At 66.8% G+C, this 46,911-nt stretch carries 44 protein-coding genes; 22 read left to right on the top strand and 22 right to left on the bottom strand.

Features of this window, described 5'->3' with window-relative positions; all coding sequences use genetic code 11:
• Window positions 1–210: 210 nt before the first annotated feature.
• The 4 genes from OXK16_02345 to OXK16_02330 all read right to left on the bottom strand — a co-directional run bounded on the left by OXK16_02345 (window position 211) and on the right by OXK16_02330 (window position 3,024).
• The gene (locus tag OXK16_02345; protein MDE0374788.1) at window positions 211–954 is read right to left on the bottom strand and encodes a glucose 1-dehydrogenase; all 744 of its coding nucleotides are present in this window, start codon (window positions 952–954) and stop codon (window positions 211–213) included.
• A gap of 51 nt (window positions 955–1,005) precedes the next feature.
• The gene (locus OXK16_02340) at window positions 1,006–1,251 is read right to left on the bottom strand and encodes an AbrB/MazE/SpoVT family DNA-binding domain-containing protein (GenBank protein MDE0374787.1); all 246 of its coding nucleotides are present in this window, start codon (window positions 1,249–1,251) and stop codon (window positions 1,006–1,008) included.
• Window positions 1,252–1,306: 55 nt separating this feature from the next.
• Window positions 1,307–2,122, bottom strand: a complete 816-nt coding sequence (locus OXK16_02335; protein ID MDE0374786.1) for an alpha/beta hydrolase — start codon at window positions 2,120–2,122, stop codon at window positions 1,307–1,309.
• 68 nt (window positions 2,123–2,190) lie between these two features.
• Window positions 2,191–3,024 (bottom strand): fumarylacetoacetate hydrolase family protein, encoded by an 834-nt coding sequence (locus OXK16_02330; protein MDE0374785.1) that lies wholly within the window; start codon window positions 3,022–3,024, stop codon window positions 2,191–2,193.
• A gap of 97 nt (window positions 3,025–3,121) precedes the next feature.
• Between OXK16_02330 and OXK16_02325 the strand changes: the two genes are divergently transcribed.
• Genes OXK16_02325 through OXK16_02305 form a run of 5 tightly spaced genes read left to right on the top strand, consistent with a single transcriptional unit; the run spans window position 3,122 to window position 6,961 of the window.
• On the top strand, window positions 3,122–3,484 hold the full coding sequence (locus tag OXK16_02325) for a RidA family protein (protein MDE0374784.1): 363 nt from the start codon (window positions 3,122–3,124) through the stop codon (window positions 3,482–3,484).
• Window positions 3,477–3,674: a hypothetical protein gene (locus tag OXK16_02320; GenBank protein ID MDE0374783.1), complete on the top strand. Its 198-nt coding sequence runs from the start codon at window positions 3,477–3,479 to the stop codon at window positions 3,672–3,674. The genes OXK16_02325 and OXK16_02320 overlap by 8 nt, the downstream gene beginning before the upstream one ends.
• A gap of 8 nt (window positions 3,675–3,682) precedes the next feature.
• Window positions 3,683–5,083 carry an amidase gene (locus tag OXK16_02315; protein ID MDE0374782.1) on the top strand — a complete coding sequence of 467 codons (1,401 nt, stop codon included), beginning with the start codon at window positions 3,683–3,685 and terminating at the stop codon, window positions 5,081–5,083.
• A gap of 8 nt (window positions 5,084–5,091) precedes the next feature.
• Window positions 5,092–6,099, top strand: coding sequence for an alcohol dehydrogenase catalytic domain-containing protein (locus OXK16_02310; protein MDE0374781.1), 1,008 nt, complete (start codon window positions 5,092–5,094; stop codon window positions 6,097–6,099).
• Window positions 6,100–6,142: 43 nt separating this feature from the next.
• Entirely contained in the window at window positions 6,143–6,961 is an 819-nt protein-coding gene (locus tag OXK16_02305) for an alpha/beta fold hydrolase (protein ID MDE0374780.1), read from the top strand.
• 64 nt (window positions 6,962–7,025) lie between these two features.
• On the opposite strand, the gene OXK16_02300 is transcribed toward OXK16_02305, so the two are convergent.
• Entirely contained in the window at window positions 7,026–7,565 is a 540-nt protein-coding gene (locus OXK16_02300; protein ID MDE0374779.1) for a pyridoxamine 5'-phosphate oxidase family protein, read from the bottom strand.
• A gap of 142 nt (window positions 7,566–7,707) precedes the next feature.
• Between OXK16_02300 and OXK16_02295 the strand changes: the two genes are divergently transcribed.
• The 4 genes from OXK16_02295 (at window position 7,708) to OXK16_02280 (ending at window position 12,129) form a co-directional block, all read left to right on the top strand.
• Window positions 7,708–8,769: an ATP-binding cassette domain-containing protein gene (locus OXK16_02295; GenBank protein MDE0374778.1), complete on the top strand. Its 1,062-nt coding sequence runs from the start codon at window positions 7,708–7,710 to the stop codon at window positions 8,767–8,769.
• Window positions 8,766–9,746, top strand: coding sequence for an acetamidase/formamidase family protein (locus tag OXK16_02290; GenBank protein MDE0374777.1), 981 nt, complete (start codon window positions 8,766–8,768; stop codon window positions 9,744–9,746). The genes OXK16_02295 and OXK16_02290 overlap by 4 nt, the downstream gene beginning before the upstream one ends.
• Entirely contained in the window at window positions 9,728–10,882 is a 1,155-nt protein-coding gene (locus OXK16_02285) for an aminotransferase class I/II-fold pyridoxal phosphate-dependent enzyme (GenBank protein ID MDE0374776.1), read from the top strand. The genes OXK16_02290 and OXK16_02285 overlap by 19 nt, the downstream gene beginning before the upstream one ends.
• 107 nt (window positions 10,883–10,989) lie before the next feature.
• Window positions 10,990–12,129: a DUF1295 domain-containing protein gene (locus OXK16_02280; protein ID MDE0374775.1), complete on the top strand. Its 1,140-nt coding sequence runs from the start codon at window positions 10,990–10,992 to the stop codon at window positions 12,127–12,129.
• Window positions 12,130–12,144: 15 nt separating this feature from the next.
• On the opposite strand, the gene OXK16_02275 is transcribed toward OXK16_02280, so the two are convergent.
• Complete coding sequence (locus OXK16_02275; GenBank protein ID MDE0374774.1) at window positions 12,145–12,459, bottom strand: antibiotic biosynthesis monooxygenase; 315 nt, start codon at window positions 12,457–12,459, stop codon at window positions 12,145–12,147.
• A 99-nt stretch (window positions 12,460–12,558) separates the two neighbouring features.
• Here OXK16_02275 and OXK16_02270 point away from each other — a divergent pair, with 99 nt between their 5' ends.
• From OXK16_02270 to OXK16_02245, 6 genes are all read left to right on the top strand, one after another.
• The gene (locus OXK16_02270) at window positions 12,559–12,729 is read left to right on the top strand and encodes a hypothetical protein (GenBank protein ID MDE0374773.1); all 171 of its coding nucleotides are present in this window, start codon (window positions 12,559–12,561) and stop codon (window positions 12,727–12,729) included.
• Window positions 12,730–13,272: 543 nt separating this feature from the next.
• Complete coding sequence (locus tag OXK16_02265) at window positions 13,273–14,808, top strand: LCP family protein (protein ID MDE0374772.1); 1,536 nt, start codon at window positions 13,273–13,275, stop codon at window positions 14,806–14,808.
• Window positions 14,809–14,888: 80 nt separating this feature from the next.
• Entirely contained in the window at window positions 14,889–15,575 is a 687-nt protein-coding gene (locus tag OXK16_02260; GenBank protein MDE0374771.1) for a GNAT family N-acetyltransferase, read from the top strand.
• An 82-nt stretch (window positions 15,576–15,657) separates the two neighbouring features.
• Window positions 15,658–16,539 carry a TIGR03619 family F420-dependent LLM class oxidoreductase gene (locus tag OXK16_02255; protein MDE0374770.1) on the top strand — a complete coding sequence of 294 codons (882 nt, stop codon included), beginning with the start codon at window positions 15,658–15,660 and terminating at the stop codon, window positions 16,537–16,539.
• A 30-nt stretch (window positions 16,540–16,569) separates the two neighbouring features.
• Window positions 16,570–17,961: a hypothetical protein gene (locus tag OXK16_02250; protein MDE0374769.1), complete on the top strand. Its 1,392-nt coding sequence runs from the start codon at window positions 16,570–16,572 to the stop codon at window positions 17,959–17,961.
• A gap of 46 nt (window positions 17,962–18,007) precedes the next feature.
• Complete coding sequence (locus OXK16_02245; protein MDE0374768.1) at window positions 18,008–19,555, top strand: ABC transporter substrate-binding protein; 1,548 nt, start codon at window positions 18,008–18,010, stop codon at window positions 19,553–19,555.
• A gap of 224 nt (window positions 19,556–19,779) precedes the next feature.
• Here OXK16_02245 and OXK16_02240 read toward each other — a convergent pair whose 3' ends face one another.
• Entirely contained in the window at window positions 19,780–21,003 is a 1,224-nt protein-coding gene (locus OXK16_02240) for a cytochrome P450 (protein ID MDE0374767.1), read from the bottom strand.
• 59 nt (window positions 21,004–21,062) lie between these two features.
• On the bottom strand, window positions 21,063–22,505 hold the full coding sequence (locus OXK16_02235; protein ID MDE0374766.1) for an amidohydrolase family protein: 1,443 nt from the start codon (window positions 22,503–22,505) through the stop codon (window positions 21,063–21,065).
• A gap of 107 nt (window positions 22,506–22,612) precedes the next feature.
• On the opposite strand from OXK16_02235, the gene OXK16_02230 reads away from it, so the two are divergent.
• Both OXK16_02230 and OXK16_02225 read left to right on the top strand, forming a co-directional pair.
• Window positions 22,613–23,554 carry a hypothetical protein gene (locus OXK16_02230; protein ID MDE0374765.1) on the top strand — a complete coding sequence of 314 codons (942 nt, stop codon included), beginning with the start codon at window positions 22,613–22,615 and terminating at the stop codon, window positions 23,552–23,554.
• Window positions 23,551–24,852 (top strand): aminotransferase class III-fold pyridoxal phosphate-dependent enzyme, encoded by a 1,302-nt coding sequence (locus tag OXK16_02225; protein MDE0374764.1) that lies wholly within the window; start codon window positions 23,551–23,553, stop codon window positions 24,850–24,852. The genes OXK16_02230 and OXK16_02225 overlap by 4 nt, the downstream gene beginning before the upstream one ends.
• A gap of 65 nt (window positions 24,853–24,917) precedes the next feature.
• On the opposite strand, the gene OXK16_02220 is transcribed toward OXK16_02225, so the two are convergent.
• Together OXK16_02220 and OXK16_02215 are read right to left on the bottom strand one after the other, a co-directional pair.
• The gene (locus tag OXK16_02220) at window positions 24,918–25,403 is read right to left on the bottom strand and encodes an adenylate kinase (GenBank protein ID MDE0374763.1); all 486 of its coding nucleotides are present in this window, start codon (window positions 25,401–25,403) and stop codon (window positions 24,918–24,920) included.
• Window positions 25,404–25,578: 175 nt separating this feature from the next.
• Entirely contained in the window at window positions 25,579–27,165 is a 1,587-nt protein-coding gene (locus OXK16_02215) for a D-aminoacylase (GenBank protein MDE0374762.1), read from the bottom strand.
• A gap of 31 nt (window positions 27,166–27,196) precedes the next feature.
• On the opposite strand from OXK16_02215, the gene OXK16_02210 reads away from it, so the two are divergent.
• The 3 genes from OXK16_02210 to OXK16_02200 are packed head-to-tail and all read left to right on the top strand — an operon-like array spanning window position 27,197 to window position 30,678.
• Window positions 27,197–28,771, top strand: a complete 1,575-nt coding sequence (locus OXK16_02210) for a thiamine pyrophosphate-binding protein (GenBank protein ID MDE0374761.1) — start codon at window positions 27,197–27,199, stop codon at window positions 28,769–28,771.
• Window positions 28,762–29,931 (top strand): aminotransferase class V-fold PLP-dependent enzyme, encoded by a 1,170-nt coding sequence (locus OXK16_02205; protein MDE0374760.1) that lies wholly within the window; start codon window positions 28,762–28,764, stop codon window positions 29,929–29,931. The genes OXK16_02210 and OXK16_02205 overlap by 10 nt, the downstream gene beginning before the upstream one ends.
• Before the next feature lie 3 nt (window positions 29,932–29,934).
• Complete coding sequence (locus tag OXK16_02200) at window positions 29,935–30,678, top strand: SDR family NAD(P)-dependent oxidoreductase (protein MDE0374759.1); 744 nt, start codon at window positions 29,935–29,937, stop codon at window positions 30,676–30,678.
• Window positions 30,679–30,689: 11 nt separating this feature from the next.
• Here OXK16_02200 and OXK16_02195 read toward each other — a convergent pair whose 3' ends face one another.
• The 8 genes from OXK16_02195 to OXK16_02160 form a co-directional block, all read right to left on the bottom strand.
• Window positions 30,690–31,793, bottom strand: coding sequence for an ATP-binding cassette domain-containing protein (locus OXK16_02195; GenBank protein ID MDE0374758.1), 1,104 nt, complete (start codon window positions 31,791–31,793; stop codon window positions 30,690–30,692).
• Entirely contained in the window at window positions 31,790–32,872 is a 1,083-nt protein-coding gene (locus OXK16_02190) for an ABC transporter ATP-binding protein (GenBank protein ID MDE0374757.1), read from the bottom strand. Before OXK16_02190 ends, OXK16_02195 begins: the two co-directional genes overlap by 4 nt.
• A gap of 22 nt (window positions 32,873–32,894) precedes the next feature.
• On the bottom strand, window positions 32,895–33,773 hold the full coding sequence (locus OXK16_02185) for an ABC transporter permease (protein ID MDE0374756.1): 879 nt from the start codon (window positions 33,771–33,773) through the stop codon (window positions 32,895–32,897).
• Window positions 33,770–34,807: an ABC transporter permease gene (locus tag OXK16_02180; protein ID MDE0374755.1), complete on the bottom strand. Its 1,038-nt coding sequence runs from the start codon at window positions 34,805–34,807 to the stop codon at window positions 33,770–33,772. Before OXK16_02180 ends, OXK16_02185 begins: the two co-directional genes overlap by 4 nt.
• Window positions 34,808–34,910: 103 nt before the next feature.
• A complete protein-coding gene (locus OXK16_02175) occupies window positions 34,911–36,689 on the bottom strand; it encodes an ABC transporter substrate-binding protein (protein ID MDE0374754.1) in 1,779 nt (592 codons plus the stop codon).
• Between the two features lie 293 nt (window positions 36,690–36,982).
• Window positions 36,983–38,539 (bottom strand): NAD(P)/FAD-dependent oxidoreductase, encoded by a 1,557-nt coding sequence (locus OXK16_02170; protein ID MDE0374753.1) that lies wholly within the window; start codon window positions 38,537–38,539, stop codon window positions 36,983–36,985.
• 5 nt (window positions 38,540–38,544) lie between these two features.
• The gene (locus OXK16_02165) at window positions 38,545–39,999 is read right to left on the bottom strand and encodes an amidohydrolase family protein (GenBank protein ID MDE0374752.1); all 1,455 of its coding nucleotides are present in this window, start codon (window positions 39,997–39,999) and stop codon (window positions 38,545–38,547) included.
• A 152-nt stretch (window positions 40,000–40,151) separates the two neighbouring features.
• Window positions 40,152–41,093, bottom strand: coding sequence for a hypothetical protein (locus tag OXK16_02160; GenBank protein ID MDE0374751.1), 942 nt, complete (start codon window positions 41,091–41,093; stop codon window positions 40,152–40,154).
• A 137-nt stretch (window positions 41,094–41,230) separates the two neighbouring features.
• Here OXK16_02160 and OXK16_02155 point away from each other — a divergent pair, with 137 nt between their 5' ends.
• A complete protein-coding gene (locus OXK16_02155; GenBank protein MDE0374750.1) occupies window positions 41,231–42,235 on the top strand; it encodes a C-terminal binding protein in 1,005 nt (334 codons plus the stop codon).
• Between the two features lie 322 nt (window positions 42,236–42,557).
• Entirely contained in the window at window positions 42,558–43,088 is a 531-nt protein-coding gene (locus OXK16_02150) for a GNAT family protein (GenBank protein ID MDE0374749.1), read from the top strand.
• 167 nt (window positions 43,089–43,255) lie between these two features.
• On the opposite strand, the gene OXK16_02145 is transcribed toward OXK16_02150, so the two are convergent.
• From OXK16_02145 to OXK16_02130, 4 genes are all read right to left on the bottom strand, one after another.
• Window positions 43,256–44,449: an ABC transporter permease subunit gene (locus OXK16_02145; GenBank protein MDE0374748.1), complete on the bottom strand. Its 1,194-nt coding sequence runs from the start codon at window positions 44,447–44,449 to the stop codon at window positions 43,256–43,258.
• Between the two features lie 21 nt (window positions 44,450–44,470).
• A complete protein-coding gene (locus OXK16_02140; protein ID MDE0374747.1) occupies window positions 44,471–45,421 on the bottom strand; it encodes an ABC transporter permease subunit in 951 nt (316 codons plus the stop codon).
• 163 nt (window positions 45,422–45,584) lie between these two features.
• Window positions 45,585–46,265, bottom strand: a complete 681-nt coding sequence (locus tag OXK16_02135) for an acetate--CoA ligase family protein (GenBank protein ID MDE0374746.1) — start codon at window positions 46,263–46,265, stop codon at window positions 45,585–45,587.
• Window positions 46,265–46,911: hypothetical protein (locus OXK16_02130; GenBank protein ID MDE0374745.1), on the bottom strand; the 647-nt coding region annotated here is incomplete at its 5' end. The genes OXK16_02130 and OXK16_02135, both read right to left, overlap by 1 nt.

The following is a 46,911-nucleotide window of genomic DNA, read 5'->3' as shown; positions in this document are numbered from 1 at the left end:
GCCACCACCCATCCTGGCTTGGAGCGTGGTCGGCCATGCCCGGCCGGATGCCGGGTTCGGCAGTCGCTCCGCGAAGCCTGTATCTGTTCCCTCAGGCCCGGCCGAACCGATCGGTGGAAGCTGCGGCCGGCATTGGTGCTTGGCGATATTCAACATATGGTGGGGGTGTGACAAGTTCAACCCTTCCGTCCGGACCGCTCTGCCCAGGCGTCAGAAAGCCGTGTAGCCGCCGTCCGCCACCATTGCGGCGCCGGTCGTGAACGAGGACTCGTCCCCGGCCAGGTAGAGCACGGCTCGAGCAATCTCCTCGGGCCGTCCGAGCCTCCGCATCATGTGCAAGCCCTCCAGCCTGGTGAGGCGTTCCTCGGTGAGCGGGCTGAGCAGGGGTGTGTCGATGGCGCCCGGGCAGACGGCGTTGACCCGGATGCCCGCCGCGGCGTGGTCGTAGGCCATGCACCGCACCAGGCCGATCACGCCGTGTTTCGAGGTGTTGTAGGCCACCTGGCCCTTCTCCCCCGTCATGCCCGCCACCGAGGCGATGCAGACTATCGAACCTCCCCCGGCTCGCTCCATGTGGGGAACGGCGTGGCGGGAGGCGAGGAAGATCGACTTGAGGTTCACGGCCATCACCCGGTCCCAGAGCTCCTCGGTCGCCTCCGTCACCGTTCCTTTGCCGGCGATACCGGCGTTGTTGACGAGGATGTCCAGGCAGCCGAAGCGTTCGATCGCCGTGTCGATCATGCGCTTGCAGTCGGCGTCGGAGGTGACGTCGGCCTGCACGAACACAGCCTCGCCGCCGCCGGACGTGATCTCCTCCACCATGCCTGTGGCAGGGCCGCTTCTCAGGTCCGCCAGCACCAGCCTGGCCCCCTCGGCGGCGAAGAGACGGGCGATGGCCGCCCCGATCCCCTGGCCCGCGCCCGTGATGACCGCTGCTTTGCCCTCAAGCCTCATGCCGTGCCACGCCCGCTTCGCTCGAACAGGCCGCCAAAGCGCCCGGCTCCGTCACCTAGTGTCCTCCATCTCGGCGCTCCATCTCCGCTCGTCGAGAAGTTCCTCGACCAGGTTGCTGCCCTCGAGTTGAGACTGGATACGGGCCAGCAGGGCCTCCCGGGTCGTTATTGCCAAGCCCCACGGTGACTCCATGAAGATCACTGATGTGCCCTGATCGAGGCCGTGGCGGTCCCGAACCTCCGGCGGTACCACTAGGCGACCCCGATCTCCCATCGTTGCGACGTGCGTCCTGCTCATCGTGGAACCATACCGTTCGTCACAACGACGTTGGGGAACATGAACCCCCCGTTGTTCAGGAGGCCAGGAAGTCGACGATGACTTCGACCGACCGGTCGATCTCCTCGACGTAGTGGCCGTGGCCGCTGTGCTCGAATATCTCCAAGCGCCCGTCCGGGAGGTTCTCCGCCACCCATCGGGCCCCGGCGCCTCCCGGCCCGGCGTCCAGGGGCGTCAGGATGTCATGGCGACCGCACATCACCAGGGCGGGCGCCGTCACGTTCGGAACCACGTCCCGGACGTCGGTGTCGATCATCGCCTGGCACGCGTCGATGAACACGTCCGTATCCGTGTTGCGCTCCAGCACCGCCAGGGTCTCCCGGAGGATGTCGTCGCCCATCTCGTCCAGGAGCCTTCTCCCGAAGGCCTTGGTGAGTAACTCCCTGGCCAGTTGCTCGGACACGGCGCCGTAGGCGGAGGCGACGTCCTGCCATACGCGGAACATGTGGATGCCCATGGCGTCGCACTTGGCGACGGCACCCGCTCCCATCAGCAGCTTGTCGGTCTTCTCCGGAAACCGGGCGGCGAAGTCGAGGGCTATGAAACTCCCCATCGACCCGCCGTGGATGTGGGCCTTCTCGATCTCGAGGGCGTCCATCAGGGCAGCCAGGTCGGCACTCCAGGTCTCGAGCGTGTAACGCTGCTTGGGACGGCTGCTGAGGCCGTAGCCGCGATGGTCGTAGTCCAGCACCCGGAAGTGCTCGGAGACACCTGGGGTGATGGTGGCATACCCCTCGTGGCCGCTCACCGCGCCGCCGATCTGGACCACCGTCTCGCCGGAGCCCGAGAACTTGTACCAGAGATCGACTCCGTTGACCCTTACCGTCGCCATCCGACCACCTCCCTAGAACGCCGTGCCTGGCCGCTAACTCTACGTCGGTGAGACCAGGCCTGCGGTGCCTAGCAGCCGGCTGCCTCCACCGGGTTGGTGAGGCGACCGATACCCTCGACCTCTAGGGTGACCTCATCGCCGGCACGCAGGTACTCGGGAGGCTTGCGAGCCATGCCCACCCCGCTGGGCGTTCCGGTCGAGATGACGGCCCCCACCCCGAGGGTGAGGTGCTGGGACATGTGGGACACGAGCTGGGGCACGTTGAATATCAGATCGGACGTCTCGCCGTCCTGCTTGATCTCGCCATTCACCCACAACTTGACATCGAGGTCGCCGGCGGCGCCCAACTCGTCGGCCGTGACGATCCAGGGACCCATCGGCTTGAAGGTGTCGAACGACTTGGCCCGGCTCCACTGACCCTCGCTGAGCTGGATGTCCCGGGCCGATACATCGTTGACGATGGTGTAGCCGGCGATGTAGTCGACGGCGTCCTCCTCGGAAACGCAGCAGGCCTCCTTGCCGATCACCACCGCCAGCTCCACCTCCCAGTCCACCTTGTCGGTGAAGGGAGGCAGGCAGATGGCGTCGCCCGGGTTGATGATCGAGGAGTTGAAGAAGGGGAAGCAGATCGGGGACTCGGGGATGGCGGCGCCCGTCTCCGCGGCATGGAGCCGGTAGTTGAGGCCTATACCCAGGAACTGCGGCGGGTCGGCGACCGGCGCCAGCAACTGCACGTCCGAGAGCGAATGCTCGGGACCGGCCGCATCGAAAAGGGCCGCCAGCGCTTCCCGGTCACCCAGAACGTCCATCAGCTGGGTCCCGTCCTTCACCGGACAGACCTGCTCGCCACAGACGAGCCCCCAGCCCTCCGAACCTCCCACGTTGAATCGAGCTATCCGCATTCACTCCCTTCCCGGTAGCGTCGGGCGGCATTGTATATGATCCGAATCGGCGCGAAGGAGGTGACCACTGGGGATCGAAGCCGTCGAAGTAGAGGCCTTGAGCGATCCTCCTGAGCCCTATTCCCACGCCATCCGGGCCGGTAACACCATCTACCTGGCCGGTCAGGTGGCCTTCGACCGGGACGGCGAGATCGTGGGGGACACCGTGGAACAGCAGGCCAGGCAGGTGTGGCGGAACATCGAGGACGTGCTGGCGGCGGCGGGTAGCTCGGTCGCCGACGTGGTCAAGGTCACCTACATCATGCAGGACATCCGGGAGATTTCCGAGGAGTTCCCCGTCCGTGAGGAGGTGTTCGCCGGGAGGCCGTTTCCGGCGGTGACCGCGATGCAGGCGGCGGCACTGGGACTGCCCGGCCTCAAGATGGAGGTGGATGTGATCGCGGTGGTGCCAGGTGGCTGACCCGATCCCCGAGGCCGTTTCCGAAGCCCTATCCCGGCACGGCTTGACCGGACCGGCGTTCGACGCGGTGGCGATCGCCGAGGCGCTGGCCGGTTGGGACGAAGCAGGAGGGATCCTGGACCGGCTGCTGTCAAGGCACGAGGCGGACGCCCCCGCTGCCAACCCGACCTCCTTCTCCCCGAAGTGGTGACGGGACCCGTGAGCGCCCGCTCCATAGCAAGCATCGCCCGCCAACTCCGTGAGGGCGCCACCACTTCCGTGGCGGTCACCCGGCGCGCGCTCGATGGCATCGATCAGACCGACACCCGGCTCAACGCCTTCGCTCTCGTGGACCGGGAGGGAGCGATGCGAGCTGCCGAGCAGGCCGACCGGGTCCTGGACTCGGGAGAGGGGGCCGGGCCGCTGACCGGAGTCCCGGTCGCCATCAAGGACATCATCCACATGGATGGCCTTCCCACCCGGTGTGGATCACCGGCCTATCCCGACGAGCCCCGCGACCACGACGCCGCCGTGGTCGGCCGGCTGCGGGAGGCGGGGGCCGTGATGGTGGGCAAGACGACCACCCATGAGCTGGCCTGCGGCGTCTTCAGCCCTCCGGCCGCCAATCCCTGGGATACCGCCCGCCTTCCGGGCGGGTCCAGCGGGGGATCCGGCGCGGCCGTGGCCGCCGGAGTGGTCCCGATGGCGCTCGGGAGCGACACCGGCGGATCGATCAGGATTCCCGCGTCCGTCTGCGGGATAGCCGGGCTGAAGCCGACTTTCGGGAGGGTGTCCCGGGCCGGAGTCGAGACCCTGGCCTGGTCGCTGGACCACCTCGGACCGCTGGCCGCCACCGTGGGGGACTGCGCGGCCACGCTCCAGGTCCTGGCGGGCGCCGACCCGGCCGACCCTCCGACCGAGCCCTCTCCCCCACCCGCGGACTACTCCGCGATGCTGGGCCGCGGGGTGGACGGACTGCGGCTCGGTGTCATGGCCTCGCCTCCCTTCTCCCCCATGCAGGAGGACGTGGAGCGGGCCTTCCATGATGCGGTCGAGCACATCGAACATCTCGGGGCCGGCCTGGTTCCCGTCGATATCCCGGAACTGACCTGCACGCTGGCGACCGAGTTCGCCATCGTCGGTCCCGAGGCGGCCGCCTACCACCGTCGCCTGCTCCGGGAGTCGCCGGAGCTGATCGATCCCGGCATCCGCCAGCTGTTCGCCATCGGCACCATCATGCCGTCGGCCCACTACCTGAAGGGCCTCGGCGCCCGCCGGATCATCCGGAACGCTTTGCGGCGGGCGTTCGACCGGGAACGCCTGGACGCGGTGATCACCCCCACCCTGCCCGCCACCGCCGCCCTTGCCGACCAGGAGATGATCGACTACGGGGAGAGGGAGGAGGACGTGACCTCCTCCTACGTGCGCACGACCGCCCCGTTCAACCTGAGCGGCCAGCCGGCGCTCACCGTCCCGTGCGGGTTCGATCGGGACGGACTGCCGATCGGCCTCCAGATCGCCGGGCGTCCGTTCGACGAGGTAACGGTCCTCCGGATCGGCGCCGCGTACGAGGCGACCACGACCTGGTCCGAGCACCGGCCGCCGGTCCGCGTGGAGTGACCGCCGGCATGCGGGTCCTGGTGTTCGACGGACCTCATCGGTTCCACGTCGAGACCCGGCCTCGCCCGGTTCCCGGACCCGGCGAAGTCCGGCTGCGCATGGCATACGTGGGAATCTGCGGGTCCGATCTACACGGTTACACCGGCGAATCGGGACGGCGGCTTCCCGGGATGATCATGGGTCACGAGGCAAGCGGATGGGTCGAGGCGGTGGGCCCGGGGGGCGAGGAGCTGGCGGTGGGAACTCCGATCACGTTCAACCCGAGCCTCCCGTGCGACGGAGCCTGCGGCCACGAGTTCGAGAACCACTGCGCGGCCCTGAGGGTGATCGGCGTGACGCCCGACATCCAGGGCGCCTTCGCCGATGCCATCGTGGTCCCGGCCACGCGGGTTGTGGAACTGGGCGGCCTCAGCATGCTGTGGGGCGCGGGGGTGGAGCCCATGGCGGTCGCCCTCCAGGCCGCCCGCCGGGCGGGTGTCCGGCCGGGCCAGGACGTTCTCGTGGTGGGAGGAGGGATGATCGGCCAGTCCATCGCGCAGACCTGTCGCCTGGACGGAGCCGCCTCGGTGACCGTGTCGGATCCCATGCCCTCCCGCCGGGCGCTCGCCCGGGACGGTGGCTTCAGGGCCCTCGAGCCCGCCCAGGTCGAGGATGCCGGCCCGTTCGATGTCTCCTTCGACGCGGTGGGGATCACCGCCACCGCCTACGCCGCCATCCAGAACATCCCGAAGGCGGCCGTGGCCTGCTTCGTTGGGCTGGGGCTCCCCGAGGTGAGCATCCCGCTCTTCGACGTGGTGGTCGGCGAGCGGATGGTCGTGGGGAGCTTCTGCTATCCGGACGCCGTGTTCGAGGAGGCTCTCGACCACCTGGCCTCGGGGCGGCTCGACCTCGACCCGCTGATCGGGAGCGTGGAGAGCTTCGAGGACACGGCCCGGGCCTTCGAGGACCTGGCCACAGGGGCCCGCGCCGACGCCAAGATCATGATGTCCACAGGCCTCGGGGCTCCCACCGCCTAGTCGTCTCTCCGCGAAACAACCAAGGAAGAAGGAGGCCGATCCCGTGCCGTTCGCATCGCTACCGACCGGAATCGACATGTACTACGAGGTGGAGGGCGCCGGCGACCCGCTGCTGCTGATAATGGGCACCGCCGCCGACCACTCGACCTGGGCGGGACAGGTGGCCGCCTACCGGGACGACTACACGGTGATCACCTATGACGCCCGAGGGACCGGCCAGACCACCCGCCCGTCGGATCCCACCAGCTACTCGATGCGGGTACTGGGCGATGACGCCGCCGCCCTGCTTGACCATCTCGGCATCGAGCGGGCCCACGTATCCGGACTCTCGCTGGGGAGCGCCACCGCTCAGGAGCTGACCATCAACCACCCGTCAAAGGTGGCTTCGGTCCAACTCCACTGCACGTGGGGCTACTCGGACGAGTGGTTCATCCGCATGATCGACACCAACGAACTCCCCGTGCTCCACGAGGACTACGCCATGTATATCAGGACTGCGCTGCTGTGGGTGGCCAGCCCTCACTTCATCAACGAGCGTCCCGACGACGTGACCGCCTTCGAGCAGGGGTTCATCTTCGAGAACCCCCATCCGCCCAGCCGCGACGGGATGCTGGGGCATTTCCACGCCGACAAGACCCATGACACGCTCGACAGGCTGCACCGTATCCGGGTGCCCACCCTGATCACGTCGGGCGAGGTGGACTGGCAGGTTCCCACCCGTTACGGACTAGAGGTGCAGAGGCGGATCCCCGGCTCGACCATGCACGTGTTCACCGGCCCCGCATCCAGCCACATCGCCTTCTACGAGATGGCCGACGAGTGGAACGCCTTCACCCTCGGATGGTTGAAGCGCCTCGGCTGAACGGGCCTGCCCGAGAAACCCCCGTCCCTGAGCGCCCTCTCCGGCCGGAAGGTCGGGAGCGGGGCTACCCGCCGTGGGCTTCGTCGTAGCTGGCGCCGCCCGTGCCCTCGACCCAGTAGCGGCGGGCCCAGCCGACTCCCTGCCAGCTCATGACCTCTGTGGGCACCACCTTGATGAGCCAGCGAGGCTGGCTGATGGTCCCAGTCAGGTACTCCGGACCGTTGGGACCCAGGTACCGGTAGGACATCTCCTTGGCGACCTCGACCCATTGGCCACCGACGTTGGGCTCCTCGACGATCTCGGCCATGCCCTGCATGATCACCTTGGGAATCTCGACGCTCTGGCCCATCTCGTCCGGCTCGCTGTGGGGGGCATCCACCACCAGCGAGACCCTCGGGTCGGCCTTCATGTACTCGCACCACACCGCACGCTGGCGACCCACGAACCACATCGCTCGGCCGTCCCACTGGTACCAGAGGGGAATGACGTACGGGGCGCCATCGGGCGTCAGGCAGGCCACCCGAGCCAGGTAGCTCCCCTCCAGGAAGGCATCGAACTCCTCGCCTTCCAGTCCCCCTAGCTTCCCCCGAAAATCCTCGGCCATCCCGTGTCGCCTTTCTGTTCGCGGCTGTCGGTGGCATTGATCCCATCGACCATGCCCCTCCATACTATCCGCAGGCGCGGAACCGGCATGGGTCGCACCGGCTCGGGCGCTCCGGTAGGGGCACCATATAGAATGGCCGCCAATGCCTTCCGTTCCCCCGCCCGCCGCTGCTGCCAACGGCAGCCACGAAGTAGCTCTCTCGGTCCGGGACCTGGTGAAGACCTTTCTGGTGGGAGGCGGTGTCTTCGGCGGCGAGAAGGGGGAGGTCTCGGCGGTGGCCGGAGTCTCCTTCGAGATCGGCGCCGGCCGCACCCTGGGTCTGGTCGGCGAGTCGGGATGCGGCAAGTCCACCACCGCCCGCAGCATCCTGCGCCTCATCGAGCCCACGTCCGGTGAGGTGGTTCTCACCCGTCCGCTCGACGGAGGGGGCAGCGAGCGGATCGACGTCATCGCGGCGGATCGGCGCCAACTGCGGGAACTGCGCCGCCACATGCAGATCGTCTTCCAGGACCCATTCGCCTCCCTCAATCCCCGCATGTCGGTGGGGACCGCTATCGGCGAACTGCTCCATGTCCACACCTCTCTCACCAGGAAAGAGCGCGGCGATCGGGTGGGCGAACTGCTCTCGCTGGTGGGGATGAACCCCAACGTCGCCGACCGGTACCCTCACGAGTTCTCCGGCGGGCAGCGCCAGCGGATCGGCGTGGCCCGGGCCCTGGCGCTCAATCCGGGCTTCCTGATCCTGGACGAGCCGGTATCGGCCCTGGACGTGTCCATCCAGGCCCAGGTTCTCAACCTCTTGGAGGAACTGCAGGACCGGCTGGGGCTCACCTACCTGTTCATCGCCCATGACCTGGCGGTGGTGCGTCACATATGCGATGACACCGCGGTCATGTATCTGGGCAAGATCGTGGAGCAGGCCAGCACCGACCGCCTTTTCTCGGCGCCCATGCACCCCTACACCCAGGCTCTCCTGTCTGCGGTGCCAACGCCCAACCCGAAGATCCAGCGGCAGCGCTCCAGGATCCTGCTGGAGGGTGACGTGCCGAGCCCGCTCAACCCACCGTCCGGGTGCCGGTTCCACACCCGATGCCCGATCGGGAGGGACAAGGAGGTCTGCCGCGCGGAGGAACCACTCCTGAAGGAGGAGGCGCCCGGCCACCTGGTGGCCTGCCACTTCGCTGAAGCGAAGGCCATCATCTGAGGGGTCCTGACGAAGCGGGATCTCCGAGCGCCGATCTCCGGCGGCTAGCCCGTGATCGGACCCACTTCGAGTTCGACGCCTCGCTGGCGCCCGCCATCACGGTGGCGCCGGGCGAGTCGATCCTGGTCGAGACGGAGGACGCCCACAGCGGAACCATCACCGGGCCCGAGGTGGTCTACGAGACGCTCGAAGACGTGATGGACCGCATCGGCGGCGCCAACCCGGTTACCGGACCGATCGCCATCGAAGGCGTGCGCGCGGGGGATTGCGTAGAGGTGCACATCGAGCACGTCTCCGGCGCCCCCGTAACCGGCTTCGGGTACATGACAACCACGCCCACCCTCCACCCGTCCCTCGCCGCGGAGACCGTCATCTGCCACCGCGCCGGTGACCGGGTGGAGATCCCGACCGCGCGGGGTCCGGTGTCGGTACCGTACCGCCCCTTCGTGGGCACCCTGGGCGTGGCGCCCGCCGGTGACCCGGTGCTGTCGTTCCGCCAGGGCGTGGAGTTCCTGGGCAACGTCGACCTGCCCGAGGTGACAGCAGGCGCCACCGTGATACTCAGGGCAGGCGTGGACGGAGGCATGGTGTCGCTGGGAGACGCCCATCTCGCCCAAGGGGACGCAGAGATACATCGCTCGGCCATCGAATGCCAGGCCGACGTGACGCTGAGCTTCGGACGGAGCGATCCGGCCGCGACGGGTTTCTGCGGCCTGCCACAGGTGAACACGGCTACGGAATGGGCCAGTGTGGCCCCGGGACCCGGCCACCTGGAGGACCTGGTGCGGATGGCCTACGACGATCTGGCCCGGCGGATGCGCCATACAGGCCGCTATTCGTTGGCCGAGGCCTACCGGCTGCTGGGCGCGGCCGGTAGCGTTCGGGTGGGCCAGGTGGTGCCACCGGTCTACTCTGCCCTGGCAAAGATCGAACGCCGCTACGTCGAGGAGGATGCCCCATGGCCAAGCCGTCCCTAGCCGTGGAGTCGATGAGCCGGTCAGGCATCCGGGAGATCATGGAACTGGCCTGGACGGTCGAGGACGTCATCCATCTGGAGGTCGGCGAGCCCAACTTCGCCACCCCCGACCACGTCGTGGAGGCCGCCCATCAAGCCGCCACAGACGGATTCACCCGGTACACGCCCAACGCGGGGATCCCGGAACTACGGGAGGTGCTGGCCCAGAAGGTGCGCGACCGTAACGGCATCGAGGCCTCGGCCGACCAGATCGTGGTGACGCCCGGGGCGGTGGTCGGCCTCTACAGCACCCTGGCCGCGGTTACCGATCCGGGCGCCGAGGTGCTGCTGAGCGACCCCAGCTGGCCGAACTACCACCTGATGATGACCCTGCAAGGGATCACTCCCCGCCTGTTCCCGCTGTCGGCGGAGGACGACTTCATCCCGAACGCCGCCCGGATCGAACCCCACATCACCGACCGCTCCAAGGTGCTGCTGCTGAACTCCCCGGGCAACCCGTCCGGCGCCACCACCACCCGGGAGGCGTTGGTGGAACTGCTGGAGCTGGCCCGGGCCTACGACCTTTGGGTGCTGTCGGACGAGGTGTACGACGAGATCTGGTTCGACGACCCTCACGTGTCCGCCGGCCCACTCGACCCGGACGGCCGGGTGGTGACCTTCTTCAGCTTCTCCAAGACCTACGCGATGACCGGCTGGCGAGTCGGCTACCTGGTCACCCCGCCCTCCCTGACCGAGAACGTGATCAAGACCCAGGAACCGATCTCGTCCTGCGTGAACGCCCCCGCCCAGAAGGCGGCCGTGGCCGCCATCACCGGTCCCCAGGAAGTGGTCGCCGAGATGCGAGACGCCTACCGGCGGCGCCGCGACCGTGTAGTGGAGCTACTCGGGCGGGAAGGAATCCCCCACGTGCGGCCCACCGGCGCCTTCTACCTCATGGCCGACGTCAGCGGCAGCGGCATGAGCGGGCTGGAGTTCGCCCGCCGCCTGGTGCTGGAACGAGGCGTAGCCGTGGTCCCCGGCAACACCTTCGGCCCCGGAAGCACCGCCTACGTGCGCCTGTCACTGGCCACCGCCACCGAACCCCTTCTCGAAGGAGTGACCCGCCTGGCCGCGGCTGTCAAGGAGTGGGGAGCCTGACTCCGGAATCCGTCAGATCGAACCCAACGACCCAGGGGAATCCGCGACCGGCGGATTGATCGGGGCTATCGTCAATCACGACATCGCTGGGGGAAGGGATTTCGGTCATGTTCGAATGGCTTGGTATCGGCCACCTCGTCGAGCTTTCCGGGACGGAAGCCGTCTGGGGGTACTTGACCCCGCTGGCGGCATTCATCGGGTTCTTCGTGTTACAGCTCGTGGTGCCGGGACGCCGCGTCCCCGGCTACGTCATCGATCCCGAGACCGGCGAGCCTCGAAACTACCGGCTGAACGGTCTCCTGGTCTTCATAGTCGTGGTGATCCTGTGGTACTTCGAACTGACCGGGATGCCCCAGGACTGGTTCTACCGGTCCACCCTCTATGCCGTGGCCGGCGGAACGGTGGTGACGCTGATCCTCTCCATCATCGCGGTGTACAGCCAGCCACCGGGTGAGGTGAAGAACCCGTTACTGGCCTTGTGGATCGGACGGGCCCAAGAGTTGTCCTTCTTCAACCAGCGCATCGACATCAAGATGTACTTCTATGTGGTGGGCGGGGCGATGTTGGTGCTCAACGGCTGGTCCGCGGTGGCTTACCACTACGACCGCTTCGGCGAGGACGCCAACCCCGGTGTTGTTCTGTACACCGCGTTCTTCACATGGTATATCGTGGATTACTTCATATTCGAGCGCGTCCAGTTGTATACATACGATCTTATCCATGAGCGGATGGGATTCAAGATGTTCTGGGGCGGGCTCCTGATCTACGGTTGGATGTTCACCATCCCGCTGTGGGGGATGGCCGTCCACCCGGACCCCGGATTCTCCGGACCGGGCAGGTATGTCTGGCTGATCGGGGCGTCGGTGAGCTTCCTCTTCGGGTGGGGCATGTCCCGCGGCGCCGCCATGCAGAAGTACACCTTCAAGCGCTGGCCCGACCGCAAGTTCCTCGGCCTCATCGAGCCCGAGTACATCGAGGCCGGGGACCGCAAGCTCCTGGTCAGCGGTTTCTGGGGCCTGTCCCGCCACATGAACTACGGGGGTGAGGGGTTCATCTCGCTGGGGATGGCCCTGGCGTTCGGCCACTTCACCAACCTGTGGGCCTGGACCTACTTCATCTTCGTGGTCATCATGTTCACCACTCGTGAACGCTACGACAACAAGTTCTGTGAGGAGAAGTACGGCCCCGAGAAGTGGGCCGAGTACAAGGCAAGGGTGAAGTACCGGATCTACCCCTGGATCTACTGAGAACCCGTCGCACCCTCAGGTAGCGGGCTCGACCACCTCGAACGACAGCAACTCAGACGCCACTCCGACCGGCCGGCTGTCGGAGCCCGCGTCTGGCCCCTGGTGGCCCCGCTGGAACCCCCTGCTGCTGACCCACCGCTGGAAGTCCTCCTCCGACCTCCACCTCGTATACACGAAGTAGCGGGTCTCGCCGTCCACCGGCCTCAGCAGCTCGAATCCTTCGAAGCCCTCCACGCCGTCCACCTCACGAGCCCGCGCCGCGAACCGCGCCTCCAGCTCCGCACCTCTTCCGTCCGGCACGGTGATCGCGTTGATCTTGACAACACTCACAGCCAATCCTCCAGGTTGTCATAGGGCTTCTATATTACTTTATCTCCATATACCCTAACCATCGTACGCTATAGTTGAAGAGCACGAGAGGGGATGGGGATGCCCGCTGCCAACGAAGGATACGCAGATGCCAAGGCCGCAGAGGCCATCGCCACCGCTGAAGCGAACGTAGAGAAGGCCATCAATCGTCTCATCCGATGGTTTATCGTGGTTGCCATCTCCACGATGGGTTTCGGCGCATCCATGGCAGCTCTCTTCCTAGCCGACTAACCCGGATATCCCTCAGGGCCAGCCCACCCGTCGGGTAATCGGTCGACTACAGCCATGGTTGGGAGGGTTCCGGTTTGGGGCGTAGGGGTGAGAACCGGGGGCTCGTGGAAACGGTGCAGGTAGACGGCTACTTCCGCCCGAGTGACGATCTGGTCGGGTTGGAACGGATCAGGTGGTGACCACCAGACGATCCCGTGGCCGGCCGCCCCGTCCGCTATATCGCGAAACGGCGGCGCCCGGAAATCAACTCCATCTCGGGATAGAGGTCCTTCCGGCGGTTCCCCAGGCGCCGCCTTCAGGACCTCGGCAAGCCGATGCAGGAAGGTCACGGCCTCCGCACGGGTGATGTGGCCCGCCGGACCGGGGGAGAACCAGCTTCGCTACCCCCGCGAAGACGAGCAGCAACGAACCGGCCGCGAAGAGCGCCATGGCGATGTCTACAGCGGTCATGCAACACCAAGGCCGCCCCCGGGAGGCGGGGTCCGGCGCATGCCGTGGATGGGGTGATAAACCCGATCCGGGCACTGCGACATGGCAGACTTGATGCGCAAGTTTGCTCTGAACGAGGTCGCTGTGAGCGGAGCATGGATGGATCTGCGGCGCCGGGGACCGGACCCGCTGGTAGCCGCGGCGCTCTCCGCGATCTGGCCCGGCCTGGGCCATTTCGGCCACCGAACCCGTCGTGCCCTGCTGTTCGCCAACGGGACCCTGATGGCCTACGTCTTCGCGCTCGGCTACGTGGTGGCGCGCGGCACGAGGACCCTGCTCCTCTGGACCGTGAACGTCTCCTCGCTCCGGATCGTGATGGTGGGGAGCCTGCTCCTACTCGCCTTTCGCTCCGCGGTTGCGGTGGACGCGTACAGAACTGCGGACCGCCGCTACTGGCGGTGGCGCCACAAGCCGCGGCGGCGGGTCGGGACAGCGATCACGCTCACCCTGGTGGCCGCGCTCATCGCCGCTCCCCACGTGGTGGTCATCCGACTCGCCTCGGTGCAGCTGGCCCTGCTGTCGGACGTGTTCGTCGCCACCAACACGCTGACCGCGGCTCCCACCCCGCTTCCCACCACCTCCCCCACGACCTCGCTGCCGGAGGCCGGCGAGGCCGACCCATCGGGACCCATCGTGCCGCTCACACAGGCGACGACCCCGGCCCCTACCACATCCACCACGGCCCGGGCCCCGGCCCCGGCCGCGCAACCACAACTGACATGGGACGGCGCGGACCGCCTCACCATTGCTCTGCTGGGAAGCGACGCCGGGTTCGACCGGGTCGGGGTGAGAACCGACACGATCATCGTGGTCTCGATCGATGTGGCCACCGGCGATGCGGCGGCGTTCAGCGTGCCGCGCAACTGGCGTCACGTCACCTTCCCGGACGGAACCGCTGCCGCGGAGCTATGGCCGGACGGGTATCCGGAGATCGTCAACGAGATCTACGGCCTCGGGCTGAGACAGCCCGAAGCCTTCCCCCAGGTCGATGATCCGGCGGGACACGCCATCAAGTCCGCGCTCGCCCAGCTGACCGGCCTGCCCATCCAGTACTACGTGCTGCTCGACATGGTGGGTTTCGTCAAGGTCATCGACCTGTTCGGCGGCATCGACCTGTACGTGAGCGAGACGATCGACGAGCGGATCAAGCCCATCGTGGCGGACGGCCCGCCCGTCCTCATCGCCACCGAACCCGGATACCACCATTTCGACGGCCTCACCGCCCTCGGCTACGTGCGGGCCCGGACCGGCACCACGGACTGGCACCGGATGACCCGCCAACGATGCGTGGTAGGAGCCCTGCTCGACCAGGTGCCACGCATGGAACTGGTGTACCGGTATGCGGACCTCACCGACATCATCGCCGGCCATGTCAGCACCGACATCCCGATCGATCGTCTCAGCGACCTGATGGGCCTCGCGGACCGCCTCGACACGTCGAGGATCGTCACCGTCAACTTCATCCCGCCCGAGTTCCAGCCCGGCGATGCTCCCATCGCCCAGGTCCGGGCCGCCGTCGCCCAGGCACTCGAAGGCCGCGCCAACACGTCGAACGCGCTCCTCGCCAATAGCTGCCGGACGACCCAGTAAGCCCCACCGCCCGACCCGTCCCCCTGCTACCCGGAGCCTTCTGCCTCCACGCCGCGATCGGCTCCCACAACAACCGCCACATGCTCAGCCGGGAAGTGAACAGCATCCTCTCGGGTCTCACCATCGATTTGGGGACGGACGAGCGTTCGCGCACCGATCACAGCGGCCGAGGCCGGACCGCTTCGACGCAAATGGTGCTGGAGGCGCGTAGCAGCGAACATGATGTCGTGAGCGTCGTGAGCTCGAGAAGCACCGCCGAATTGACCCCGTCGGAAGGCACCCGGATCAGGAACCTCCTCGACGAGGCGTTCGAGGGCAGATTCACGGATGCGCTCTGGCGCCAGGCACTCGGGGGAGTGCACTTCTTCGTCGAGGAAGACGGCGTCCCGATCTCTCATGCTTCGGTCGTTCCTCGCCTCCTTGCCGTTCGAGACCGTGAGATCAACACCGGGTACGTCGAGGCGGTCGGGACACTGCATCGCGATCGGCACAAGGGCCTGGCCAGGAGCGTTCTCGCGGCGGCCCGGCGCCACATCGCGGACTCGTACGAGCTCGGAGCCCTGCACTCTGTGCTGCCCACCTTCTACGAGCACCTGGGTTGGGAACGCTGGCGCGGTCCCACCTTCGTGCGGACGAGTTCGGGTCTGATGCGGACTGAGTCGGACGACGGGTGCATCCACATCTGGCGCGTCGCGGTCACGGCCGATCTGGACCTCGATGTCAATGATCCGATCAGTTGCGAGTGGCGTCCCGGCTTCGTCTGGTAGCGGAGTCCGGGGTGTTGCCGGGGCTAGGGTTCGAGCGATGGATAGTCGACCTGCGTCGCAGTCACCTCGTTTCGGAGTCGTCGTGCCTTCCAGCGGGGCCCTCGCCCGACCGGAGTCCATGGTCGCCATTGCCCGTAGGGCGGACGAGGTCGGGTTCGATTCGATCTGGGCGATCGACCACATCGTCATCCCGGCCTCAGGCGTCTACGTATTCGGCGAAGACGTCTACGAGCAGTTGGTGGTGCTCGCCCATCTGGCCGCGGTCACCCAGCGTGTCCGGCTGGGGACGACTGTCATGGTGGTGCCCTACCGCAACCCCATCGTCACGGCCAAGATGCTCGCCACTATCGATGCGTTGTCGGGCGGGCGGCTGATCCTCGGAGTGGGATCAGGGTGGCTCGAGGAGGAGTTCGACGCGCTCGGCGTCGACTACCCATCCCGCGGTCCCGTAACGGACGAGGCGCTGGACACCTTCGTCAGCCTATGGACGCGCCGCGACGAAGGCCGTTCAGCAAGATTCGGGAATATCCGCTTCGCCCCGACACCGGTCCAGGATCCCCATCCACCCATCCTCATCGGCGGCAACAGCCGTCGCGCCATCCGGCGGGCGGTGGAATTGGGACAGGGCTGGCACCCCACGACGGTTCTGGGCAAGGCTGAGCTCTTCTCCCTCGTCGACCACTTGCGGGCGAGTTGGGAGGCAGCGGGACGCCGCGGGAAACCTGAGATTGCGCTGGGGATCCCCGTTCTCGTCACGGAGTCGCCGCCGGATCCCGAGGAGACTTGGCTGGGAGCACGGATGGTGGCGGGATGGCCCGAGCAGATCGTCGCCGAACTCCGGGGGCTCGCCGAGTTCGTGACGCACTTCGTCATCCACGTGGTGGCTCACACCCGCGAGGAGTTGATCGCCCAACTCGACCTGATAGCCCGGGACGTCCTTCCAGGTGCCCGACTACGCTCGTAAACCGGCGCGTTGCCAGGAGGGAGAGCATTGATGGCTCGGGATTTCGTTCGTGCCTTCAACGAGAACATAGGGGTCAACACATCGGGTCGGCTCCAGGTCGAGGACGTGGACGCCACCGAACTCGCCGACAGGTTCGGAACCCCCCTCTACGTCATCTCGGAGGACCAGATCTACGCCAACGTCAAGAAGTGGCACGATGCGTTCGCGTCGCGGTATCCCCGGTCCGAGATCCTCTTCGCCACTAAGGCCAACAACAACCTGACCGTAAGGCGCATCTTCACCCTGGCCGGAGCAGGAGGGGACGCGTTCGGTCCGGGTGAGCTGTACCTGACGCTGCTCGCTGGTACCGATCCCGATCGCGTCGTTCTCAACGGATTCAACAAGCAGGACCGGGAGATCCGGATGGCCATCGAGGCCGGCGCCGCCATCCATCTCGATGCCCCGGACGAACTCGATGACATTATCCGGGCGGCTCGCGACCTGGGGATGAGAGCCCGCATCGGGATGCGGACGAGGTTGCTCTTGCACGACCTCGACGACATGGAGGCGGACTGGCCGCCCGGGATAAAGATCGGGCCGGGGGTTCGCGAGATCAACAAGTTCGGGATCGCCCTCGATGATCTCGAGACGGTGTGCCGCCACGCCCTCCGGGAACCCGAGGTCGAGCTCGTCGGGTTCCATCACCACGTCGGTCGCTGGGCGCCCGACCTGCGAGTTCACGAGGCGGTCGTGAAGGACCAGATGGAGGCCGCCGGAGCACTCAAGGACCGGTTCGGATGGGTGCCCGAATACTTCGACTTCGGCGGCGGGTTCGCGTGGGGAAGGCCGGAGGGTCACGGACCGATGGGATTCGACCGCGGCTCTCCGACCGCAGATGAGTTCGCCGAGGTGATGACCGCGCACTTCCGCGACGGACTCGACGCCCACGGCCTCGGCGAGCCCCGGCTGATGGTCGAGCCCGGACGCGGGATCTCGTCCGACATAGGCATCCTCCTGTCCCGTGTCGGCATGAGAAAGTCGTTCTCCGACGTGGGCCAGACCTGGATCGGGCTCGATGCGAGCGAGAACCACCTGCTCAACATCCTGTCGGGCGGCTTTTACTATCACCCGGTCGTGACGGATCGGGTCAACGAGACGCCCACCGAGACGGTCAACCTGGGGGATCCGCTGTGCTGGTTCGGGAACCTGGCCCTCAACGTCCAGCTTCCCCATGTGGAGCGTGGCGACGTCGTGGCGTTCCTGGACACCGGCGCCTACTGCGAGAGCAAGAGCCTGCAGTTCAACTCGATGCCCCGTCCGGGAACCGTGCTGGTCTCGGGCTCGAAGACCGAGCTCATTACCGAGCCGGAGGTGCTCCAGGACGTCACGAGGCGGTTCCGCCTGCCTGCCCGGCTGATGCCCGTGCCGGCCTCGCCCGCCTAGCTGAGCACGACCTGACAACCGCACCCACGCCAGAAAGAGAGAATCCATGCCCACCAATGGCCCCCGCTCCGAGTTGGTTCTCCACTGGCCCGGTAGTCCGCCGTCCTTCAACCCGTTCTCCAACCTGTCGATGCCGAGCTGGTTCCCCATCTGGTTCATCTTCGACCAGCTCGTCAACCTCGACGGAGAAGCTCGGGTCGGTCCCCAGCTCGCCGAGAGCTGGGATGTTTCGGACGACGGGCGCCGATATACCTTTCACCTTCGCCGTGATGTGACCTGGCACGACGGCGCACCCTTCAGCGCGGAGGACGTCGCCTTCACGTACACGATGCTCGTCGATCCCAGATCGACGAGCAGATACCAGTCCCTGGCGCTTCCGATCAAGGGCGCCGAGGCGTACGCCGCGGGAGACGCGGCGACGGTCGAGGGCATAAGCGTGGTCGACGAGTACACGGTCGTTATGGAGCTCGCCGAGCCGCACTTCGGTTTCCTCGCGACCATGGCCTTCCCGATCGTCCCGAAGCACATCCTTGAGAACGTCGCCACGGGCGAACGGGTCGAGGACACGGACTGGTCCCTCCGCTCACCCGTCGGGACCGGACCCTTCCGGATCTCCTCGTACGAGCCCGGGGGCGACGCCGTCTTCGTAGCCAACGAGGCCTATTGGGGCGGGAACCCGAATCTGGACGGGCTGCGGCTTCGCAGGCTCGACGACGAGGCCGCTCTTGTGGCGTTCGCTGCCGGGGACATCGACGTCATGTTCATCGACGCACTCGATGCCGACCGGGTGAGAGAGCGTCCGGGTGCCAGGGTCGAGGCGTTCCGGACATGCGAATGGCGGACGATCATCTTCAACCACAGCCATCCGGCGCTGGGCGACCGGAGGGTGCGCGAAGCGGTCGTCCGTGCCATCGACCGCCAGGCCATCGTCCGCGACGTGTACAAGGGAATGGGCGAGGTGATCGGCTCGCCGCTCATCATGCCCGAGTGGGCCGTGAACCACCGGCTCGACTCGCAATACCCGTACGACCCCGACGGCGCCAGGGCGCTGCTTGCCGAAGCGGGGTTCGCCGATGGTTTCAGGGTCGATCTGGTCACGGGCCCGGGTGCCATCCCGGCTCGTCACAATGCTCCGTTCCTGGGAGAGGTCCAGCGTTACCTCGCGGACATCGGCATAGACCTCGTCCTCAACATCAAGCCGATCGTGGAGTACGTAGGGGACTACGAGAATTCCCGCTTCGACGTGTACACCTGCTGCGGTGCTTCCGGTCCCGATCCCGACTTCACCGCCATCTACTTCCACTCGTCGTCGATGCCGCCGAAGGGATCCAACGGCGCCCGCTATGTCAGCGCGGAAGCCGACGAGCTGCTGCTGCGCGGCCGGGCGGCCGCCGATCCCGAGGAACGAGCCGCCGTGTATCACCGCTACGCCGAGGTGCTGACCCACGACCTGCCGTGGGCGGCGCTGTGGCACGAGAACAGGATCCTGGCACTGGACGAAAGCGTCGGCGGAGACTTCACCGAGCTGGGCATGTCGTGGCTGCCCGGGACGATTCCGGGATCGTGGCAATGGACTAAGAACCGGGCCGGCTGAGCAAGTCAATCCCGTGCCCGGAAACGGTCGAGGCACTTCACCTTTGTCCGTGACGCGCCGCCACCGGGCACGGGTCGGGGGGTGGTCGGGTGAGGACTCCGTGCGGCTGCGGCTGAACTGCCCCGTTTGCCGAGGAGCGTTACTTGAGCCCAGCCCCATGGGGCCAGCCGTGGTCTAGAGGTGCCAAGACAACACAAGAGTAGTTATATTGGCGTACGTTACGGTCAGGCTAGAGCGAACCTGAGCGAGTTGAAGCCGCGCAGGACGAAACGTGCCGGCCGCACCGGTTGCTCGACCAGTTCCAGGTCAGGGCACCGGGTTGCAAGCCGGGCGAGTGCCACCTCCACCTCTAGGCGGGCCAGGGGCGCGCCCAGGCAATGATGGATTCCCCCGCCGAAGCTGACGTGGGTCGGGTCGCCCCTTCCGATACGGAAGGAGTTCGGGCTGTCGAAGTGCCGAGGGTCGCGGTTGGCGCATCCGAGAAGAACGGTCACCTGTTCGTACTGATTGATCGTCTGCCCGCCGACCTCGTAGTTGTCGGCAACCACCCATCGGTCGAAGGTCTGGATGGGAGCGTCCCAGCGAAACAGTTCCTCGGCGGCGGTCGCCGGGGCGACTTCGCCGCCGGTGAGGAGCCTCCACTGGTCCGGATGCTGTATCAGGGCCAGGATCCCGTTGGCGAGCGTGTTCACGGAGGCTTCGTGGCCGGCGTTCAGCAGGGTGATGATCATCGACACGATCTGGGTGTCGGTCAGCGTTCCGTCCTCGGTCCTGGCGAAGCACAGGGCGGTGATCATGTCGTCGCGGGGCCGAGCACGCCGGCGGTCCATCAGCTCCCTGCAGTACTCGGCGAACTCCACGGAGGCCGTCACCGCGGCGCGGGTGTCCGCGTCGGTGATGTTGTACTCGTACATCCGGGTGATCCGGCTCGACCAGTCGAGCATCCGGCACCAATCCTCGGTCGGGGCACCCAGCAACTCGGCGATCACCTGGACGGACAGGGGTGCCGCGTAGTCGTTGACCAGATCGAAGCGGCCTCGCTCGACGACCGGGTCGAGCAGGCGGTCGGCAAGTTCGCCGATGCGCGGTCGCAGGCCGGCTAGCCGCCGCATCGTGAAGGCGGTTGAGACCAGGCGGCGGATCTTGGTGTGGTTGGGTGGTTCCAACCACACCAGAGCCCAATGTTCCACGTCGTAGTAGGGCTCGAGCCCGTCGCGGAGCGGGGGGAGTCCCCAGGCCTCCCGGTCCACGGTGGGCTGGTCGATCCGACCGAGTCGGCGGTCGCGCAACGCCCGACGGACATCGTCGTGGCGGGTCAGGAACCAGATCGGTCGCTCACCGGCGCGGCCCGGACCGCGGAAGACGGGTGTCTCCTCGCGGATCCGGTCGAACGCCGGATAGGGGTCGCGCAGGAACTCGGGATCGTAGGCGTCGAGGACGAACGTCATTGACGAACCGTAACAAACGCGTTCCTACGACGGGGTGAAGGCTTGGCGGGGAAGGCGGCTCAGTCGACGAGTGGCCAGGAGGCATAGGTGGAAGCGCCTACGCGCGTTTCGAACTCGGCCGCCGCCTCGTCGATCCTGCGGTAGGCCTCCTCGCTGTCGAAGCGGGTAAAGGCGCCTCGGTCGAGGACGGCCTCCCCGTCGACGAAGACCGTGTCCACGGTGCTGGACGCCCGGAAGTAGACGAGATTGTCCACAGGATCACGGAACCGAGGGTGTGCCTCCGGTCTGTCCAGCCGGTGCACCACCAGGTCGGCGCGCTTGCCCACCTCGATCGATCCGATCTCGTCCTCGAGACCCAGCGCCCTGGCGCCATGGAGCGTGGCCATCTCAAGGACGGTCTCGCCGGTGAGGACCGGCAGTTCGCCCCGGAATTCACGGAACCCCACCGCTGCAAGGTAGGCCTGGCGCAGCACGTCCCGGCGCCCGCTGTAGCCATCGGAGCCGAGAGCCACCGGCACTCCCTTGGCCAGCATCTCCGGGAACGCGCCGACCCGGATGGCGCCCATGCCCCGTCTGAGAGATGCGGCCGGGCAGTGCACCACCCGGGTACCGGAGTGGGCGACCAGGTCCACCTCCCGCTCTGACAGATGGTTCATGTGCACCAGGGTCAGGTTCTCGTCCAGCACGCCGATGTCCGCCAGGTGCTCGATGGGGCGGCATCCGTACAAGGCCTCGGAGATGGTCACTTCCTCGGGGTCCCACGATTGGTGCATGATCATCGGGGCTCCGTGCTGGCGGGCCAGGGCCTGGGCCTGGACCAGCAACTCGTCGGAGCACCGCATGCAGCCGTACATGGTGGCTGCGCCACGCACCCGGCCGCCGTTGCGGAACGGGTAGCGGGTCATCTGTTCCTCTAGCCGTTGCACGCACTCCCGCGTCGGAGTGCGCAGTGTCTCAGCCTCCTCGTCGGACATCGCCCCCGCGGAAGTGTCGCGACCGGGTACCTGCGGCCTGAAGTCGAGCATCGCGTATCCCGGCAATCCCCTCATCCCGACCATCTCGATCGCCCGTACCGTTTCCTCCAGGAAGAACGAGCCGCCGGTGTCGCTGTAGGCCGTGGTGCCGTTGGTCACCATCTCCATGCACGAGAGCAGGGCGCCCAGATGGTCGGTCTCGGGACTGCGGCAACTGAACAGCCAGTCGTCCACCGCCCCGTAGTCGGCGTGGTCCTTGGGCGCCATGCCACGGCTGAGTTCAGAGCTGCCGGCATGGACGTGCGCGTCGACCAAGCCCGGATGCACCAGTGCTCCCCCGAGGTCGCGGATGGCTGCGGCAGTCGTCATCGGAGCAACTTCACGATCGGGCCCCACCCTCGCTATTCGCCCGTCGTGGATGACGATCGCTCCGTCGACCAGGATCCGCCGGTATGGATCCATGGTGATGACACGACCATGGCGGAGAAGCAGGTCAACCGTTCCGTCATTGCTATTCCCGCGATTCAAGTGTCCACCTCCAGGATCCCGGCCCGCGGCTCCGCTCTCAGGCCTGCCACGTGCTCATCGGCCCGTTAGAGTTCCACTCGGCTCGCGATGGCCGACTGGAGGGTTCGATGAACGATGCCGGAACGGTCATGACGGTACTTGGGCCGGTGCCGGCGAACGAACTCGGGTTCACCCTTCCCCACGAGCATATCTACTGCACCCTGCGCCATGCCGACTACCGCTACGACGTGGCCGATCAGTTCGTGGACGAGGAGGTGATGGCGGACGAGGTCGGGGCCTTCGCCGACCTGGGGGGCGAGACCATCTTCGACCTGAGCGTTCCCGACAACGGCCGGTCCCCGGAGCGGTTGCGAACGTTGTCGGAGCGGACAGGTGTGCACTTCGTCATGGGCTGCGGCTGGTATCGCGGCAACTACTACCTGCCCGAGGAACGGATCGACCGGCGGCCGGCCGGTGACCTCGCGGACGAACTGATCCGGGAGATAACCGACGGGGTGGGCGACACGGGGATCCGCCCCGGCGTGATCGGTGAGATCGGGTCCGAGAAGGACTGGGTGTCACCCGCCGAGGAAAGGGTGTTGCGGGCCGCCGCCCGGGCCCACAAGGCCACCGGTCTGGCCATCGGCGCGCTCCACGCCATCGGACCGGTCGCCCCCGAGCAGCTCACCATCCTCGAGGAGGAGGACGTGGACCTGACCCGGGTGGCGGTCGCCCACTGCGACGCCTACCCGCACCTCCGTTACCTGCTCGGACTCATGGAGAGGGGTGTGTACATCATGTTCGACAACTGTGGCCAGTTCAGGGGACTGGGTCAGTTCGAGAACCGGATCCTCGCCCTGATCGTGGAACTCGTGGACCGCGGCCTGGAGGACCGGCTGATGTTGTCCCACGACGTCTGCAAGCTCGGACAGTTGCGGATACACGGTGGCACCGGGTTTACCTACCTGTTCGAGACGTTCCTGCCGGCCCTCTCGGCCAAGGGCATACCGGACGAGACGATCAGGACCATCACCCATGACAACCCCCGGCGCTGGTTGACAGGGGTATGAGCGCCGGCGAGCGCCTCCTGGGCTGGTATCAAGGCGTAGTCGACGAGTACCGCCGGCTCACGCCCCGGTCGGCGGCCCTGTTCGTCCGGGGCGGAGGGGTCCTCCCCGGCGGCGATACCCGCTACTCGATCACCACCCGCCCGCATCCTCCCTACTTCGACCGCGGGGAGGGTCCCCACATATGGGACGTCGACGGGAATCGCCGCCTCGACCTGAACAACAACTCCACAGCGCTGGTCCACGGCCACGCCCATCCGGAGATCGTGGCGGCGGTCCGCTCCCAGGCCGGGTCGGGGACCGCCTGGGGTGGGCACAACCCGTCCGAACTCGACTGGGCCGACATCATCTGCGAACGGGTACCTTCGATCGAACGGGTGCGCTTCGCCAACTCGGGAACCGAGGCCAACATGCACATGCTCAAGGTGGCCCGGGCATTCACCGGCCGCGACCTCGTCCTAAAGCTCGACGGCGCGTACCACGGAACCTACGACGCTTTCGAGTTCGCATCCGGGCAGGACGGCCACGCCGCGGCGAGTACGGGGGGAGTTCCCGCCAACCTGGCGGAGAATGTTGTCCTCGGCGCCTGGGGGGATACGGACGGTGTGGCCGCTCTTGTACGCGAGCACGCCGATCAACTGGCTGCGGTGATCCTCACCCCCTTCCGCTCGGCGGGCGGGTTCGCCCATCCTCCCGAGGGTTTCCTGGAGACGTTGCGGGCGGTGACGGCGGACGAGGGGGTGCTCCTCCTGTTCGACGAAGTCATCTCCCTCCGCCTCGCGATGGGGGGCGCACAGGATCGCTACGGGGTTGTGCCCGACATGACCGCCCTCGGGAAGCTGATCGGGGGCGGCCTCCCCGTGGGCGCCTTCGGTGGGAGGGCCGACATCATGGCCGTGACCGATCCTCTCGGTGACATGAAGGTGGCGCTGGCAGGCACGTTCAACGCCAACCCGATGACCGCCGCGGCGGGCGTCGCCGGCCTACGGCTGCTGACACCGGAGGTCTGCGAACGGATCGACCACCTCGGCCGTGTGCTACGCGAGGGTCTGTCCACAGCCGTGGCCGAACGCGGGCTTCCGCTCCGGGTCGAGGGCGGCGGTTCCCTGCTGAGCCTGGCGTGCGATCCGGATGTGACCCGGCCGGACGTGCTACTGACCGGCCTAGCCCTGGCTTTCGGCAACCGGGGCGTCTTCGGCTTCCCGTTCCTGTCCACCTCCTCGGTGATGGAAGAGAGGCACGTCGACGACGTCTTGGAGACCGGAGAAGAGGTCTTCGCCAAAGTCGCACCGGCACTCTAGGTCCCTGGTCCTTCCCCACGAGTTGAGTTGCGCGTGGAGCGCGGACAGGGGCCATCCTCTTGCCCTCATTGCCGTTGCGTCAGTGTCAGGAGCCAATCGTCAGCAGCCTTCGCCGAGCGCAGGTGGACCAGGCTCAGATGGGCATGGTCCGGATGGGCCAGGGCCGATGGTATCGACCGGCGCCGCCGCCAGTGGGTCTGTAATGCCCACAGGAATAACGACTGGCGGCTGAGAAAGTGCCGCCATATCTGTTCCCTATTGCCGTGCCACAGCTCTTCCCGAAGGACTCCACGACGCATCGTCCTCCAGAACAACCTCCACAGGACCACGCGTATCGGGTAGTCCAGCCATATCAACGTCGTTGCCTTGGGCCAAACGACATCCCGTGCGAGGCTGTAGTTTCCGTCTCCGACCCACCTGTCGCCCCGCAACTGCTGCCGTAAACGTTCTCTGAACACGTCGTCGGGTGTCTCTGTCCAATCCGGCCCATGGCGAATGGCGTCGAACTCGATGTGTTCCATGTCGAGCGCTTGAGCAATCTTCTTTGCCATCGTTGTCTTGCCCGCGCCGGTCGTACCGACCAGGACAAGGCGGTCGTTGGTCCGTGGACGGCCTCCAGCGTCGGGGCCCTGCGAGTCAACCATGTCTCTGGACTGCGGATGTGCTGCCTGTGAGACGCGGCTGTGCCCATTCGATGCGGACTCGCGGCATAGCTAGGCCAACCGGTTAGCAGTGCCTGCGGGCGATCTGACCGCGGCGGGCACGGGTGGGACCTTTTGGGTCTACCGCGACCGTACCGCCGACGATTACCCAGTCGATCCCGGAGGGTGAGAGCTCGGGTTGGTCGTAGGTCGCCCGGTCGATCACCCGGTCTGGGTCGAAGGCGACCAGGTCGGCTCGCTGTCCCGGTGCGATCTCGCCTCGGTCGTCCAGCCCGACCCGCCGTGCGGCCCGGAACGAGAGCCGGGCAATGGCTTCACGTACTGTGACGACGCGATCCCTGATGGCGTAACCGCCCAGGAACCGGGGTGCGGTGCCCCACAGCCTCGGGTGGGGTGTGGCGGCGAAGACGGCGTCACTGCCCACCAGCATGGCCGGGTGCCGGGCGATGGCCTTGACGGTGGACTCTTCGGCGTAATGGAGGATGACCAGCGCGCTCATCCCGGTTTCCAGCAAGAGGTCGATTACCACCCGTTCGGGATCGACCCCTCGGGCGGAGGCGATCTCGGTCAGCGTGCGCCCCATTGCATCCCCGGGACCGTCGGGCCCGCAGTCGATCACGACGATTCCCTCCGGGCCACACTGGTAGTAGAAGCTCTCCGGGCCCGCGGCCGGGTCTCCGAGCGCCTGGAGCAGACGGTCCACCGTCGGGCGGTCCCGCAAACGAGCTGCCATCTGCTTGACGCCCCCGTCATGTGCCCACGGGGGTAGCAGGGCGGACAGCAGGGTCACACCGGCACCGTAGGGATACTGGTCGAAGGTGACGTCGACCCCGTCCACGGGCGCTCTGTCGATCATTTCGAGCAGCGGCTCCAGCTTCCAGGCGTTGCGGTGCCCCAACACCTTCAGGTGGGAGAGGTGAAGGGGCGCCCCACTCCGGCGTGAGACGTCGATCATCTCCTCGACCGCCTCCAGCAGGTTATGGCTCTCGCCCCGCATGTGGACAGAGATCAGCCCGCCGAACCGGCCCGCCTCGGTGGCGACGGCCACGACCTCGTCTCGGTCCGCATACGCGCCCGGCGTGTACACCAGGCCGAAGGAGATCCCCCACGCACCCGCCTCCATGCCCTGCGCGACCTGGCGGCGCATGGCGCGCAATTCGTCACCGCCGGGTGGCCGCCGGCCTCCCCCCAGCACGGCGTCGCGCACCGCACCATGAGGGACGAACGGGCACAGGGTTATGGCGGGACGCGTTCCGTCCAGGGCCTCCATGTACTCGCTGATGGATCGCCAGGGCCACTCGCCAGGGCCTCGACCTTCGGACAGAGCCAGCTGGGTCATCCGGTCGGCCAGACCCTCGTCCGTTACGGGCGCCGGGCCCATCCCGTCAGGGTTGATGAGTTCCGTCGTGAAGCCCTGGAGAAGCTTGGGGGTGAGGATCGGATCCTCGAACGAGCGCAGCGCGCTGTGGGCATGCATGTCCACGAACCCGGGAGCCAGCGACAGCCCATCGAGGTCGATGGTGCAAGCCGCCTCAGGCTGCAGACCGGCGCCCACCGCTACTATGACGCCGTTGTCGATTGCGACATCTCCCGGCAGTGGCTCGGCGTCGCCGGGGTAGATCGTCGCATTCCGCAGGAGAAGGTCGACCACGCGCCGAGCCTACTCCGGGGAGAAGTTAGCGATGACCGGCGCCGAGGCACTGATCGAGTCGCTCCGGGTCAACGGTGTCCGGCACGTCTTCGGCATCCCGAGCACCCACACTCTCGAGATCTACCGTGCCCTGGGCCGGGCGCGGGACATCGAGCACATCACCACCACCCACGAGCAGGGGGCAGCCTTCATGGCGGATGGCTACGCCCGGGTGACCGGCCGCCCGGGGGTGTGCATCGTGACCACCGGGCCGGGCGTCACCAATGCGGCAACCGCCATCGCCGAGGCCTACTCCGACTCCGTTCCGGTGCTCTGCATCACCGCCCACATCCCCAGTGAGGACATCGGGCGCGGCCGGGGCCACTCGCACGAACTCCGCTCCCAGGAGAGCGTCCTGGAGGGCATCACCGACCGGTCCCGGCTCGTGCTCTCCCCTGACGAAGTGGCGCAGGCGGTGCACTACGCGTTCCTGCGGTTCAGGACCGAGCGGCCCCGGCCGGTGTGCCTGGCCATTCCCGTGGACGTGCAGGAGGCGGCGACCTCGGCACCCATTCCGTCCGCACCCGCCGAGGATCCGCCCGCTCCGGATGGGGACGCGGTCTTGAGAGCCTCCCGACTCCTCGGTTCGGCCGCGGCGCCGGCCGTCGTGGCGGGGGGCGGCGCGCAGGGGGCGGTCGAGGGGGTGTTGGCGATGGCCGAGCACCTTGACGCGCCCGTCGTGACCACGCTCAACGGGAAGGGGGTGGTCCCGAGTGGCCATCCTCTGGAGGCTTCGCTGGTTGTCTACCGCTCGGTGGCGCGTTTCCTAGAAGGGTGTGACGTGGTGCTGGCCGTGGGCACGGAGCTGAGCCCGGCGGACCTCTGGTTGGGCCCGTTGCAGCTGGACGGGAAGCTGGTACAGGTCGACATCGACCAGGAGCAGATCGGACGCAACCACCCGGTGGACGCGGCGGTGGTCGGAGAGGCCGGGACGGCGTTGGCCATGGTGCTCGACTGCGTGGCGGGTTCGAGGCCCCGGGCGGGTGCTTCCCGTGCGGCCCAGGTGCGCGAGGCGGCCGAGAAGGAGGCGCTGGTCATGGGCCGGCCCTACCTTCCCTGGATCCGTGCGCTGCGGGCGGCCATGCCTGAGGAGTCCTCCCTCGCCCTCGATGTGGCGATGGTGGCCGGATTCGGCGCCTTCCCCTTCTACGGCCTCCCTGGCCCGCGGACATGGATGAACCCGTCCGGTCTGGCCACTCTGGGATACGCGCTGCCCGCCGCGATCGGCGCCAAGATCGCCCGGCCCGACAGGGCGGTGGCGGCACTCGTGGGGGACGGCGGGTTCATGTTCACCATGTCGGAGCTGATGGTGGCCGCCCAGCACGGGCTCGCGCTTCCCGTGGTCATCTGGAACGACCGGGCCTTCGGGGAGATAAGCCGCCTGATGCGGGAACGAGGGTTCGAGCCGTTCGGTACCGACCTGCTTGTCCCCGACCTGGCAACCCTGGCCACCGCCTACGGTGCATCGTGGACGCGCGTGACCGAGCCCGCGGATCTGGCGGATGCGGTGGAGGTCGCCCTGGCAGCCGATGGTCCGACCCTGGTCGAGGTGCCTGCATGGTCCTGACCGGGCGGTACCGGTCGCTCTTCCCGATCACCGAGACCCGCGCCTACCTCTTCGCCGGGGGTCTTGCGCCCGCTGCGATCCCGGTCAAGGCGGCCCTCGACCGGTGGTCCGATCGATGGATGTCAGATCCGGCGTATCACCGCGCACGTTACTTCGACGAGTGGGAGCAGCTCAGGACCCGGCTGGCGACCGTGGTGGGCGCTGATCCCGGCGAGATAGCCATCGTCGACAATACCTCTCGGGGGTCCAACCTGGCGGTCCAGATGATCCAACCGCCTGCCGGCGCCAACATCGTCACCGACCCGACCTCCCACCCGAGCGCCGTCTGGCCCTGGCTGCTGCCCGACCGCCGCCCGGTCGAGGTCCGATCGGTTGCTGATGGACCACCCTCCACCTGGATGGCGGGGATCGAGAGCCTCGTGGACGAGAACACCATCGCGGTGCTCGTCTCCCACGTGGACCCCCGCACCGGCTTCCGCCACGACCTCCGGAGGCTGGCCGAGTTGGCCCGCGGTTGTGCCGGCTACCTCATCGTCGACGCCGCCCAGTCGGCGGGCGCCGTCCCCATCGATGCCGAGGCTGCCGGTGTCGACTTTATGAGCGGCACGCTGATGAAGTGGTTACTCGGTCCGCCCGGGTTGGGATACCTCTACGCGCGCCGAGAGCACATCGAGTCTCTGGCGCCGCCCCACGTCGGCTACGTGGGGGCCTACCGGGGCGGCGGGCCGGACGTGCCCGGGAACCTCTCGTACCGGCCCGGCGCGGTGCGCCACGAGATCGGTCTGGCGGACCTGCCGGGCATCGCGGCAGCGCGCAGAGGTTTGGACATCATCCTCGAGGCGGGCATAACGGACATCGAACGGCATGTCGTGGAACTGACCGGGCAGATGATCGACGGGTTGGCCGAACGGGGGATCCGGGTGCTGACCCCGGCGAACCCGAACGAGCGTGGCGGGGTGGTGGCCTTCCACTTCGACGGCGCGGTGCAGTTGTGCCGCCACCTGCGGAGGCTGGGCGTGGATGTGTGGGGATACCCCGAGGACGACCGGGTCCGGGCCGATCCCCACCTCTACAACACCCCCGGCGACGTGGACCGTCTTCTTCAGGGAATCGACGCGTACAGGCGGGCTGGTGCTTCTGCCCGGGTACCGAGGAGGTAGAGGATGGACTTGGACGGGCGGGTGGCGCTGGTGACCGGCGGAGGCACCGGTCTCGGTCGAGCAACTGCCCTCGCACTGGTGGGGGCGGGCGCGTCGGTGGCCGTAAACTACTCCAGGTCGCGCCTGGAGGCGGAAAGAGTGGTCCGGCGGATCAGGGACCGCGGAGGGACCGCGCTGGCGGTCCAGGCCGACATCACCGACGGTTCGGCGGTTTCCTCGATGGTGGCGTCGGTCGAGGAGGAGCTAGGACCGGTGAGCATCCTCGTCAACAATGCGGGCACCACCCGCTACGTTCCGTTTCCCGACCTGGGGGCGGTCACCGCGGAGGAGTGGCGGCGGATCATGGACGTCAACGTCACGGGTGCGTTCCTGTGTTCCCGGGCGGTGGCGCCCGGGATGCAATCCAGGGGTGCGGGCAAGATCATCAACGTAGCCTCCAATTCCGCTCTCACCAGCACGGGTAGCTCCATCCCCTACGTGGTGTCGAAGGCCGCGCTGGTGTCGCTCACCCGCTGCCTGGCCAGGGCGCTGGCACCCACGGTGCAGGTCAATGCCATCGCGCCGGGTTGGATGCTCACCGAGTGGATCGATCGCCACGTGCCTGCCGACCGGGCCAGGGAGATCCGGGCGGGAGCGGTGCCTCTGGTGCCGGTGGAGGACGTGGTCCGGTCTCTCATCGGGCTGGTGTCCAACGACTCGATCACGGGTGAGGTCGCGGTGGTGGATCGCGGGGATATGCTCGGCTAGATGATCAATCCCTAGTCGGGTGGTTGGTGATAGGAGGAGGAACCCCTCGAACCGGTGAGAGCCACCAGTGTCTCCCTACGTTCGGGGGAGTCCTCCACCGCCTCCGGGAAGTGGCACGCCACCACGCCGGAAGCTCCGCGGTCCTGTACCTCCGCCAGAGGGGGGGCTTCGGTGGTGCAGACGTCCGGGTTTCCCAGATTTCGCCGGAGCCAGCATCGGGTGTTGAAGCGACAGCCTGTCGGCGGATCGGCCGGGCTGGGTACATCACCCTCCAACACGATGCGTTGCCGGGTCGCTTCGGCCTCGGTGTCGGGAATGGGCGCCGACGACAGCAGCGCCACCGTGTACGGGTGGAGCGGTCGCCGGTACAGGTCCTCTGTGGGTCGCAGCTCGACGATCTTTCCCAGGTACATGACCGCCACCCGGTCGGTCACCTGCCGTACGAGGGCGAGATCGTGCGCGATGACCAGATAGGTCAGGTGGAATTCCTGCTGGAGGTCGCTGAGCAGGTTGAGGATCTGGGCGCGGATACTGACGTCGAGAGCGCTGACGGGCTCGTCGGCGATGATCAGGTCCGGTCGAAGGGCCATGGCCCGGGCGATGGCGATTCGCTGACGCTGGCCTCCGCTGAACGCATGCGGGTAGCGGCCCGCCGCGTCAGGTGGTAACCCGACGGTGTCGAGCAGCTCGCCAACCCTCTCCCGGCGCTCCGATGCGGTCCCCTGGCGATGGATGACGAGCGGCTCGGCGATTATCCGCGCCACCGTACGCTTCGGGTTGAGGCTGGAGAACGGATCCTGAAACACCGGCTGCATCCGGCGTCGCATCAGCCGGAGTTCTCTACGCGAGACGGTTGACAGGTCGACGCCGTCGAAGAGGATGCGTCCCTCCGTCGGGTCCAGGAGTTTGAGGACGGCTCGGGCGGTGGTTGTCTTGCCGCATCCCGACTCACCCACGAGACCCAGGGTCTCTCCGCGCTGGACCGTGAACGTAATCCCGTCCACCGCCTTGATGGAGCCGCCGGTCTTGGTAGACGATCCCCGCCCGGCCGGAAACCAGACCCGCAGGTCCTGGACCTCGACCAAGACCGGGCTCACAACCTGCTCGGTGCTCATCGGGCTGGTCCGGGTTCGTCTCCCGCCGGATCCGGGGGGTTCCAGCAGGCGGTCAGGTGGGGGCTCGCCGGTCCGGGAACCTGCTCTCCGTCCTCCTCACGGATCGACGCCATGTCCCAGCCCCGGGCGGCGGCGCGCCGGGCGGTAGGGATGGTCATCAACGGCGGGTCCTCATCGGCGCATCGATCGATTCTGGAAGGGCACCTGGGAGCGAAGGGGCATCCCCTGACAAGTTGGGTCGGGTCGGGAGGCTGGCCCTCGATCGTCACGAGCCGTTCTTGGCGGACATCGATCCGGGGTAGGGATCTGTGAAGCGCGACCGTATAGGGATGGGACGCTCTCGTGAACACGTCCTCGGTGGAGGAGGACTCGACTATGCGCCCCGCGTACATCACCATCACCCGTTGCGTGACGCCGGCCACCACACCCAGATCGTGGGTGATGAGCAGCATCGTGGTCTCGTGCTCGGAGGTCAGTTCCTGGAGCAACTCCAAGATCTGGGCCTGTACGGTGACGTCGAGGGCGGTGGTCGGCTCGTCCGCGATCAAGAGTGCGGGCCGGGGCGCCACCGCCATGGCTATGACGGCGCGCTGCCGCATGCCTCCGGAGAACTGGTGGGGATGGTCGGAGATGCGCTCCTCCGCGTTGGGCACACCCACGGTTCCCAGCAGCCGGGCCGCCGCCCGCCGCGCCGCCCTTGCCCCGAGTCCCTTGTGCTTGCGAAGTACCTCGGTGAGCTGCGTGCCGATGGTGAGTACCGGGTTCAGCGAACTGAAGGGATCCTGGTAGACGATCCCTACCTGGTCACCCCGGACGCCCCGCAGCTCGCGCTCGGTGAGCCGCATCAGGTCGGTACGTTCCAGCGTCACCCTTCCGGACACGTCTGCGTAATCGGGCAGCAACCGAACCAGCGCCAGGGCGCTGGCGCTCTTGCCCGATCCGCTCTCGCCCACCAGACCCACCTGCTCCCCCACCGCCAGGTCATACGAGACCCCGCGGACTGCCCGAACCAAGGACTTTGCCCGGAAAGTCACGTTCAGATCCCTCACCGACAGCAGAGTCCGGTCCGGCTCGGGCATCTCAACCGCGCCGGTGCCGGGTTCAGTGACCGGGGACTTCATATACCGACCGGGTGACGATGCCCCCGGCGAAGTTGATGGCCGATACGAAGAGCAGCAGGGCGAGGCCGGGGCTGATGATGAACCACCAGTGGGTGGGATACTGGAGGGCCTCCCGGATCATGTAACCCCACTCGGGGGTCGGCGGCGTGACGCCGAGGCCCAGGAAGCCGAGCGTGGAGCCGGCCAGGATGGCGTAGCCGATGTCGAGGACGAAGATCGTCTTCATCACCCCGAAGCTATTGGGCAGGACCGTCCACAGCAGGTTCCGCATCGGCCCCGCTCCCAGTGCCCTGGAGGCGGTTACGAACTCGCGTTCCTTCACCACGATGACCTGGCCCCGGATCAGCCGGGCATAGACCGGCCACCACGCTGCCGCGATCGCGATGATGACGTTGCGGATGGTGGGTCCCAGCGCCGCGGAGATGAGCAGGGCCAGCATGATGGAGGGGAACGACAGGAAGATGTCGACGATCCGCATCATCACCGCGTCGACCATCCCACCGGCATATCCGGACACTGCGCCGTAGAGCACCCCTACGGCGCCCGCCGTCAGGAGGACGAAGACGCCGATCACCACCGACACCCGGCCCCCGTAGAGGATACGTGACCACAGGTCGCGGCCCAGGTTGTCGGTGCCCAGCCAGTGATCGGCACTCGAGCCGGCCAGGGCCGACGGCAGATCCTGGGCGAAAGGATCGGGGGCGATAAGCGGTGCCGCGGCGATAGCCGTCACCATCACCACGATCACCCCCACGCCGTAGAACTCGAGGAAGGTGCGGGGCCGCAGGGACTCCATGGTCGTGGCGAAGCGGGTGGGCGCTACCGCCTCTTCCAGGCGGCGGAGCCGGCCTGCGGTCACGACCGCATCCCGTCGCGCACCCGTGGGTCGGCCACCGTGTACAGCAGGTCTACCGTCAGGTTGGCCAGCACGTAGGCCAGGCTGATCACCAGCACCACCCCCGAGAGGGCGTTGAGATCCAGGCGGGTGGCCGCCGTGAAGGCGTACTGGCCGAGTCCGGGCCAGCCCACCACGCGTTCGACCACGATGATCCCGGTGAGCAGCGAACCGAAGGCGAGCCCCGACAGGGTGATCACGGGGATGACCGCGTTGCGAAAAGCATGGCGGTAGAGGACCAGCCGCCGGCGCAGTCCCTTGCCGCGGGCGGTGCGAACGTAGTCCGACTCCAGGGCGTCGACCATCTCCGAACGGACCACCCGGGCGAAGTAGAAGCCGATCACCAGACCCAACACCAGGGCGGGGAACGCCAGGTGGTGCAGGGTGTCGAACAGGGCGTCCCATCGGCCGGCCAGTATGGAGTCGACGGTGACCATCCCGGTCACCTCCGGCGGTGGGCGCGTGAAGATGTCCAGCTGGCCCGGCCCGGCAGCCCACCCCAGCCGCCCGTAGAAGACCATGAACCCGACGATGGCAAGCCAGAACACCGGCACCGAGATCGCCAGTGTGGAGACCACCTTGAAGAGCGCGTCCCAAACTCCTCCCCGGCGCGCCGCCGCGAACACGCCGAGCGGGATGCCGAACACGAGAGCGACCACCAGAGCTGCCACCACCAGCTCGATGGTCGGGGGTAGCACGTTGGCGAGGTCGGTGCTGACCGCACGCGCCGAGTGGCTCGACTCGCCCATGTCGCCCTGCAGCAGGTTGGTCAGGTAGATCCAGTAGCGCTCCGGGATCGGCTTGTCCCATCCCCAGCGAGCGCTGAGGGCGTCGATGATGGCCTGTTCCGCCGCGTCGGATTGGGCGGCGCCCCGACCTCCCAGGTAGGCGGCAACCGGGTCGATGGGGATCAGTTGGGACACAAAGAAGGTGATGCAGGTCATGCCCAGCAGCACGAACGGCGCCAAGGCCAGGCGCCGCAGTACGAACCAGCGCATGTCAACTCCTCCGGGTCATGGCTTCAGCCGTACGAGAGGGCGATCGGGGGGCGACCTCCCGGCCGCCCCCCGTTGGTTTGTGCGGTCTCCCGCGGAACCTCGACTACCGGGACCGCCCCATCCGGTACGGCTCGAACCGGTAGACGGCGTGGTAGTAGACCCCGGTCAACGTGTTGACGTGCGGATACCACTCGGGGATCTCGACCATCAGGTGAGTCGGGTTGGCGTCAAGGCTCATCCGCTCCACGTCGTTCAGCAGGCTCATCCGCTCCGCCGGGTCGACCGACGCCAGCGCCGCGTCTCCTGCCGCCTTGATCTCGTCATAGAGAAGCCAGCCCTCGGCATTGTCGGGCCAGAGCGAGCGCTGCCAGTTCAGGAATCCGTCCGCGAACGACACCTGCGCCGAGTTCATGGCCGACGGATATTCCGGGAACCAGTCGCTCACGTTGATGTCGAGGTCGCCCTTGCGGAAGTCGGTGAAGAACACACCGACGTCTCGGATCTGCACCTCGGTCTTGACGCCGATGTCGGCAAAGTCGGCGGCCAGCTTCTGCGCAACGTCGCCGAAACCGGGGCAGAAGCCGCTCCACTGGAACGTCTGGAGGCGGATCGGGTTCTCCGGATCGTCGTAGCCGTCCGGGTAGCCCGCCTCTGCCAGCAGTTCCCGTGCCCTGTCCAGGTCACGCTCGTAGCCCTCCGTGATGCCTCCCAGGCGCATCGGCGCCAGGCCGTACACCCGGTTGGCGGTGTATCCGGGGCAGAGTCGCTGGAGGCCGTCGTAGTCGATGGCGTACTTGAGCGCCTGCTGGACCGTCGGGTTGGCCACGAACGCGTTGTTGTCCGGGTCGGTCGTGAACATCACGTAGTACCAGTGGTTGGTGTTGGCCTGGAGGATCGTGAAGTCGTCACCGAGCGAGGCCGCCTGATGCGGGATCACCGTCCATGCCAGGTCGATGTCGCCGCGGGACAGTGCGTCGATGCGTGACTGGGCTTCGGGGATGTTCACGAAGATGACCCTCTCCATCACGGCGGGCGGGCCTTCCCAGTAGTCGTCCACCCGGACGATCTCGAGGCGGCTGCCCGGTTCGGAGAAGTCGAAGGTGAACGGCCCGGAGCCGGCGCTGTTCAGAGCCAGCCACTCACCGGCCGTATCGGTCTCGGAGGCGTCCTCGCCGGCCGCACCGCCGTTGGCCATCACCAACTCGCTGTTGAGGACGCTGAAGGCGGCCGCGGTGGTCAGGGCCGGGAACTCCGCGTCTGCGTTTTCGAGGTTGAATACCACGGTCTGATCGTCGGGCGTCACGGCGCTGACGATGTTGGCCCCCTGGTAGGACGGCGTGGCGGCTACGTTCTTCAGCCGCATGAACGAGAAGGCCACGTCCTCGGAGGTGACCGGTGATCCGTCGTGGAAGCGGGCGTCCGGGTCCAGCTTGAAGGTCCACTGGGTGGCGTCCGCGTTGGACGACCACTCGGTGGCCAACTCGGGAAGCAACTGCTGGTAGTCGTAGCCGTTATCGGTCTCCGCCCACTGCGTGAGGGTGTTGTACACGGATCCGAGCACCAGCACGTACAACTCCTCGAAGGCCCGCGCCGGATCGAAAATGGTGTCGCTATCCATCTTCTTGCCGATCACCACGGTCGCCTCGCGGCCCGTCAGGGGTTCGGCCATCGCCTCGGTGGTAGTCGTCGTGGGAGCGGCGGTCGTCGTGGTCGGCTCACCCGCCGGCGCCTCGGTCGTGGTGGTCGTTCCCACCTCCACAACCGTGGTAGCGGTTGTCTCCGCGGGCGCAGCGGTGGTTGCCGGCGCGGCCGTCGTCGCAGGTGCCGCCTCGTCCGGTTCGTCCGTGCCGCAGGCGACGGCGAACACAGCCAGTGTCAACAACAGTGCCAGCCATCGTCCTGGTCGGTGCTTGTGCATCGTTCTTCCCTTCGTCCGGACCCCGGGTACGAACGTCCACTTGCTCCGCCTGACCCCGGAGTGGCCTCGGTTGAGCATACAGGGAGAGATTGTCCGGCGTCCGAGATAGTGGGATCGGCGAACCACCCTCACGGACCGTTCCCATCGTGGCCGCAGACCCGACGAAGCGATCGACGCAATGACCGTGCGAATCCAGCCGCGGACTAGCGGTCTACCGGCTGTCGGTTAGGTCTATTCGACCGTCCATGCGCAACTCTTCAACCAGAATGGCGATCCCAGCCGCTCCGATCGGCCAGGATCGCCGCCGCGCAGTTGTAACCAGGGGCCCCGGTGACCTCGCCACCGGGATGCGTGCCGGCGCCGCATAGGTACAACCCGGTGATCGGGCTCCGCCATCCACCCGAGTCCGGGAACGGTCGTCCGGTGAAGAACTGGCCGGGGAGATGGTCACCGTGATGGATGTCCCCGGCCGGCATGCCCAGCCTGCGCTCCAGGTCGGCCGGCGTGAAGAGGACGTAATCGACGAGCGCCCTGCGGAAATTGGGCACGTACTCGGTGATCCGATCGATCAGGTCTTCCGCCACGGAGGTGCGGAGATCGCTCCACGTTCCGTTCTCGGGAACCGGTGGTGCATACAGGACGAGGGCCGACACCGCGTGACCCCCCGGCGGCGCGCTGGCCGGGTCGAACGCAGTGTGCGTTCCCAGTTGGATGACGGGGTCCCTCGCCGGTCGGCCGGCGGCACAGTCCTCCCAGGCCGAGATGTAGTGGTCGATCGACCGGGTGATCCTCATGTACGACCCCGCCACCGGATCGTGGTCGGGGCCCAGGTAGCGTGACAGGTCCATCGGCTCCCGAAGGCCCGCGTGCAGCTTGAGGTAGCCGATCGTGCTCGAGATTTCCTCCACCCTCCCGAGAAACGACGGGTCCAACGCACCGGGGTCGACGAGCCACGTGTAGGTCGCCCGCGGACTCAGGTTGGACACGACCATGCCGGCGTCGAGACGGCTCCCATCCCCCAACTCGACCCCGGCCGCTCCCTCATCGTCCACCAGGATGCGTGTCACCGGGGCATCGGTCGTGATCTCCGCCCCTGCCCCGGCCGCCGCCTCGGCCATCGCGGAAGCGAGGGCGCCCATGCCGCCGTCCGGAAGCCCGGCCCAATCCGGATCCAGAGGAGCCGAGGCCCAGGCGGCCTCGAGCGGCGATCCGGGCTGGCGAGGATCGGCAGGCGCCGCGATGTAGGCGCCCTGGACGGCCTCGTCGGCAAAGTGATCCTGCACGAGCGATGCCATGTCTCCCGTCCGAAGGGTGTCGTACAGGTCGGGATCGCCCAATCGGGCAGACCGAGCACGCAGTTCCGACTCGGAAGGGGGTTCCCGTAACACGAACGGCTCGTAGAGCGCACCCGCCCGCTCCCACAATGCCGACCAGTCCGCCAGGCGAGCCGACGACCCAGGTGAGAAGGACTCGAGATCGGCGGCCGTGCGGCCCAGGTCACTCCACTGTTTGAGGGAGCGGCCGTCGGGATAGAGCCGCAGCACGGTCGGTTCCGGCTTGCGGACGGTGACACGTCCGGCAAGCCCCATGTCCTGGATCACCCGTGGTTGCAGGCCCCACAGCCTGAACGCGCACGTGGAGAAGCGAAACCCGTCAATCAGTTCTTCGGTGGCCACAGCGCCGCCCACGAGGCTTCGGGCCTCGAGAACCCGCACCCGGAGTCCGGCACGCGCCAGGTAGAACGCCGCCACCAACCCGTTGTGCCCGGCGCCCACGATGACGACATCCGTGTCGGTCCCCGTCGAGCCCCTCACGGGGGTCAGCCCACGATCGGCCAGGGGGTGAAGCTCCCCGGACCCACTTCTCTCTCGAAGCGGGAAGCGGCCGCGTCGATCCGGCGATACGCCTCGGCCGCGTCGAAGCGGGTGAAGCGACCCCCGTCGTAGACGGCTTCCCCATCGATGATGACCGTGTCGACCGTGCGGGTTTGGCGGTAGAACACCAGGCTGTCGACGGGGTCCTGGAATCTCGGGTGCGCTTCGGGCCGGTCCAGCGAGTGGATCACGATGTCGGCGCGCTTGCCGACCTCCAGCGACCCGATCTCGCCTGCCATGCCCACGGCCGCTGCACCGTGCAGTGTCGCCATCTCGAGGATCGTCTCCCCCGTGAAGACCGGCATCTCGTTCCGGACCTCGCGGAATCCCACCGCGGCGAGATACATCTGCCGCCCCACGTCGCGCCGGGCGCTCACTCCATCGGACCCGAGTGCGACCGCCAGACCGGCGCGCACCATCTCCGGGAAACGGCCCAGCCGAAGGGCCCCCATACCCCGGCGCACCGAGGCCGTCGGGCAGTGGACGACGTGGGTGCCCGAGTCGATCGTGAGCTCCAGCTCCCGATCGTCGAGGTGGATCATGTGCGCGAGCGTAAGCCCCGGCCCGAGGATTCCGAGGTCGGCCAGGTGTTCGAGGGGCCGCTTTCCGTGCTCGTCGAGCGAGGCGCTGACCTCCTCGGGTCCCCAGGACTGGTGCATGATCATGGGCACCCGGTGTTCGGCTGCCAACTCCCGGGCACGGACTAGCAGCTCGTCCGTGTTCCGCCCGCTGCCGAACATGTTGACTACGCCCCTCACCCGCCGCTCGCTGTGAAAGGGGTAATCCGCGATCTGGCGCCGCAGCCGCTCGAGCGCGACGGGGGTGGTCACGCCGAGGATGTCGATCTCCGACTGCGGCATGGAACCGAACCGCGGATCCTCGAGCTCGTCGGCGTCGATCTCGAGGTTGCCGTCGATGAGGAAGTGGCCGGGGAAGCCCCGGATACCAACCATCTCGAGGGCGCGCACCTCGTCTTCCAGCCAGAAGGCACTCCCGGTGTCGGCAAACATCGTCGTACCGTTGGCGACCATCTCCATAGACGAGATGAGAGTGCCGAAGTAGTCCATCTCCGGTGACCGCGCATCCCACAGCGCCAGCTCCAGATCGCTCCAGTCGGCGGTGTCCTTGGGCGCGAACCCGCGGATCAACTCCTGGCTGTTGACGTGAACGTGAGCATCGATGAATCCGGGGTGAACAAGAGCGCCCTGCAGGTCGCGTTCCACCGCGCCGTCGGGCACCGCAACCTCGTCATCCGGTCCGATGTCGACGATCCGGCCGTCGCCAATCGCAATCGAACCGTCCAGCAGGATACGGCGCTCGGGATCCATGGTGATGATGTGACCGTGCCGCAGCACGGTGTCGACACCCGTGGCCGGAAGCACTTCGCCGGCAGCCGTCATGGCACGAGGGGCCGGATAGCGAAGCGAGAGGGCCCAGCCATGGCTTCGCACCCTGCCGCTATCGCATCGATTGCCGCGTAGGCGTCGGCCTGACCAATGCGGGTGAACTCACCGCCTCCGGGCACGGCCTCTCCCTCTGCCCCGCCTACCGCCTACGACCCGACGAGCCAGCGGCGGGGGTTGTCCCGGGTGATCCTGTTGATCGTCTTCTCCGTGATGCCCAGGTCGCGCAGCGCCGGTAGGAACGTCTCGGAGAGATACACGAAACCGGGACCTCCGTGGATCTTGAACTGGGGGAACTTGCAGGTGTCGTGCGAGAGAAGGATGTGGTCCCCATGCCCCTTGTCGACCAACTCCTTCACAGTGTTCATGATGTGCTCCTCGAAGGTCCCCAGACCACTGTATTGTCCGCAGTTGTCGAACATGACGAAGACTCCTCGTGCGATGAGACCTTCGAGGAACTCCATGTGGGGATAGGAATCGCAGTGGGCCACCGCGACCCGCGACATGTCGACATCCTCTTCGTCGAAAATGGTCAAGATGTCGGGTGCGACCGGGCCGATGGCGTGGATGGCGCCCAGGGCGAGTCCGGTTGCCTTGTGGGCCCGCGCCGCCGCTCGCAGCACCCTCTCCTCCACCGGAGCGACCCAGGTCTTCTCCACACCGATCTCACCGATCACCCCGGGCTTGATGCCGGTACCGTCGACTCCGTCCGTGATCTCAGCGATGAGCTGGTCAGCGAGCGATCCGACGGTACGTCTCTCGATGACATCCTCGGGCCGGTAGTAGTTGCCCCGGTACCATCCGCAGCCCATCACGATGTGGATGCCCGTGTTCTGAGAGAGCTTGCGCAGGCGCTCCGGCGACCTGCCGATGTCCGGTACAGTCAGGTCTACGAGAGTGGTCCCGCCCAGTTCTCTAAACGCCGCGACCTCGGCCGTGACGACGCGGTCGTCATCGAACTGATCGGGGAAGTCATAGCGGTGCGCCGCCTGGCGCAGCTGGCAATAGGGATGCTCATGGGGAAGCACGTAGCCGAGTTGGTCTGCTGGTATAGGCCCCAGAACGGTCATCACGCTTCCCGGATCCGACATGATCCCTCTCCTGCGTTGCTCGCTGACACCGCGACAGTAAACGGGCCCCGGTCAGCGAGTCAACCGGTCCCGCATGCCGGGATCACGGACTTGCTCGGTCGCTTTCTCGTACAGGCAAAGGGCATGGAAGGCCCGCCATGACGGACCGGCTCGTCGTGGGCGTCGAAGGTCCCGACACGCCCCCTCGCAACTGGTCGATCGAGCGCGACCTGCTCGACGAGGCGGGCGCCGCCCTGATGACATCCGTTTGCAACAGCGAGGAAGAAGCGGCCGCAGCCTTGCGCGAAGCCGATGCCGGACTCGTCCACACCAGCCCGATCTCCGAGGTAATCCTGGAAGTCGCCTCGAAGTGCCGCGCCTTGATCCTCGGTGGCGTAGGCCACGAGCACGTCGATCTGGAGCTCGCCGCCGAGCGCGGCATTGCGGTCGCCAACGTGCCGGACTACTGCGTGGAGGAGGTGTCGGATCACGCCCTCGCGCTGCTTCTCGCCCTTGCCAGAGGCCTGCTCCCTCTGCATATGAGCAGCCGCCGCGGCGAGTGGGACCATTCGGGCGGAGGCAGGCTCACGCGCATCCGGGGATGCCGGCTCGGTCTCTACGGTTTCGGCCGTATCGCTCGCCGACTAGCGGACAAGGCACGCGGTATCGAGTTCGAGGTCATGGCGTTCGATCCGTATGTGGACCACTCCGACATGCGGGATGCCTCGGTGATGCCGGCGAAGAGCCTGGCCCACCTTCTCGGCTCTTCGGACTTCGTGTCACTGCACACCCATCAGACCCCGGAGACGGAGAACGTGATCAACGCCGACTCGATCCGGCTGATGAAGCCGGGTGCCCGGCTCGTCAACGTGTCTCGCGGCGCCTTGATCGAGGAGGGAGCGCTCTATGAGGCACTCAGTTCCGGGCACCTAGCCGGGGCGGCTCTCGACGTCATGGCCGTGGAGCCGTTCGACATGTACAGCCCGCTCCTGGGGCTCGACAACCTGGTTGTGACTCCCCACACCGCCTGGTACTCGGAGCAGTCCGTTCGCGACCTGAGCAGAAAGATGGCGGCCGCAGCGATCCAGGCGCTGCGAGGCGAGCTTCCCGACAACACGATCAACGCACCTGCAGAGCCGGGCTTCCCGTGGCTCGATTCGTGAGGTGCCGGAAGCAGAGCAGTACTACCGCCGGCGGTGGTTGCCGAACGAGCGGGGTGACGATGGTGCGCAGGCGTCGCAGATCATGGGATCCGCAGAGTCCTCATCGCGCTGGTCGAGTCCGACGGCGCCGCGGTCAGATCCATACTGTTCCAGCGCCGTGGCATCACCGCGCCTAGCCTACGGAGGGGTGAGAGCCGAGCCGTTGCAGCCAGAGTCTCCGTCACGATTCCGAGCCCGGTGGGACAAGTCAGCACGCCTCGGCGAGTGAATGCACCGGCCCACGAAAAAGCGTGGCGGGGATCGACCCTATCGGGAGGATTGCGTGCCGCCCTTGCGAGGAGACCTGATCAGCCTTCGCCTCGTGCGCAGTGCCGATATCGACGGCTTGATCCAGTTACTGAACGACCTCGGCACGCGCGGTGCTCTCGGCCACTTTCTCAAGTCCGAAACAGACATCCGCGGCCGGTTCGAGCGGGACGGCTACTGGTCCGACGACTCCGGAATGCTGCTCATGATCGATGCGGCCGCCGACACCGTCGGGTGGATCGGCTTCATTCCCGTCACCTACTACTTCTACGGCTACGAGATCAACTACCAGGTGTTCGGCGAGCAGTATTCCGGGAAGGGCTACGCAACCGAGTCCCTAGGGCTGCTTACCGAGTACCTGTTCTCGACCAAGCTGATGGACCGACTCCAGCTCAGTATCCATCCGGACAATCTCGCGTCGCAGCGGGTGGCGGAGAAGTGCGGCTACACCCGGGAGGGGGTGCTGCGCTCGCTCGGGTTCATTGATGGCCGGTTTCACGACATAGAGATGTGGTCGATCACCCGCCAGATGCACGAGGCGTTGTAACGAACCACGGAGCAAGCAGCGGCGTCACGCCCGATCAGCCATACGACCAAGCCGAAGTCCTCGATGCGTGGCAGTCGCCGGCGGTCTGGCTGCGCCCTCTCCCTTGTTACCTCGCAGTTTCGACGGACTCAGTGGCCGAGACCTGGCCGGCGCGGTGGGCTCGGCTATCACATCCCTGTTGCCGCCCCGGCCACCTTTCTGATGTCCGTCTTGCCGGTGGTGCGTTGGGGCACCCAGCTGATCAGCTTCTTGAATCCCTCGTTGAGGAGGAAGAAAGTCGTGAGGGCGTAGAGGGCCACGATGAACGCCACTATCAACAGCTGGGCGGTGTTGGTCCCGTGCACCGCCGCGTCAGCCAGGTGGCCCAGCCCGGAACCGAAACCCAGGAACTCGGCGACGATGGCCAGCGACCAACTCCCTCCCATGGCGAGCAGCAGGGCGGTGCGCAGTTCCGGAATCGACCCCGGCACTATCACTCTGTAGTAGGTCTGGAGCCGGGAGGCGCCCAGCGTACGGGCGCTTTCGATGTACCGGTCGGGCACGTTGGACACCGCATTCATGGTGGCCACCACCAGGACTATCCACACCCCGAAGGCGATGTAGATGGTGATACCCAGGAAGCGGCGGCCCAGGACGAGCTGCAACCAGGGAGCCGCCACCAGGAGAGGGATCATCCGCAGGAAGTTCATGGGCGCCCACGCGGTCTTGCGCACCGCCGGCCAGTAGGGAAGGAGCAGACCGGTCAGGAGGCCGAGCGCCATGCCGAGCACCAGGCCGCACAGCAGCCTGAAGAGGGTCACGCCCGAGTGATAGGCGATGGCGAGGAACGCACCCAACCAGGTCGCCTCCCCGCGGAGTATGGGAAGGGGCGCCAGTCCCTCGACATTGAAGCTCACCAACCCGAGGTCAAGCCCGCGGACAGTCCAGTACCTGGACATTCCGAAGAGGGTCTCACCGAACACGTAGTCCCATCCGGGAACCAGGGGATGCTCGAGAGTTCCATGAGGCACGACATAGGACGCCACCTGCCACGCCAGCATCAACATCACCCAGGAGACGAAGAAGAGCGGGCTGCGGCGCATGCCTGCCCACAGCATGTCCGGCCAGGCCGCTATCCCCCGTCCCGCCCTGACCAGAACGTCCTTGACCCGGGTCGTGCGCAACGCAACCGGCCAGGCCAAGAACAGCACCAACCCTGAAACGAGGTAAGACCACGTGACGGTGATCACACCGTCCGTATGTGTCCAGGTGACGAGGGGAAGGCCCTCAGGCAATTGAACAAGCATCCACGGGGTCAGGACGGCCCAGATAAGCCATCCAATCCAGAAGAGGGCTCGGAGGAGCGCAGGCTGCTGATTCAAACCGTCGTCGCCTTCCCTTGCCTACAGGGCCAGTTGGCGGCCGCCCTCGGACCACCTCGTCAAGGAGCGTATTCCCAGTACCAGGATCCCGTCGACCACCGCAGCCAGCACGCCGAAGAAGAGAATCAGAGCGACCACCGCGGTCGGTCCCCCCGCGTGGCCCATCACGTAGCTCCACATGCGGATCAGGAACCCTCCTCCCATCTGTGGTCCCAGCACCTCCACCAGCGTCCCCAACCCCCAGGCTCCTCCCAGAGTGATCCGGAAGCCTCCCGCGATCTCCGGAATCGTTCCCCGCAGGTACACCCATCGGAAGATCGTGCGGCGGTCCCCTCCCAGGGTGAGGGCTGATTCGATGATCCCCACCGGTATGTTCTCGGCCGCCCGGCGGGTGAAGAAGTACATCAGAAGGGTGGTGTAGAAGGCGACCACCCCGATGGTGGTCAACAGGGGGTAGTCGATCCCGAACCAGATCACGAAGAAAGGCGCCACGATGAAGATGGGGGTCGTCCCGAAGAAGCCGGTTACCGGTGTGACCACGTCGGCAATCCACGGCATGAGCAGACTGCTCAGCCCGACCGCCAAGCCGATGACCGTCCCCAGCGCGACTGCGATCAGGATGTTGCGGGTGGTGTGCAACAGATGGGGAAGGTACCCGAAACAGCGATCGGGAAGGCTGTCCAGCCTACCCCTTGTGAACTCCAGATCTGCCGCCTGGTCCGGACAGGCGTGGACGAAATTGTCCTTCATCGGCTCGCTGAACATCAGGTTGTCCTGGAAGTGGGTGAAGGCCTCGATCGGCGTCGGGATGAGAGAGGAGAGGGGCGAGAAGGGCGCGGCCAGCAGCTGCCAGTAAAGCAGGAACAGCAGCATCCCCAGGACCGAATAGAAAACGTAGGAGACCCGGCGGCGCCGCCTATTCCGGCGAGCGGTCGCTCGTACGTTGAGAACATCGGTGCTGGTCGTGGTCACGGCGTCCCTTCGTCGTCCTCGTGGTTTGGATTCACCCAAAGGACGGAGCGCGCTCGGCGCCCTTCTGTTTCCTACTCGGCGAACGCTACCGGAAAGCCTATCCGGCGGGAAAGACGAACGCGCCGAGCCGGTCGGCTTGCTCGGGGGGCGACCTGCTAGCCCGTTACCAGGTGATCCAGATGGCGGCGTCGACCGCCACGGGGAAGCCACCGTCCTGGAGGAGGAGCGGGTTGACATCGATCGCTTCGATGTTGTCGTTCTCGAGGCCGATGCGCCCGAGGGAGACCAGGATCCTGGACAGAGCAGCACGGTCTGCGGCTTCTGCGCCGCGGACAGGACCCAGGATTGCCGCTCCTCGTATGCTGTCCATCATCGCCATCGCGTCGCGTTCCTGGAGCGGGGCGATCCGGAAGCTGACATCATCCAGGACCTCGGTGTAGATGCCGCCCAGACCGAACATCACGCACGGGCCGAACTGTGGATCCCGGACCATGCCGGCCACGAGTTCGCGCGTTGCCCGGACTTGCTGCTGCACCAGGATGCCGTCCAACCCTCCGGCCGCAGCAGCCTCGATGGCCCTGAACGCCGACGCGACCTCGGCGCTCGTGGTGAGGTTCAGCTTGACTACTCCGACCTCCGACTTGTGCGTCAGGCCGGAGCCGCATCCCTTCAAGACCACGGGATATCCGGTGCCGGCGGCCGCCTCCACGGCCTCTTGCTGCGTGTTGACGAGGGTCGTATCCACCACGGGAATGCCATAGCTATCGAGGACGTTCCTGCTCTCGAACTCCGACAACGACCGCATCTCGCCCGCTCGGCCGGACGGATCGGCCCCGGTCTCCATCACGTTGCCTCCGCCGAGGCCACGAAACTCGAATAGTCGGCGAGCCGGGCCAGCGTTCGAGCGGTGGAGTCGATGTCCGGGAACAGTGGAATACCTCCGTCGACCAGTATTTCACCCATCTCCTTGATGACCTTGCGGTACTCGGGCCCCGAACGGTAGGAGCGCCATGTTGCTACCAGCGGCTTGCCGTTCATGTGCGCGGAGCCCGACTCGGCGAGGAAGGTGGCCAGCGCGGCTATCCGGTCGGGCGCCACGTCGTACATCCAGTCGACGTGGAAGTAGACGACCACCATGTCGAGATAGTCCTGCGAGCTGAGCACCTCCAGCACGGGCGGCATCTGCGCCGGGTCGGTCATCACATCGTGGGCGTCTACCGGATTCGTGATGATGTTGCCGGCCGCGGGAATGGTCTCACGAAGTTCGGCCCGGGCCTCGGCGGAGAGCGGCGGCAGGTCGAGGCCGGCCCGGCTGCATGCATCGGCTGCCAGCACGCTGCTGCCACCACCGGTCCCGAGGACGGCGACCCTGTGCCCGGCCGGCCGCCGGAGTCGTCTCAGGGCGTCGATCGTGTGCGCCATTTCCTGGACCGAGTCGACCCGGATCGCTCCGGTCTGCGCGAAGAACCCCTGCCAGATGCGGTCATCGC

The sequence above is a fragment of the bacterium genome, from assembly GCA_028821235.1.
Lineage (GTDB): Bacteria > Actinomycetota > Acidimicrobiia > Spongiisociales > Spongiisociaceae > Spongiisocius.
The sequence above is the reverse complement of the archived record's forward strand: the minus strand, read 5'-3'. Positions and strand labels throughout refer to the sequence as shown.

Excerpts from the sequence above, each read along its gene's own strand:
- OXK16_02285 (MDE0374776.1), top strand. The coding sequence starts at position 9,728 with ATGGCCAAGCCGTCCCTAGCCGTGGAGTCGATGAGCCGGTCAGGCATC.
- OXK16_02160 (MDE0374751.1), bottom strand. The coding sequence starts at position 41,093 with ATGTCGGATCCGGGAAGCGTGATGACCGTTCTGGGGCCTATACCAGCA.
- OXK16_02165 (MDE0374752.1), bottom strand. The coding sequence starts at position 39,999 with ATGACGGCTGCCGGCGAAGTGCTTCCGGCCACGGGTGTCGACACCGTG.
- OXK16_02230 (MDE0374765.1), top strand. The coding sequence starts at position 22,613 with ATGAACGATGCCGGAACGGTCATGACGGTACTTGGGCCGGTGCCGGCG.
- OXK16_02240 (MDE0374767.1), bottom strand. The coding sequence starts at position 21,003 with ATGACGTTCGTCCTCGACGCCTACGATCCCGAGTTCCTGCGCGACCCC.
- OXK16_02330 (MDE0374785.1), bottom strand. The coding sequence starts at position 3,024 with ATGCGGATAGCTCGATTCAACGTGGGAGGTTCGGAGGGCTGGGGGCTC.
- OXK16_02260 (MDE0374771.1), top strand. The coding sequence starts at position 14,889 with ATGCTCAGCCGGGAAGTGAACAGCATCCTCTCGGGTCTCACCATCGAT.
- OXK16_02205 (MDE0374760.1), top strand. The coding sequence starts at position 28,762 with ATGGTCCTGACCGGGCGGTACCGGTCGCTCTTCCCGATCACCGAGACC.
- OXK16_02225 (MDE0374764.1), top strand. The coding sequence starts at position 23,551 with ATGAGCGCCGGCGAGCGCCTCCTGGGCTGGTATCAAGGCGTAGTCGAC.
- OXK16_02190 (MDE0374757.1), bottom strand. The coding sequence starts at position 32,872 with ATGCCCGAGCCGGACCGGACTCTGCTGTCGGTGAGGGATCTGAACGTG.
- OXK16_02135 (MDE0374746.1), bottom strand. The coding sequence starts at position 46,265 with ATGGAGACCGGGGCCGATCCGTCCGGCCGAGCGGGCGAGATGCGGTCG.
- OXK16_02245 (MDE0374768.1), top strand. The coding sequence starts at position 18,008 with ATGCCCACCAATGGCCCCCGCTCCGAGTTGGTTCTCCACTGGCCCGGT.
- OXK16_02340 (MDE0374787.1), bottom strand. The coding sequence starts at position 1,251 with ATGAGCAGGACGCACGTCGCAACGATGGGAGATCGGGGTCGCCTAGTG.
- OXK16_02295 (MDE0374778.1), top strand. The coding sequence starts at position 7,708 with ATGCCTTCCGTTCCCCCGCCCGCCGCTGCTGCCAACGGCAGCCACGAA.
- OXK16_02335 (MDE0374786.1), bottom strand. The coding sequence starts at position 2,122 with ATGGCGACGGTAAGGGTCAACGGAGTCGATCTCTGGTACAAGTTCTCG.
- OXK16_02210 (MDE0374761.1), top strand. The coding sequence starts at position 27,197 with ATGACCGGCGCCGAGGCACTGATCGAGTCGCTCCGGGTCAACGGTGTC.
- OXK16_02300 (MDE0374779.1), bottom strand. The coding sequence starts at position 7,565 with ATGGCCGAGGATTTTCGGGGGAAGCTAGGGGGACTGGAAGGCGAGGAG.
- OXK16_02270 (MDE0374773.1), top strand. The coding sequence starts at position 12,559 with ATGCCCGCTGCCAACGAAGGATACGCAGATGCCAAGGCCGCAGAGGCC.
- OXK16_02155 (MDE0374750.1), top strand. The coding sequence starts at position 41,231 with ATGACGGACCGGCTCGTCGTGGGCGTCGAAGGTCCCGACACGCCCCCT.
- OXK16_02280 (MDE0374775.1), top strand. The coding sequence starts at position 10,990 with ATGTTCGAATGGCTTGGTATCGGCCACCTCGTCGAGCTTTCCGGGACG.
- OXK16_02220 (MDE0374763.1), bottom strand. The coding sequence starts at position 25,403 with ATGGCAAAGAAGATTGCTCAAGCGCTCGACATGGAACACATCGAGTTC.
- OXK16_02250 (MDE0374769.1), top strand. The coding sequence starts at position 16,570 with ATGGCTCGGGATTTCGTTCGTGCCTTCAACGAGAACATAGGGGTCAAC.
- OXK16_02265 (MDE0374772.1), top strand. The coding sequence starts at position 13,273 with ATGCGCAAGTTTGCTCTGAACGAGGTCGCTGTGAGCGGAGCATGGATG.
- OXK16_02345 (MDE0374788.1), bottom strand. The coding sequence starts at position 954 with ATGAGGCTTGAGGGCAAAGCAGCGGTCATCACGGGCGCGGGCCAGGGG.
- OXK16_02195 (MDE0374758.1), bottom strand. The coding sequence starts at position 31,793 with ATGAGCACCGAGCAGGTTGTGAGCCCGGTCTTGGTCGAGGTCCAGGAC.
- OXK16_02200 (MDE0374759.1), top strand. The coding sequence starts at position 29,935 with ATGGACTTGGACGGGCGGGTGGCGCTGGTGACCGGCGGAGGCACCGGT.
- OXK16_02310 (MDE0374781.1), top strand. The coding sequence starts at position 5,092 with ATGCGGGTCCTGGTGTTCGACGGACCTCATCGGTTCCACGTCGAGACC.
- OXK16_02180 (MDE0374755.1), bottom strand. The coding sequence starts at position 34,807 with ATGCGCTGGTTCGTACTGCGGCGCCTGGCCTTGGCGCCGTTCGTGCTG.